Raw genomic sequence first — 55831 nt, 5'->3', positions numbered from 1 at the left:
CCAGGCCGCATCGAGTGCCGCGCGGACACTCTCGTCGAGGGCCTCGTACTTCGCGTTCCAGACCTCTGCCTTGTAGGTCCAGTAGCCGATGACCTTGTACTGCTCACCCGGCAACTTGAGTTCGTGGCGAAGGTACTTGCGGATGTCACGGAGCATCGTGCTCTCGCCTGCCACCCACACGTATCCGAGTTCAGTGGGCAGGTTCATCGCGCGAACCGCGTCCGGCAGCTTCGACGGTGCAACACCGTTGCCACTGCCGACCAGCCAGATGAACTCGACGTCGGCGTCCGAGGTGATCTGCTGCTTGTGCGACTCGTCCACCACCTCGACGATCGCCTTGGCCGACATGCCGGCCGGCAACTGTTCGATCAGACGACCGAGTGCGGGGAGTCCGGTTGCGTCGGCGACGAACACCTGCCAGCGTGCGTCGGCCGGCGGCTCGTAGAGGCCACGAGACTCGCCGATCGCCAACTTGTCACCGATCTCGGCTTTCTGCGCCCAGTCGCTGGCGATTCCGCCCTCGTGAACGACGAAGTCGATTGTCATTCGGCTGGTTTCGGCATCGAACCGTCGCACGGTGTACGGCTGGCACGGGGACGGTTCCTCGCCCTCCGGGTACCGCCAACCGCGCGGTGCGTCCGGATCTTCCGCCGGTAGAACGAACTCGCCTGTAGCCGGGACCGGGAAGTGGAGGCGCAGGTATTCGTCACCGGTACCGGTGGTTTCGAAGGCGGTCAGCTCCTCCCCTCCGAACACGATACGAACCATTCCCGGGGTCACGTACTCCTTGTGAAGTACCTCGCCGAACACAAGACTCACAACAATCTCCAACATCGATGGAACATGAACCGGACCCGAACACGAGGATCAAATCCGACTTCCGGACATAGTTAACCCGCGCTAAGTAAGGTAGACCTTAATTTATTGCAGTGTTGTCGATGAGTCGATGCCTTCTCAGCTGCAACGGGGCCAACTACTATCGCAATTCGGCCAACGCAATACATATGGCCTGTTCACGACAAGTATTGGCACCGGTGTGACTTCTGACTACCGCCCACGATCCCTAGCGTGGACCCAGTGCCTTCGACACCACTTCTTTCGGCCGAGACAAACGGTCCCCCAACCGGCCCGGCGATCACGCCGCGCCAGGTAATCACTCGCGCGATCGCTTCCGAAGGTCGCGGAGCCAAGCTGGCGGCGGCGTCCGTCGGCTTCACCGGCCACCAGGTCGCGGAAGCGTTGGTGCCGGTAGTGATCGGTGCGGTGATCGACCGTGCTGTCGCGACCAGCGATGCCGCCGCACTCGGAAAGTGGATCCTCGTTCTCGGAATTCTCTTCACCGGCTTGTTGCTCAGTTGGCGCTTCGCGGCACGCATCTCCGATTCCGTCACCGAGCACGGTGCGCATCGCTTGCGGATGGACATCGCGCGCCGAGGCCTCGATCCGCACGGCATGTCGCCGCGGCGCATGCCTGGCGAGGTCTACTCGATTGCAACATCCGACGCGGGTTCGGTGGCCGGATTCACCCACACGCTGAGCACAAAACTTGCGGCCGCCTGCGGAGTGCTGACCGCCGCGATTTCGCTTCTGGTGATCTCGGTGCCACTCGGCCTGCTCGTCATTCTCGGTACGCCCCCGGTGCTGGCTCTCATGCAGGTGGTCAGTCGACCGCTCGAACGCCGAGCCGAGACCGATCAATGGCAGGGCGCCAAGGCCGGTGCCCTGGCCGCAGATCTGCTCTCCGGACTCCGAATCCTCTCCGGCATCGGCGCCGGAGATGCTGCAGCTCAGCGGTATCGGGGAGCCAGCCGGACTTCGTTGGAAGCAACCCTTCGCGCACAGAGATACCAAGCGATGTACTCCGCCGCCAATGTTGCGATCGCCGGTGCTTTCCTCGCCGTCATCGCGTACGTGGGTGGACGGATGGCAGCGTCCGGGAGCATCTCGGTCGGTGAATTCGTTGCCGTGGTGGGTCTGGCACAGTTCCTTCGCGGTCCGTTGATCGACATCATCTACTTCGGCGCCGGCCTGGCACGGGCGCGTGCTTCCGCCAACCGCGTCGCAGCACTTCTCGGGACCACCGAGGCTGTGACTCCCGCGGGTGCACCTGTGCCCCTGAATCACTCCGAGTTCCTGACGCTGCGCGACGTCGTGTTGGCCGGAGCGTCACCAGTCGATCTCGACGTCAAACGCGGCGAGATCATCGGCATCGTCACCGAGAATGCCGCATGGGCGGATGCGTTGGTCGACGCACTGGCGCGTCGAATCGAGCCTTCGAGCGGAACAATTCATCTCGGCGACAACGCCATTCACGAGCTGCACATCGACGAACTTCGCACTCACGTTCTGGCAGCACCGCACGACGCGGCACTGTTCATCGGCACAGTCGGCGACAACATCGACGCCCTCGCACCGATCGGTCGCCGCAACGACGAGGCCATCGCCGCTGCCGCCGCAGATCAAGTGATCTCGGCACTGCCGCTCGGCCTCGCCACCCGAGTCACCGAGCAAGGGAATTCTTTGTCCGGCGGACAGCGTCAGCGCATCGCGTTGGCGAGGGCACTGGCGAGCGAAGCGCCCGTCCTGGTGCTGCACGATCCCACCACTGCCGTCGACTCCGTCACCGAAGCGCGCATTGCTCGCGGGATCGCCGAGGTACGCGGGGCGCACGCCACAATACTCCTGACCAGCAGCCCCGTGCTGCTCGATATCTGCGATCGGGTGATCGAGCTGTGAACGAACTACTCCCCACCGCAACACCGAAACAAGCTCGCCGCGCGGCACTTCGGTTGATGGGACCCCACCGGATTTCCGCGATCGCAGCAGTCGTCACCCTGACCGCCGCGACCGCGATCGGTCTGCTCACACCGCTGGTCCTCGGCGCCATGGTCGACGCCGTGACCGACGGAGACGGCGACGCTGTCTCTCGCATCGGCACACTGACTCTCGCGTTGGTCGGCATCGCGGTTGCCTCATCCCTTCTCGTCGGAGTGAGCAACTACCTGCTTGCCGGTGTCGGTGAACGTGTTGTCGCCGACCTGCGCGAAGAAGTTGTCGTCCGGGTTCTCGATCTTCCCCAGAGCGACGTCGAACGCGCCGGGCGCGGAGACCTGGTCTCCCGCATCACCGGCGACGTGCGGTTGGTGACTCGGGCCGTATCCGAAGCACTTCCGGTTTTTGCCACCGCGGCACTGACCATCGTGTTGACGCTGATCGGATTGGGTAGCCTCGATTGGCGATTCGCCGTCGCCGCGGTGATCGCCGCACCCATCCAGATCCAGGCGCTGCGCTGGTACCTCTCGAGGTCGGCACCGGTCTACCGCGAGGAGCGGGAGGCAGAAGGTGCACGTGCGCAACAACTCCTGGACTCGCTGAGCAACTCCGACACCGTCGGATCGCTTCGCCTGGCCCAGCCGCATCTCGAACAGATCGAATCTCGATCGATGGCCGCCGTCCGCCTGAGCTTGTTGACCACGCGTCTACGCACCAGGTTCTTCGGCCGGCTCAACATCGCGGAGTTCATCGGCCTGTCCGCTGTGCTGATCACCGGCTTCTGGCTGGTGAAGGACGGTCAGATCAGCATCGGTGCCGCCACCGCCGCAGCCCTGTTCTTCCACCGCCTCTTCGATCCGGTGGGCGCGGTTCTCAGCGTGTTCGACGAATTACAGGAAGGCACAATCGCGTTGGCTCGCCTGGTCGGAGTCACCCTTGCGCCCGTGCCATCCGCACCGACCGATCCGCAGGAACCTGTCGACAGCTCGGCGTCTTTGGAACGCGTCACATTCTCGTACCGAAGCGGCGACGCTCCTGTTCTGCGAGGCATCGACATCACCCTTCCGGCAGGAACCGTCACGGCACTCGTCGGCGCTACCGGAGCCGGAAAATCGACAGTCGCAAAACTGGTCGCGGGGACCTACGAACCGACCGAAGGCGTCGTGAAGATCGGGACGGTGCCCCGGAACGAACTGCCACCGTCGGCCTCTCGGAGCGTGGTGGCCCTCGTGACCCAGGAGGTCCACGTCTTTGCCGGCACGTTGGCCGAGGATCTGCGGCTGGCCGACCCGTCGGCAACCGACAGCGACATCATCGCAGCGCTCGAAACCGTCGGCGCCTCCGATTGGTTGCGGGCACTCCCGGACGGACTCGAAACCGTCGTCGGAGACGGTGGACACCGGCTGACCGCAACACAGGCACAACAACTTGCGTTGGCAAGAATCGAATTACTGGATCCGCCGCTGCTGATTCTCGACGAGGCGACCGCCGAAGCGGGCAGCGCCGGAGCCAAGGTCCTCGACGATGCCGCTCTGGCTCTGACCCGGGGTCGCACTGCTGTCACAGTGGCACACCGACTCTCACAGGCCGTCGACGCCGATCAGATCCTGGTGATGGACGACGGCCGTGTCGTCGAGCACGGCTCTCACGACGAGTTGGTCAACCTCGGGGGTCGGTACGCGGAACTGTGGGAAGCGTGGTCCGCGCCGCGGCGTTGACCGCGACAGTTGCACCGGGCACTTCCGCCCGGTGCAACCCAACTCAAGCGTGCAGGAGATACGGCACCGATTCGGGAGCCACGCTCCCCTTGTTCATCATGCTGCCGGGTGTCCGGCCGGTGACCCGGCGGAACACTGCGACAAAAGCACTCGGAGTTTCGTATCCGACCCGCCTACTGACAACCGAAACCGGCACGCCAGCAGCCAGGTACGTCAGTGCTGCGCGGACTCGAACCTGAATTCGCCACTGCGCAAAGGTCATTCCCGTACCCTGAGCGAACACACGCGTCAGCGTACGGACGCTACCGCCGGCCGTCAGCGCCCATTCGGACAGCGACCGCTGGTCTGCCGGATTGGCGACCAACGCTTCGGCAACGAACAACGCTCGCGGATCGGTCGGCATCGGAACCTCCACCGCAGCAACTTCGAGCGGCTGCAACATGTCGAAGGCCACCCGCTCGGCGCGACTGCGCGCCTCGTCGGGCATGTTCCGCCGATGCATGTGCAGGAGTACCTCACGCAGGAGAGCGCTGACACCGAACAATTCCGGAACACCCGACGGCGCGGCGTGCGCCTCAGGCCGGAAGTACGTGCAGAAGAACTCGGTACCTGGGCCCGCCTTCACGGCATGCAACGCCCCGGCAGGCAGCCACAGTCCGGCCGAAGGCGGCACCTCCCAGGTGATGCCGTCAGCGACAACCGTGAGCATTCCACCGGAGTTTCCCCAGATCAGCTCATGTTCAGGATGACGATGCGGGGCCCACTGCCGCTGATGAGAGAGCTTCAGAGTCACCGTTGTCATCGAGTAGGGGTGATCGATGGAACGCGGCCCCACGGGCACCGAAATTCTCTCTGCCACAGCTGTCATGAAGACGAGTATAGGACTTTCGTTAGGCATACCTAAATAGGAACCCGAAAATTGTTGACTGTGACCCCAGAGTTACACATACCAGGCTCCCCGATATCGTGACTGCAACTCCCGGCTACGGGTCGGCAACGAGAGGTACATGATGGTTGACGCATCACGAATCCCGGTCATCGTCGGCGTCGGCGATCTGCGCTGGAATCCTGCCGACGGGCACCGCGAACCTCTTGACTTGATTCACGACGCCACCGTCGCCGCATTGAACGACAGTGGACGCGCTGAGCTGGGAACACAGATCGATTCCGTGTTCGCGATCAAGACGGTCAGCTGGTCGTACGACGATCTCCCCGGGCTGCTTGCCTCACGATTAGGCGCGACCCCCACTGTCACCTCTACCTCGCCGATCGGTGGCCACTGGCCGGCGGCACTCCTCGATCGGATCGGCGCGGCCATCGCTCGCGGTGAATCCTCGGCTGCTCTGCTCGTGGGCGGCGAATCGCACGCCAGCAGCACCGCGCTGCGAAAGTCCGGAGTCGCTCCCGACTCGATCGGGTGGACCGCTGCGCCCGGTGGGCCTCCCGGATTCGATCCGGCCGACCTGGGAAGCCCTGAAATGCAGCGCGCCGGTTTCATCGTGCCGACGCGCGTCTACCCGCTCTTCGAGAACTGTTTCAGTGCTTCCGAGGGCCACGGCGCCCGCGAATCGCTCGCCTGGTCCGCGAAGATGTACGCCGCATTCTCGGAACTGGCATCGAAGAATCCAGCCTCCTGGACGTCGGAGATCCGATCGGCAGACGAGATCGGCACCGTCGGACCTGGCAATCGGATGGTCTCCGAGCCGTACCCGCTGATGCTCAACGCCATGCCCTTCGTCAATCAGGCTGCGGCCGTTGTCGTCTGCTCGTTGTCGACCGCCCGCGAGTTCGGGATCGATGAAAGCAAACTGGTGTACCTCTGGGGCGGCGCTGGTGCGAGTGATCCGTTGGACATCCTCAGCCGCAACAGCTTCGACAGCTCGGCCGCGATGCATGACGCCGTACATCGCACACTCGATGGTGCCGGAGTCGGCGCCGACGCACTCGACATCGTCGATGCCTACAGCTGCTTCCCAATCGTGCCCAAGCTGTTGATCCGCGAACTCGGACTTCCCGATACCGCGATCCCAAGCGTCACCGGAGGTCACTCGTTCTTCGGCGGACCGCTCAACAGCTACACCCTGCATTCCGTCGCTGAAGTCACCAGGCGAATTCGCGACGGCGCGAACCTTGCCCTCGTCCACGCCAACGGTGGATTCCTCACATACCAGCACTGCGTACTGCTGTCGGCCGCCGCTCATGCCGACGGGTACGTCGGTGACCCCGACGCACGTGCTTTGACCGCGGAAGCTCCGGAACTGATCACCGATTACCAGGGCACTGCGGAAATCGTCACTGCCTCTGTCGAATACGGTCGCACCGGGGAGCCTGAGATCGGGTTCGTGATTGCAACAACGCCGGACGGCGGCCGTGTCGCCGGTCACACCGGTCCCGAGAATGCCGCCGAACTGACCCAGCTTCGCGGTGACAACCCGGCGGCGATCGGGCGGACCGTTCATATCAGCGACGAGAACGGGAAGCTCACGCTCACGTTCTGACGGTCGACAGCCGTGAGCACCGGGGCATGTTTGTGCCCCGGCGCTCACGTCTTCAGTTGTCGCGATTCACGCCGCGGTGGGCGGACTGTTCCCGCCGATCGGATGCTGGTGCGGATCAACCGACATCGGCGGATAGAACACCGTCTTTCGATCCGGGCCGATCTCCACCCGCCACTCCGTGTGATGCATCGTCCGATGATGATGACCGCACAACAGAACCAGGTTGTCGAGATCCGTTGGGCCACCATCGTTCCAGTGAACAATATGGTGAGCATCGCACCACCCCGACGGCGTCCCGCACCCCGGGAACGCACACCCACCATCCCGAACCGCCAACGCCCGCCGCTGCGGAACCGTCGCTGTTCTTACTTCCTTACCGCAGTCGAGCGGAACACCGTTCTCATCCAACAAGATCCGCGTCACGGTGCAGTCGCAGGCCAGCATCCGGGCAGTGTCGATACTGATCGGACCCACCCAATCCGTCCACGCGAACCCTAACTCCTCGGTGGACGGCAAGAGGTCTTTCAGAACTTTAAGGTCCGTCATGTCCTTGGCCGACGCAGTCACCGTGATGTGTGGTTTCACGCCGCCCTCGATCGGACCCAACCCCGCCCGCTCATACCGGCGCAGGAGTTCGCAGAACCCGTCCGCCCGTCGTAAAGCAGGCGTGCGGGTGTCCTTGACACCGTCCTTCTCCGGTGTCGGAGCGGACAGGCTCGACAGCAGCGTGATCAACCGTGCCCCGTTGACCGCATCCAGATCGCCCTTCACAGACACCCGCCCGTACAAGCCTTTCGAGGCGTAGAACTCATTACGTTCGGAATCCTCGCCGACCGGAACACCGTCCTCACGCTTGCCGTACTGCTTCTCGATCCGCCGGATCGCCGCCCGCACCGCATCACAATCGGCAATGTTCTTCGACGCCAACCCGAGCAGAATCCCCCGGGCCTTGTCCACATCCGCCAGGGTCATGTTCTTCGGCGGATGCTGACAAAACGACGCCACCTGACGCGCCTTCAACGCATCCACATCACCACGGTGAAACGCATCGCCCACAACAGGTTCGAGCATCAACAACCGCGCCAACCCGACCAGCAGACTGCACTCACCGATCTCCAAATTCGTCGAACCGTGCAACCACTGTGCGATCGCCCGAAAACCCTTCCCGCCGAGAACCTCACGGGAAAACATCTCCACGATCAGCAACACCATCCGCGACTGCAACTCGTGCCGGACACGCACCAGATCCAGAACCTCACACTTGAGGCCCTCACCATCCAGCTGCCACGCATCCCGACTGTCCATACCGAAATCTTAATCGAACATACTTTCGATAGCCAGAGACAAAGCGGACAACTTCAGGAACATGAAGACTCGAGACCTGTTGAAGTACATCAACATTCACCTAGTCGTCCAATATCACGCGATAGAAGACATACCCCGCAAAACACACAATCGCAACAACACACAGCACGAGCAGGATGTCGAAAAGGACGACCATGCTTCACCCCCAGTGAGTTCAACCCAGTTCAAGAACTTCTCCACGCGGAGAAGAACGTATCACGGTATCTTCTCTGCGTGGAGAAATCGACGCGAGAAGCACTTCTGGACGCCGGGCTCGACCTGCTGGGCCGGGTTGGGTTTCGAGCCTGGTCGATGAGAGGCGTCGAAGACGAGGCAGGCGTGCCACACGGCAGCGCACGGCACTACTTCGCAAATCAACGTGGACTGATAGTCGAGGTGGTGCGACACCTTCTGGACGGCGATCTTCCTCGCCCAGGCGAGACGCCGAAGCAACAAGTGGCCCGGTGGCTGGGGCCTGAATCCGGCCGCACCCGGGCGCGTTACGAACTGATCATCGCGTCATTCCACGATCCCGACCTCGCAGTGGAACTGGTGCGTGGTCGGGATCGGTTTGTCGACATCTTGGCCGAACGCGGCATGACCTCGTCCGATGCAACGGAGTTGGTCGCAGCATTGGACGGGGTCGTTCTGGACGCACTGCTACGCGAGCAAGCACCGGAGGGCGTGGATCCAGAGCGAATCTTCAAGAAATTCGGAGCGAAGTTCCCCTAGCCGTCCAGCTCGGCGAACAGCTCCATCCACTGCTCCTCGGCGGCTTCCTTGTCCGCGATGACCTGCTTGAGTTCAGCCCCGAGCTTCTGCAGCTTGTCCGGGTCGGTGGCTGCGTCGGCGAGGGAAGCGTGCAGCTTCTTCTCGCGGTCGTCGAACTTCGCAATGGACCGCTCGAGCTTCGAAAGTTCCTTGCGTGCAGCGCGATCCGCAGCACCGTCGCGGACCTGCTTGCTCTTCGACGCACCACTCGCCGTCGAGGCCACCGACGGGTTGTCGCCGTCCCCCATCGCTGCGCGTCGACGCAGGTAGTCCTCGATACCACCCGGCAGGTTGGTGAGCTTGCGATCACCGAAGAGAGCCCAGGTGGTGTCACAGATGCGCTCGATCAGGTACCGGTCGTGCGAGATGACCACCATGGTGCCCGCCCAGCCGTCGAGCAGATCCTCGAGTTGCTGAAGCGTGTCGATGTCGAGATCGTTGGTGGGCTCGTCGAGAAGCAGAACGTTGGGCTCGGCCATGAGGACACGCGTCAACTGCAGACGGCGGCGCTCACCACCGGACAGATCGCCGACGGGGGTGCGCTGACGCGCCGGTGTGAAGCCCAGCCGCTCAGCCAGCTGACCGGCTGACACTTCCTTGTCCCCCAGCGTGATTCGCTCGGCTACGTCCTTGACCGCGTCGAGTACGCGCATGTCGGTCGGCAGATCGTCGAGTTCCTGCTTGAGCCAACCGATGTGGACGGTCTGCCCCTGAATGCGCTTGCCTGCTGCGGGCTCGAGTTCACCGGCCAGCGTCCGCAGCAGAGTCGTCTTGCCCGAGCCGTTGACACCGACCAGGCCTACACGCTCCCCCGGAGCGAGCCGCCAGGTCAGATCCTCGACGAGTACGCGGCCGTCCGGGGTCTCCAGACGCGCGTCTTCGAGTTCGATGACAACCTTGCCGAGTCGACGCTGGGCGAAGGACGCAAGTGCCACCGCGTCACGAGGTGCCGGAACGTCGGCGATCAAGGCCTCCGCGGCCTCGATGCGGTACTTCGGCTTCGATGTACGGGCCGGCGCACCGCGGCGCAGCCATGCGAGTTCCTTGCGCGCAAGGTTGCGTCGACGCTCTTCGGAAGCGTCGGCCTGACGCGAACGCTCGGCGCGGGCGAACACCCAGTCGTTGTAGCCACCCTCGTAGCTTTCGACGCCGCCACCGACAACCTCCCAGGTGCGGGTGGCGACGGTGTCGAGGAACCAGCGATCGTGGGTCACGACGACAAGCGCGCTGCGACGCGAGACGAGGTGCTCGGCCAACCACTGAACACCTTCGACGTCTAGGTGGTTGGTCGGCTCGTCGAGCACCAGCAGATCGAGGTCCTGAACCAGAGCCGCAGCGAGAGCCACACGGCGACGCTCACCGCCGGACAGGCCGTCGACCTTGGCGTCCAATGCGGACCGCTCGCCGCCGGCGCCCAAGTTGTCGATGCCGATTCCCGAGAGCACTGAACGAATGCGCGCGTCGCCGGCCCACTCGTGCTGAGCCACTCCGAGCGGCCCCAGGACCACTTCACCGACCGTCGAGCCTGGAGGCAACACACCGCGCTGCGTCACGACGGCCATGCGCAATCCGCCGACGCGGCTCACGCGTCCCGAATCCGGCTGCTCCACACCCGCGAGGACTTCGAGCATGGTCGTCTTGCCGCCGCCGTTGAGGCCGACGACACCGATGCGCTCGCCTTCCTCCACGCCCAGGGAGACCCCGTCGAGCAACGGCTTGACGCCGAAAGACTTCGACACGTTTTCCAGATTGATCAGATTCGCCATCAGTGCTGTCCCTTTGCCGCATTGTCGAGTATTCGTGCTCCGGGAACGGGTCCGCTCGCCACGCGAACGGTGCGGCACACCCCCGCTCCCGCAAGTTCTGCGCTCACTTCCACCGCGGACTGTGCGTCGGCGCAGAGAAAGGCGCACGTCGGTCCGGAGCCGGAGACGATGCCCGCCAAAGCGCCGGCTTCGACACCCGCTCGCAGCGTCCGTCGTAGATCCGGGTTGAGTGAGAGTGCTGCCGCCTGCAGATCGTTTCCGAGCAGCGGAGCGAGCACATGAGGGTCACCGGTGGTGAGCGCGTGAATCAACTCGTCAGCGGTACCCAATCGATTCGGTGTGCCTTCGGCGCGAAGCTTGTCGAGTTCCCGGAAGACAACCGGCGTGCTCAAGCCTCCCTTGGCCAGCGCCAACACCCAGTGAAAGGTGCGGCGCGTCAAGACGGGGACAAGTTGTTCACCGCGACCGGTTCCGAGGGCAGTGCCACCGTGCAGCGAGAACGGAACGTCACTCCCGAGACGTGCCGCGAAGGCGTCGAGATCAGGCCGCGAGAAGTCGAGTTTCCACAACGAATTGAGCGCAACCAACGCGGCTGCCGCGTCGGCGCTCCCGCCGGCCATACCGCCTGCGACGGGAATGCCCTTCTCGATGACGATCTCGACATTCGGGGCCACGCCACCCTCGGCCGCCAGCATCTCGGCGGCACGCCACACGAGATTGGTGCGATCGGTCGGTACGGCCGCGGCGTCGTCGCCGATCACCCGCACTGTCAAGGTGTCCGCAGGCGCCACCGTGACGGTGTCTGCCAGCGACAATGCCTGAAAAACGGTCGTCAGTTCGTGATAGCCGTCGTCTCGCAGGTCCCCGACGGCAAGGTGGAGATTCACCTTGGACGGGGCCCGGACAACTACGGGGCGAGGAACGACGGAGAGCACAAGGAACAACAATAGGCGCTGCGAACACCTGGGCGAAAACCTGCGACCGCCGCATCCCATCCGACAGCAAGCACACCCACGCTATTTCACCGCGCGCACGCCTATCCCCAGGCCGACCACAGCCACGCTGACGGCAGCGAAGATTCCTGCCAGAACGCTGCCCGACGCGAAGTCACCGGCAAAGAGAGCCCGCTCGGCATCTACGACGTAGCCCAGCGGATTGATGTTCACGAGGACCTTCATCCAACCTGGTGCGTCGTCGAGCGGAAGCATGGTTCCCGACAGGATCAGGAGCGGGAACATCAGCGTCTGCTGAACGACCCAGAACATCCAATCCTGCTCCCGCACAGCCAGAGCGAGAGCGTACGAGAGCGCACCGAGTCCGACGCCGAACACTCCCAGCAGGACGATTCCGAGCGCAGCGCCCGCTGCATTGACGTCCAATCCGAGCGGTAGCGCAACAAGAATGATCAGAATCGCCTGCGCGGCAAGCGGAACCATCTCCTTGCATGCCCTCCCGATCAACAACGACGAGCGTCTGAGCGGAGTCACCAACATTCGCTCGTGGGATCCCTGCTGCATCTCCATCAGAAGGTTGGAACCGGTCATCGTCGTGCCGAAGATCGCGATCATCACCAATACACCGGGGATGAACCAATTCCATACGCCGTCACCGGTACCCGGGACCCCTTTGAGCAGAGGCCCGAACAGGGCCAACAGGATCAGCGGCTGGATGAGGCTGAAGATGACGCTGACCGGGTCACGCAACATCGGTCGCAGCTCACGGCCCATCACGATCGCGCTGTCTCGAACAATGTTGCCGTGCGCGCTACGTGGGGTATCGAGTGTGATTGTCATGGCGGATTCCTGTTCGTCGTAGTTCTTCGTCGTAGTTCTAGGAAGCAACCGCGGCGGTGCTCTCGCGCAGGCTGCGGCCGGTGAGAGTGAGGAAAACGTCGTCGAGAGTCGGCCTGGTGATGTCGGCAGTGACTGCGCGGGCGCCGCGGGCATCGGCTTCACGCAGCAATACCGGAAGCGTCGAATCACCCTCGCCGGCACGGATACTCACCGAGCTTGCCTCGACCGTGACGTCACGCACAGTGACAAGTTGCTCGGCCACCGACGCCGCGATGGCGGCCGCTTCGGCGTTGTCGAACGTGAGCAACAAATGATCTCCGGCAAGATCGGCCTTGAGTGCGGCAGCGGTGTTGTCCGCGATGACAGTGCCTTCGTCGATGACGATGACCCGCTCTGCCATCGAATCCGCTTCTTCGAGGTAGTGCGTGGTCAGCACGATCGTGGTGCCCATCTCGCGCCGCAACCGCAGGATGTGGTCCCAGAGGTTGGCCCGACTCTGCGGGTCCATGCCCGTGGTCGGCTCGTCGAGGAACAGGAGCGGTGGGCGATGGACCAGGCCCAGAGCGATATCGAGCCGCCGTCGCTGCCCGCCGGACAGCGTACTGACCTTTCGAGTACCCAACTCGGTGAGTTCGAGATCACGCAGCAATTCGTCGGCCCGGACCTGCGAGTCGCCCTTGGGCATTCCGTAGCACAACCCCTGCGTCACCAACTCGTCGCGAACCCGCTGGTTGTGGCCGGCTCCGTTCCCCTGTCCGACGTATCCGAGGCTGGAGCGCACCTCGTTTCGTGACGCAGCGATGTCGAATCCTGCGATCCGCGCAGTACCGGATGTGGGCTCGAGCAAGGTGGTCAGCATGCGCAACGTCGTCGATTTTCCGGCACCGTTCGGCCCAAGCAAGGCAACCAACTCGCCCTCCGCTACGTCGAGAGTGACTCCCTTGACCGCTTCCACGAGCTTCTTGCCCTGGGCGAAGTGCTTGGTGAGCTCCTTCGTCTCGATCATCGGTCTGCCGTCGTTGATGCGACTCATGATGTGCCCCAATTTCTTCTCGACTGGTCGGATGAGGACCAACCTAAATTCAATTGAGGACGCATTGGGTCCTAAATGTTTGGCAGACTTCTTGCCATGAAGGAGACATCGGCTCGCCTACTGCGGTTGCTGTCACTGCTCCAGACACGTCGAGACTGGTCCGGTGCCGAACTCGCAGACAAGCTCGCGATCACCCCGCGCACAGTCAGACGTGACGTGGACCGCCTCCGCGATCTCGGCTACCCGGTCGACGCGACGGTCGGCGTCGGCGGTGGATATCGCTTGGGAGCGGGCGCGGAGATGCCCCCGCTACAGCTCGATGACGAAGAAGTGCTCGCGGTGGCGCTCTCTTTGCAGTCCGGAGCGACCGGCTCTGTGGTCGGCATCGGCGAGGCTTCGATGCGCGCGCTGGCGAAGCTGCGGCAGATCATGCCGTCGAGGCTGCGACACCGTCTGGAGTCGCTGTCGATCGACGTCGTGCCACGCGAGCCCGCCGCGAGCGCAGTCGATGCGTCGGTACTGTCCGCCATCGCGTCCGTATGCCACAACCACGAGCGTTTGAGATTCGACTACAGCACTCACGACGGCACCCAGAGCCGACGCGAGGTGGAACCGTACAGGCTCGTGCGGTCGGGTGTTCGGTGGTATCTGGTGGCTTGGGATCTATCTCGCGAAGACTGGCGGTCGTTCCGCGTCGACCGGATGGAACCCAAGATTCCCACCGGTCCGCGGTTCACGCCGCGGGAACTACCAGCCGGTGGTGCGGCAGACTTCGTTTCGCGCGGCGTCGCCCGGGCTTATTCCTCCACGCGCGCAACAGTTCTACTGCATGCACCCATCGAGCAGATAGCGCCCATGGTCAGTGAGCAGTGGGGATCAGTGGAGTCCACCGACGAAGGGCGTTGCGTCATAGTGCTTTCGGGCACTTCCCTACGGTCGATCGCAATGTGGCTCAGGGCTTTCGACGTCGATTTCACCGTTGTGAATCCACCCGAACTCCGCGAGGAATGCCGCGCGATCGCAGCAGAAACCGCAGTGGCCGCTCAGCGTTATCTCGATGCGTGAGAGCACTTTTCACCCAAAATGCAACAAGACCCCAACTCCGAAGAGTTGGGGTCTTGTCAGTACGTCATGCGTCGGTTGCCCGACTCACATGGACGTCTTAGACGATGGTAACGCCGGTGGCCTGCGGGCCCTTGTTGCCCTGACCGATCTCGAACGCCACGCGCTGGTTCTCCTCGAGAGTGCGGAAGCCGCCACTCTGGATCTCGGAGTAGTGAACGAAGACGTCAGCACTGCCGTCTTCGGGAGCGATGAAGCCGAACCCCTTCTCGGAGTTGAACCACTTCACGATGCCCTCTGCCATGTAAATCTCCTCTAACACAGTGTCAACAGGCAGTCGCTTCGACCGCCCGGGTCACTTACTACGACCGTTCTGAGACAAATCCGTGGAGGATGTCCAAACGCTCGCAACCTAACCATTTGCGAGCGTGGAAACACAAACACAAACACTTACGACCAACACAAGTAGACCACACATCCGCCCTGTTGTCTTCCCTGAGGCCTTCGTCACTGCCCAACCCGTTGACAGGCATACCCCCTGGGGGTACCTTCAGTCCCAGGGAGATACCTACACCGGGTATCCGTAAAATGAGTTTTACACAAGCGAAGGGATCTGCGATGACCACCGCCGAATACACCGTTTCCGGAATGACCTGCGGACACTGCGTCGGATCCGTCAAGGAAGAGATCGGCAACATCGCGGGCGTAACCGCGGTGGATGTCGAATTGGCGAGCGGACGCGTCGTTGTCACCAGCGATGCCCCCGTCTCCGCAGCCGACGTCGTCGCAGCAGTCGACGAAGCCGGCTACGCAGTCGTACCAAGCTGAGTCAGCCGTGCGCACCTCGACAACACTTGCCACCTACGCCGTAGGGTTGGTCGCCGTCTTCGGCGCCGCCCTCGGCGTGGGGGCCGCAATCGGAAGCCCGATAGACATGTCCACTACCCAGCACAGCACCCACGAATCAACCGCTGAATCGATGCCAGGCATGGATTCGGCGACACCCGCAGGGCTCGAAGTCTCTTCCGGCGGATACACACTCACCGACGTGACCGCACCCGGTCGAGCTGGGGAGCCGGGAACCTTGACCTTCCGGATTCTCGACAGCACCAACAAGCCCGTCGTCGATTTCGACCTCCTGCACGAGAAGAAGCTCCACCTCATCGTCGTCCGAAACGACACCAGCGAATTCCGCCACGTACATCCTTCTCTCGCCGCAGACGGCACCTGGTCGATCGACTGGACCTGGCCCGTCGCCGGCACCTACCGAGTCTTCGCGGACTTCGATCCCACCGACGGCACCCAACTGACACTCGGCCGAAACATCGACGTGGCAGGCGAATTCACTCCTGCGCCGCTGCCCGCGAAGAGCGCGACCGCAACCGTCGACGGATACACCGTGACTCTCGACGGTGATCTGACCACTGCCGGCGGCCCGATCACGCTGAGCGTTGCTCGCGACGGAGCCCCGGTCACCGATCTCGATCCGTACCTCGGTGCCTACGGTCATCTTGTTGCGCTTCGCACCGGCGACCTCGCCTACCTGCACGTTCACCCCGAGGGTGAACCGGGCGACGGCGTCACTTCTCCCGGTCCTGACGTTTCCTTCCACGCACAGGCGCCGAGCGAAGGCACATACCGACTGTTCCTCGACTTCCAGCACGAGGGCGTGGTTCGCACCGCCGAATTCACTGTTGATGCAGGCACTTCCACAGCTTCAGTTCCAGACAATCACGAGGGAGGGCACTGATGACGTCACCGACTGCGGTCGACAATGCTGCCAACTCGAGCAGCGTCGAACTCGCGATCACCGGAATGACCTGCGCCTCCTGCGCGTCACGAATCGAGAAGAAGCTCAACAAGATCGACGGCGTCACAGCCACGGTCAACTACGCGACGGAAAAAGCCAAGGTCACCTTCCCGGACGGGGTACCCGTCGAAGATTTGGTCACTGCCGTCGAGAATGCCGGTTACGCTGCCGCGCTCCCGAAACCGCCCAGCGCGCCAGACACCGTCGACCCGGATGCGGAAACCCCGCAGGATCGTGATCTGCGCGAGCTTCGTACCCGCCTGATCATCTCGACTCTGCTCTCCGTGCCGGTCATCGCGATGGCGATGATTCCTGCGTTGCAGTTCGACAACTGGCAGTGGCTCTCCCTCACGCTGGCCGCACCGGTCATCGTGTGGGCGGCCCTTCCCTTCCACCGGGCTGCCTGGGTCAACCTGCGTCACGGCGCCGCAACGATGGACACGCTCATCTCGCTGGGCACCATCGCAGCGTTCGTCTGGTCGCTGTACGCACTGTTCTTCGGCACCGCGGGCGAAGCGGGAATGAAACACGCGTTCAGACTGACGGTCGACCGGATGGACGGCAGCGCCAACATCTACCTCGAGGTTGCCGCGGGCGTCATCACGTTCGTGCTCGCCGGACGCTACTTCGAGCACAAGTCCAAGCGCACGTCCGGCGCCGCACTACGCGCGCTCATGGAACTCGGCGCAAAAGACGTCGCGGTATTACGAAACGGCGTCGAAGTACGAATCCCCGCCGAAGAACTGGCAGCGGGCGACTCCTTCATCGTTCGGCCCGGCGAGAAGATCGCCACCGACGGCATCATCACCGAAGGCCGCTCAGCCGTCGACATGAGCATGTTGACCGGCGAATCCGTGCCGGAGGAGGTCGGTGTCGGGGACACCGTCGTCGGCGCCACCGTCAACGTCGGTGGAACGTTGACCGTCGAGGCCACCCGCGTCGGGAGCGACACCCAACTCGCCCAGATGGCGGCGCTGGTCGAAGACGCACAGAACGGCAAGGCCGAAGTTCAGCGCCTCGCCGATCGAATCGCCGGCATCTTCGTACCGGTCGTCATCGCGATTGCCGTTGCGACACTGGGCTACTGGCTCGGTACCGGCAACCCCATCGAGATGGCATTCACCGCTGCGGTCGCCGTCCTGATCATCGCGTGCCCCTGTGCTCTCGGATTGGCAACGCCCACAGCTCTGTTGGTGGGCACCGGCCGCGGAGCCCAGATGGGAATCCTCATCAAGGGACCCGAGGTGCTCGAATCGACGCGCGCAGTCGACACCGTCGTGCTCGACAAGACGGGAACCGTCACCACCGGTCAGATGACATTGCTGGACACCGTCGTGGGCGAAGGAACAACCGTCGACGAGGTGCTTCGGCTGGCCGGCGCCCTCGAACATCGCTCCGAGCACCCCATCGCCGCAGCGATCGCGAAGGGTGCGACCGAAGCCGTGGGCGAATTGCCTGCGGTCGAGGATTTCGTGAACGTCGCCGGTCGCGGCGTGCAGGGAATGGTCGAGGGTCATGCCGTTGTTGCCGGCCGAGACGCGCTGCTCGCCGACTGGTCGATGCCGTTGCCGGAAAATCTCCGTGACGCGAAAGCTGAAGCAGAGAAGGCCGGGCGCACCGCAATCGCGGTGGGCTGGGACGGCAAGGCGCACGGCATCCTCGTAATCGCCGACGCGGTCAAGGACACGAGCGCCGAAGCAATCGCGCAGTTGAAGGCACTCGGCCTCGAACCGGTTCTGCTGACCGGTGACAACGCCACCGTCGCCCGCACCGTGGCGGATCAGGTCGGGATCAGCACCGTCTTCGCCGAGGTCATGCCGGCGGACAAGGTCGACGCCGTCAAGAAGCTGCAGGCGGAAGGACGCGTCGTAGCCATGGTCGGCGACGGCGTGAACGACGCGGCGGCCCTGGCTCAGGCCGATCTCGGTCTGGCGATGGGCACGGGCACCGACGTTGCGATCGAGGCCAGCGACATCACCCTGGTTCGAGGTGACCTGCGGTCGGCAGCCGATGCAATTCGACTGTCTCGCAAGACGCTCAAGACCATCAAGGGCAACCTGTTCTGGGCATTCGCCTACAACACGGCTGCGATCCCGCTGGCTGCGGCCGGCCTGCTCAACCCGATGCTGGCCGGTGCCGCAATGGCATTCAGCAGTGTGTTCGTGGTGAGCAACAGCCTGAGGTTGCGGCGGTTCAAGTAAGGGGGCAAGCCCCTGTGCGCGGTTAAGGAGTCCCTGCACTCCTTAACCGCGCACGGGGCTATTTGCCTCCAGCCAGCCGAACGAAGGCTTCTGCGTCGAGCATCTCGCCACGCGTCTGTGGCTCGATGCCGGCAGCGAGGAGCCGTCGCTCGGCCTCGGCAGGCGAACCTGCCCACCCGCTGAGCGCGGCACGCAAAGTCTTGCGGCGCTGCGCGAATGCGGCGTCGATGGCAGCAAAGACCTGCTTGCGGTGTTTCTCGTCCATCGGCCACGGCGGCTCCGCGTACCGGTCGATACGAACCAGACCTGATTCCACCTTCGGCACCGGCCAGAACACGTTGCGTCCGACGGCACCGGCGCGGCGAACCTCGCCGAAGAAGTTGGCCTTGACGCTGGGAACGCCGTAGATCTTGCTTCCCGGATCAGCCGCCAGGCGATCGGCAACCTCGGCTTGCACCATCACGAGTGCGGTCCGCAGACTCGGGAGCGATGCGAACAGATGCAACAGCACCGGCACCGCCACGTTGTACGGCAGGTTCGCAACCAGTGCGGTCGGCTCGCCGGGAATCTGTGAAGGCAGCACACGCATCGCGTCCGCTTCGACGACGGTCAGTCGATCGGCAAGCTCCGGCGCTCGCTCGGCGACCGTCTTGGGAAGGCGAGCCGCAAGGTTGGGATCGATCTCGACCGCGATCACACGATCGACGACGTCCATCAGCGCCATCGTCAGCGAACCGAGACCCGGCCCCACCTCGAGAACGACATCGTCACGAGTGACGCCTGCCGTGGTGACGATGCGTCGCACGGTATTGGCGTCGTGAACGAAGTTCTGCCCCAACTGTTTCGTGGGCCGGACACCGAATTCCTCGGCAAGAGCGCGCACCTCGACCGGACCGAGCAGGGCTGCCTGCCCGCGCGGAGTAGCGATGGGTTCGTTCGATTGTTCGGCGTCTGACACCAGTAGAACTTATCCCAGTCCGAGGCGACCCGAGCACGACGGCCATGCGCCCCAGCCCTGAGTGCGCTGCGTTTGCGTCGCGATCGCGATCTGCTCCTCACGGGTTGCGAGGTCGGCGCGAGGCGCATACTTCAACCCGCCCTGCCGTTCCCACGTGTTCTGGTCGAACTGCACGCCGCCGTAGAAACCGTTGCCGGTGTTGATAGCCCAGTTGCCGGTGGCCTCGCACTGCGCGAGCGCGTCCCACGTCGAACCGTTCTCCACGGGCGGCACCTCGGTGCCCGGCTTCGTTCCCACGCGCACGACCTTCGGCTGCGCCGGTGTGGTGATCGTCTCCGATACCTGTGTACGTCCGGCCTCGACACCGTTGACGAGATTCACGGCGAACGTCACGTCACGCACGCCGGGAACGCCCGGGTTCTCGACGATCGTGCGACTCTGGTTCATCGTCGGATCCTCGATGCGCTGATCCGGCGGATCGAGCGGCAAGGTCTCAACCTTGTTCTCGGTGCGGTTGCGTGTCACCGTGACCTCGAGGCCCTCGGTCAGCGGAGCGTCGGCGGCGGGAACCACCGTGTCCGACTGCTCGAGCGGAGTGCCGTTGGCCGTAAGGAACTCGCCCACCGTCGGTGCCGCGATACGCACGTCGGCCGCCGCGTTTGCGCCGTCGACCAGTTTTGCGACGACAGGTGTCAAGACGTCGAGCGCGGCGCCGTCGAGCGGGAGACGCTGCGAGCGCGACGCCGACACGTGCACATCCGCTGAGACATCCAACTGCTTGAGCGCGTCGTCGACGGTCAAGGCAGTGGTCCAGAGCTTCTGTGGCTGACCGTCGACCGTCAGCGTGATCTCACGAGCACGACGGAGCACCACGGTGTCGCCGTCGGACAGCGACGCGTCGGCCGCGGGAGCAACCGCGTCCTTGTCACCGATCGGGTAACCCGCGTCCTCGAGAGCGCCGTCGACGTTGGTCGACATGGTGCTCAGGTGAATCTGCTCACCGTCGACGTCGAGGGTGATTGTCTTGTGCCGGACGACGGCCAGAACGCCACCCACGAGAACCGTCAGGAGAAGAGCGGCGATCGCCGAGTACAACAACGGCGACCTGGTCGAGTTGATCTTGGCGAACGGTGACATGGGTTCCTGAGTTCTGTGTGGAGTGTGGGCGCGTCAGCGCAGGCCCAATTTGCTGGTGCAGGACGGCCACGCACCCCAGCCCTGACCGGCTCGGACCTTCTCGCCGATCGCGATCTGCTGTTCACGTGATGCGAGGTCGGCGCGCGCTGCGTACTGACCGCCGCCGAATGCTTCCCAGGTGCTCTGGGTGAACTGAAGTCCTCCGTAGAAACCGTTGCCGGTGTTGATGGCCCAGTTTCCGGTCGCTTCGCACTGAGCAATGGAGTCCCACGTCGACGCGTTGGACACAGCAGGCGCGGACGTCTGCTTGGTTCCGACCTTCACCACTGCTGCGACCGGTTCCTTGATCACGGTCGCGGACAGTTCGGTTCGTCCGGCCTCGACGCCGTTGACGGTCTTGACCTCGACGGTGGCCGTGCGCTCGCCGGCAACACCCGGGTTTTCGACGACGGTCTTGTCCTTCTCGAGCTCGGGATCTTCGACCTTGTTCTCGGGCGGCGCGATCGGCTGCGTCTCGACGCGAGTGTCCGTGCGGTCGCGGGTGACCTGGATGGTCAGGCCGTTGGTAACGGGTGTGTCAGCGGTGGGAACCACCGAGTCGGCCTGCTCGAGCGGCGCATTCTTGGCCGCGAGAAGATCACCGACGGTTACGGCGGCGAGCTTGATCTCGGCCGCCGGAGCACCACCGTCGCTGACGCTGACGGTCTTCGGGCTGACGACGTCGAGCTCGGTGCGTTCGAGGGGCAGACGATGCGAGCGCGAAGCCGAGACTGCGAAGTCGTCGGAAACATCTACCTGCTTCAGCGCCTCGTCGACCGTCAATGCCGTGGTCCAGATGGTCGTCGGCTGACCGTCCACGGTCAGCGCCAACTCACGGGCACGGCGCAGTACGACGGTATCGCCGTCGGACAGCGAGGAATCGGCGCTCGGAGCGAGCGCGTCCTTGGGATCGACCGGGTATCCGGCGTCCTCGAGAGCGGTACCGACGCTGCTCGACATCGTGGACAGCGAAATCATGTCGCCGTCGACGTCGAGGGTGATCGTCTTGTGCCGAACCACGGCGAGCGCACCTCCGACGATGAGCGTCAGAAGCAACGCACCCACCACTGAATAGAGAAGTGGTGACTTCGTGGAGTTGATCTTGGCAAAAGGCGACACAGGAAATCCCAAGGCAGACGACGTTCGATCACAATACGGTAACGACCGAGCGTTGTATCGGCAACCAAATCACAACGAAATGCGACTTTTGTCACGGAACGGCAACGGCGTGTCGTGTGTTCTGCACTTTCCGGCTCCGATACCCGTGTATCGATTCAGCTCTGGGCGCAGTATGTTCTCGTCTGGTTCAAAGCAGTCCGGCGATCCCGGGCGCGACAGAAGAAAGCTGGGCGATAGTGCGAAGAAGATTCGACAGACCACGTAATGCCAGGTGGCCGATCCTGGCCATCCTGCTGGCGCTGATCGCAGCGCTGTTCGCCCCCGGAATCGCGAGCGCGCAACCCGGTCGCACCTACACGATCGCCACCGATCTGACATTCGCCCCGTTCGAATTCGAGAACGAAGACGGCAAACTCGTCGGCATCGACATCGATCTCCTCAACGCGATCGCCGAGGACCAAGGTTTCAAGGTCGACATCAAGCAGCTCGGCTTCGACGCTGCGCTTCAGGCCGTGCAGGCCGGGCAGGCCGACGGCGTCATCGCCGGCATGTCCATCACCGACGCCCGCAAGCAGGTTTTCGACTTCTCCGACCCGTACTTCGAGTCGGGCGTGCAGATGGCAGTCCTCGAGACCGACAACGATGTGAAGGCGTACGAGGATCTGAAGGGCAAGCGCGTCGCGGTCAAGAACGGCACCGAGGGCGCCAGCTTCGCCGAGTCCATCAAGGACCAATACGGCTTCACCACAGTCTATTTCGCCGACTCCGCCAGCATGTACGACGAGGTCCGCACCGGAAACTCCGTCGCAGTCTTCGACGACTACCCCGTCCTCGCCTACGGCATCACTCAGGGCAACGGCCTCAAGACGGTCACCGAAAAAGAGGTGGGTGCGAGCTACGGCTTCGCCGTCAACAAGGGCCAGAACGCCGAACTGCTCCAGATGTTCAATGCTGGACTGCAGAACCTGCGCGACAACGGCCAGTACGACGAAATCGTCTCGACCTACCTCGGTCAGGGCGCGTCGACGTCGGACAACTCCATCATCGGCTTGATCAAGAGCACCTATCCCCAGCTCCTCAAGGGCCTGTGGTTGACGATCGTTCTCTCGGTCGTCTCGATCGCGATCGCTCTGGTCCTGGGTGCGATCTTCGGTCTCTGCCGCGTGTCCACCAACATGTTCGTCCGAGGTATAGGCACGACCTACGTCGACATCTTCCGCGGCACACCGCTGTTGGTGCAGGCGTTCTTCATCTACTTCGGCATCCCGGCAGCCCTGCATTTCCAGATGTCCGCCTTCACCGCAGGCATCATCACGCTCTCGCTCAACGCCGGCGCGTACATGGCTGAAATCGTCCGCGGCGGAATCTTGTCCGTCGACAAGGGACAGATGGAGGCGTCACGAAGCCTGGGCATCAGCTACATGAAGTCGATGCGAAAAGTCATCATGCCGCAGGCAATTCGCACGATGATCCCGTCGTACATCAACCAGTTCGTCATCACCCTCAAGGACACGTCGATCCTGTCGGTCATCGGACTCGCCGAGCTCACTCAGACAGGGCGCATCATCATCGCGCGCAACTTCCAGTCGTTCAACATGTGGCTGATCATCGGCGTCATGTACTTCATCATCATCATGGCGCTCACCAAGCTGTCGAACCGCCTCGAGAAGAGGATCAACAAGTGACCGAAACAGCCGTCAACATGGGCAAGTCCGACACCGAGGTCAAGATTTCGGTCAAGGGACTGAAGAAGTCGTTCGGCGACAACGAGGTCCTCAAAGGCCTCGACGTCGACATCAAGAGCGGTGAAGTGGTCTGCGTCATCGGGCCTTCCGGTTCGGGTAAGTCCACCTTCCTGCGCTGCCTCAACCGCCTCGAAGACATCACCGCCGGATCCGTGCGCGTCGACCAGTTCGACCTCACGAACAAGGACGTCGACATCGACAAGGTGCGCCAGCACATCGGGATGGTTTTCCAGCACTTCAACCTGTTCCCACACATGAGCGTCGTCGAAAACGTGATGCTCGCCCCAGTGCAGACCGGGCGATCGACCAAGGATCAGGCTCGCGAGATCGCCGTCAAACTGCTGGGCCAGGTCGGTCTCGCGGAGAAGGCAGATGCCAAGCCCGCCAGCCTGTCCGGTGGGCAGAAGCAACGTGTGGCCATCGCCCGCGCACTGGCGATGAGCCCGGACATCATGCTCTTCGACGAGGCCACCAGCGCTCTCGACCCGGAGATGGTGGGAGAGGTTCTGCAGGTGCTTCGTGACCTCGCCAAGCAGGGCATGACCATGGTCGTCGTAACCCACGAAATGGGCTTCGCCCGTGAGGTTTCCGATCGAGTCATCTTCATGGCCGATGGATACATCGTCGAAGAAGGCAAGCCGGAGAACCTGTTCGGCAACCCCCAGCAGCAGCGTACCCAGGACTTCCTGGCGAAGGTACTGTAGGGGCAAGCCCCCTGTGCGCCTTTTTGGTAGTGGGGACTACCGGAAAGGCGCACGGGTGGTGGCCAATTCGACGACAACGGCCGTCTCCATCCAGCCACGCCGACCGGCAACCAGCGACGACATTCCGCGAAAATGTGGTGGGACCTTCTCGACTCGAACATGATCGGTGCTTCCAGGCACCAACACCCAGTGTCTGGGTTCTTGTTCGACAAATTCCCCGCGCTCGAGTCGGATCGAGAGAACGATCCCGGCAGTAGGTTCCACGTCGTCGGGAAAGATTCCTCCATGAACCGACCCGTCGAACCACAACGAGTCAGGTATCGGGTGCAAAGCCCACGAAGATTTTTCACCGACCACCGGCAACGGTGCACAGCACTCGAATTCCCACGTTTCGATGCGGACTGTGACAACGTTGTAGTCATTCATCTGAAATACCCCGCGCAGTAGACGGACCGGGACACGACGATCCCGGGCGCGGAGTTACCTGTCGAACCAGAATAGCGTCAGAGCTTGTAAACGCGCTCCGCTGTCGCCGTGGACGCTGCTGCCAGCGCCTGCGGATCCTCGCCGCGGATGTCTGCGAGTGCACGCACTGTGTACGGCAGGCAGTACGACTCGTTAGGCGCACCGCGGAACGGGTGCGGCGTCAAGAACGGCGCATCCGTCTCGACGATCAGCTGATCCGACGGCACCAACAACGCGGCCTCACGCAGCGCCTTCGCATTCTTGAAACTCACGGTTCCCGAAAAACTCAACACGTACCCGGCGGCGATGCACTCCCGCGCCATCTCCGAATCCGAGGAGAAGCAGTGGAACACCACTGTCTCCGGCGCGCCTTCCTCGTTCAGCACCCGCAGCAAGTCCTGGTCGGCTTCGCGGTTGTGAATCATCAGCGTCTTACCGAGACGCTTCGCCAGATCGATGTGCCACCGGAAACCGTCGACCTGCTCCTCGATCGTGGCGCACCCTTCGAGCTTGCCTGGCCAGTAGAGATCCAGCCCGGTCTCCCCCACCGCGACGACCCGCGGATCGGACGCCAACCGTTCGATCTCGGCCCTGGTGTCGGCATCCAGGACGTTCGCCCTGGTCGGATGGATTGCGACGGCTGCGTAAACCCTCGAATCCCAGTTCGCAGCGTCGACGGCAAAGCGTGCAGCATCGAGGTCGTCGGCCACCGTGACGACCCGTCCGACGCCGACGGCCTCGGCTCGATCGACTATTTCGGCCACGGTCGCAGCGTCGTGTGCGCCGCACGCGTCGAGGTGCGTATGGGCGTCGATCAGAGGCGACAAGGGCTCAGGGGCATCGGGGGCGGGACGGTCTTTGCTCACGCCCGATAGAGTAAGCCCACCATGACTGTGCCTGCCTCACCCTCCCAGACCCCGCGCCCGGACTCCGCCGCCCCGGAAGGCGCGGAACGATCGCCGTTCTACATCACGACAGCGATCGCGTATCCCAACGGCGCTCCGCACATCGGCCACGCGTACGAGTACATCTCTTCGGACGCGCTCGCCCGCTTCAAGCGCTTGGACGGTCATGAAGTGTTCTTCATGACCGGTACCGACGAGCACGGTCTGAAGATGCAGCAGACAGCGATCAAAGAGGGCATCGACGTACGCGAACTCGCGGCTCGAAACTCCGACGTGTTCCAGAACCTCGACAAGGTCCTGAACATCTCGTACGACCGGTTCATCCGCACCACGGACGCTGATCACCAGGTCGCCAGCAAGGCGATCTGGGAGAAGATGGCCGCATCGGGCGACATCTACCTCGACACGTACTCGGGTTGGTACTCGGTTCGGGACGAGGCCTTCTACACCGAAGCCGAGACCACGCTTCTGGAGGACGGCACCCGTCAGTCCACCGAGACCGGCACCCCGGTGGAGTGGACCGAGGAGTCGAACTACACCTTCCGTCTCTCGGCGTACGGGGAGCGTCTCCTCGCGCTGTATGAAGAGCACCCCGAATTCATCGCCCCCACGACTCGCCGCAACGAGATCGTCAGCTTCGTCAAGGGCGGCCTCAAGGACATCTCGATCTCGCGCACCACGTTCGACTGGGGCGTCAAGGTGCCGGGCGACCCGGACCACGTCATGTACGTCTGGGTAGACGCCCTCACCAACTACCTGACGGGCGTCGGATACCCGAACGTCGACTCGGAGGAGTTCAAGAAGTTCTGGCCCGCGAGCCTGCACATCATCGGCAAGGACATCACGCGGTTCCACACCGTGTACTGGCCGGCATTCCTCATGTCTGCCGGCATCGAACTGCCGGAGCGGGTGTTCGTCCACGGCTTCTTGTACAACAAGGGCGAGAAGATGTCGAAGTCCGTCGGCAACGTCGTCGACCCAATCGCGATGGTCGATCAGTACGGCCTCGACGCGGTCCGCTTCTTCTTGCTTCGCGAGATCTCGTACGGTCAGGACGGCAGCTACAGTCACGAAGCGATCGTGACGCGCATGAATGCTGATCTCTCGAACGAACTCGGCAATCTCGCGCAGCGTTCGCTGACGATGGTCGCGAAGAACTGCGACGCCCAGGTACCCACCCCCGGCGAGTTCACCGAGGACGACCTGGCGATGCTGGCATCGGCGGATGCCCTGCTTGCCAAGTGCCGCAGCGAGTTCGACGTGCAGGCTCTACACCTCGCGCTGGAAGCCATCTGGGGCGTGCTCGGCGAGACCAACCGGTACTTCTCCAAGCAGGAACCGTGGGTTCTGCGTAAGACCGATCCGGCACGCATGGCGACGGTTCTGTACGTGACGCTCGAAGTGGTCCGTATCGTCGGGCTTCTCGTTCAGCCGGTGATGCCCGACGCGGCGTCACGCATCCTCGATCTGCTCGGCCAGAGCGAGGAGAACCGGCAGTTCGCCGACATCGCGGTTCGCATCGACGCCAACCGGAAACTGCCTGCTCCGGCGCCAGTTTTCCCCCGCTTCGTCGAGGAATGAGCTAAGCGAGAGTGCCGCACGTGGGGTCCGAGATATCCGGTTACAGGCGGATGTGTCGGACCCCACGTGCACACTCCAGCCATGACGACGAATAGAACATACATTCGAACCAGCGCTTCGGCGCAGACACTGCCATGGAACGGAGCGCGGGTGTCCACTCAGGAGGTCAGCCCTCAATCCGTTTCCGCGGTGCGAGATCTCGTTTCCGAACTGTCCGCGGCGTACGACCGCGGATGGCAGCCGGCGGATCTGATTCATCTGGCGCGTCGAAGCAAAGAAGCGTCCGACGCCGATCTAGCCGCCACCACCATCCTGTTCGATGCGAAAGCGTCGCGCGCCTCCGATCGCGCACCGCTCGAATGGGTGGGGCAGTTGCAGACGATCGGCGAGCAGTATGCGAAGTCTCGACGCATCGCTTCTCGAATCACCGTGGACGACGACGTTTTTCGCTCCCTCGCGGCCGGCCTTCTGTTCCAGGATCCCTACTTCCTTGTTTCGCAGATCGTCGACGTTGCGCGATCGTGGATGCGCCTACCTCAGTGGACGGTGTTGCTCGCGCCACCATCCACCTGGCCGTCGCAACGGACCGACACCAGCTATGCCGGCGTCGGCGATACCGAGGTCGACGCCAAGGTACTCAAGCGAATTCGTGGATTACTCGCCAAAGCGGAAGCCACCAACTTCGCGGAAGAAGCCGAGATTTTCACCGCGAAGGCTCAGGAGTTGATGACCCGGTACGCCATCGATTCCGCGCTGCTCCACTCTCGCGCCGGGGTCACCGACACATCCGTGAATGCCCGACGCATTCACATCGAGAACCCGTACGTGAAGGAAAAGGTTCACCTCCTGACCGAGATCGGCGAATCGAATCGAGTCAGGACTGTCTGGTTCAGCGACATCGCACTCGCGACCGTCGTCGGCACTCCGGTCGACCTTCAGCAAGTCGACATGCTGTTCACTTCCTTGCTCGTACAGGCAACCCGTGCAATGCAATTCGCCGACTCGAGCAATCGTGGCGGCTCACGCACCACCTCGTTCCGCAAGGGATTCCTGGCCGGGTTCGCCAGCCGCATCGGACACCGTCTGCGAGACGCCGGCACCAAAGCCACCGCCGAAGCGGCCGACGCGGCATCGATGGACGTCGCGGATCTTCTGCCGATCCTGGCCACCACTTCCGAGGCCGTCGACGCCGAATTCGATCGATTGTTCCCGACAACCCGCAAAACTCGCGGACGGTCCGTCGACGCCGAAGGCTGGCACGCCGGCCAGGCTGCAGCCGACGACGCCAACCTGCGTCCCGGCGCACCCGCCGTGAACCGCTCCCGCTAGTCCTTTCGAGCGGCCAGGACCGTCTCGTACAACTCACGCTTGGAGACTCCGGCCGTTGCGACCAGAGCACACGCGTCCTTCAATCGTGCTCCCCCCTCAACCAGCCTTTCCACCTCGTCGACCAGATCGGCAGGATCAGATGCCACCAGCACTGCGCCTTCGAGCACCACCGTGATCTCTCCGCGAACGCCCTCGGCCGCCCAAGTAGCTAACTCTCCGAGAGTGCCGCGCTTCACTTCCTCGTAGGTCTTGGTCAATTCCCGGCACACGGCCGCGCGGCGATCGGGCCCGAGAACTTCCACCGCATCTGCGAGGCAGTCGGCAAGGCGATGGGGTGCTTCGAAGAACACACACGCTCGCTGCTCGGTTGCCAGGGCCGAAAGCCAGGTCTTGCGCTGCCCCTGCTTTCGCGGTGGGAACCCATCGAAGCAGAACCGCTCCACCGGCAAACCCGAGAGTGCCAGCGCCGTCGTGACCGCCGACGGGCCCGGGAGACACGTGACGGCGAGGTTCTCGGCTACGCAGGCGGCAACGAGGCGATATCCGGGGTCACTGACCGACGGCATGCCTGCATCGGTGACCAGCAGGACGGTCTTGCCTTCGGCCACGTCGGCGACCAACGCGGGCAGCCGCGAAATCTCGACCTGATCGTAGAAACTGACGATCTTCCCGGTGATGGTTACCTCGAGCGCGGACGCCAGAGACTTGGTGCGTCGTGTGTCCTCCGCAGCGACGACGTCGGCGGTTGCGAGAGCAGACCGAAGACGCGGGGACGCGTCACCGACATCTCCCATGGGTGTTGCGGCGAGTACCAAACGACCAGTCATACCTGACAGCCTACGATTGCCAGGTGACTGTGCAGACGGACGAGCGGCCAACGCCCGCCACGAGCGATCGGGTAGTGCGTAGTCCCGGCCCGCTGGTACCGGATCCTGATTTCGGCCCGACCGACAGATTGCGCGGCTGGATCGTCACCGCTTTCATCACCGCCATCGCGGCGATCACCCGCTTCACGATGCTCGCCTACCCGACCGACGCCGGCACACCTGTATTCGACGAGAAGCACTACGTTCCGCAGGGCTGGCAAGTTCTGACCGGCGGTGGCATCGAGGACAATCCCGGTTACGGATTGGTGGTGCACCCGCCGATCGGTAAGCAGATGATCGCGATCGGCGAAGCACTCTTCGGTTACAACGGTTGGGGGTGGCGATTCTCGTCAGCCCTGGTCGGGACGCTGATGGTCCTGCTGATCATCCGGATCGTCCGCCGCATGACGCGGTCCACGCTGATCGGGGCGATTGCCGGAATCCTGCTCATCGTGGACGGCGTCACCTTCGTCTCCTCACGCCTCGGGATGCTCGACATCTTCCTGGCATTCTTCGTCCTTGCGGCGCTCGGATGCCTGGTGGTCGATCGCGACCAAGTCCGCGAACGAATGGCGAAGGTATACGAGGAAGGTCGAATCGGCGATTCCGCCTGGGGTCCACGGCTGGGTTTCCGGTGGTGGAGGTTCGGCGCCGGCATCCTGCTCGGTCTGGCATGCGGAACCAAGTGGTCCGGCATGTACTTCATTCTGTTCTTCGGATTGCTCAGTGTTGCCTTCGACCTGTCAGCGCGCCGCGCATACCGCGTGCAGCGCCCCTGGGTCGGCACCGCAGTTCGCGACATCGGTCCAGCTCTGTATGCGCTGGTGGTCATTCCGCTCGGTGTGTACCTCGCGAGCTACTGGGCCTGGTTCACCAGCGAGACCGGCGTGGACCGTCACGCCGTCGGTAACGAGATCGGTGAGGGCGGCACGTGGAGCTTCATTCCCTCCGCACTGCGTTCACTCTGGTACTACAGCGGAAACGTTCTCCAGTTCCATGCCGGTCTGACCAACTCCGCCGGAAACCACCACCCGTGGGAGTCGAAACCGTGGACGTGGCCGATGGGGCTACGACCGATGCTCTACTACTACGCCGACGGCGAGCAGGTCACCGGTTGCGGGGCCGCCAGCTGCGTCAAGGCCGTGATGCTGATCGGCACACCGGCGATGTGGTGGCTGGCACTACCGATGTTGGCGTGGGCGATCTGGCAGACGTTCGTGCGCAGGGACTGGCGATACGCCGTGGTCCTGACGGGCTACGGCGCCGCTTACCTTCCGTGGTTCGCGACGCTCGACCGCCAGATGTACTACTTCTACGCAGTTGCACTCGCCCCGTTCATGGTCATGGGATTTGCGCTGGTCCTCGGCGATGTTCTGGGCAAGGCGAGCGCGTCCGTCGAGCGTCGTACCACCGGACTTCTTGCGGTCAGTCTGTACATCGGTCTGGTCGTGGCCAACTTCGTCTACCTCTGGCCGATACTCACCGCCATGCCGATCACGCCGGAATCGTGGCAGAACCATCTGTGGCTGCCTAGCTGGAAATAGTGGGACAGACGAAGGAGGCACCGAACCTGGTTCGGTGCCTCCTTCGTTTCACGATTACTCTGTCGGCTTACCGACGCGACGTCCCCGCCTCGGGCGTAGGAGAGCACGTTTCTGCTCCTTCGCCGCAATGATGATCGGGTCGTGCGAAAGATCCTTGTACAGCGAGAAGCACAGTCCGATCATGACCAGCACGAACGGCGCCGCAGCAATGATCGTCATGGTCTGCAAGCCGTCGAGCGCTTCAGAGCCACCGGTCCACAGCAGAAGCGCCGCGACGCCACCGGTCAACATGCCCCAGAAGACCACAACCCAGCGACTCGGTTCGAGCGTTCCGCGCTGCGAGAGCGTCCCCATCACCATCGACGCAGCGTCTGCGCCGGAAACGAAGAACACTGCCACGAGCAGCATGACGAGGACAGTCGTCACTCCGGCCAACGGCAGATTGTCGAGCATGCCGAACAGTTGAGCCTCTTCCGAGCCTCGGCCGGACAAGCCGATTCCGTCACGTTCCTCGCCGATGCCTGCGCCGCCGAAGATCGCGAACCAGAGCAAGCTGACAGTCGTGGGAACGGCGATGACGCCGACGATGAACTGGCGGATCGTGCGGCCGCGGCTGATGCGTGCCAGGAACATGCCGACGAACGGCGTCCAAGACACCCACCATGCCCAGTAGAAGATCGTCCACGACGAAAGCCACGCGCCCGTTTCAGGATTCGACGATGCACCCGTGCGGGCGGACATCTGGGCGAGGTCGGAAACGTATGCGCCAATGGTCGTCGGGAGCAGATTGAGAATCAGCACGGTCGGCCCGAGAACGAACACGAACAGCGCCAAGATCAGCGCGAGCACCATGTTGATGTTGGAGAGCCACTGAATTCCCTTGGCCACACCGGAAACTGCCGAAGCGACGAATGCCAGGGTCAGCACCGCAACGATAGCCACGAGCAGGAAAACGCCGGCTTCTTCCATCCAGCCGACTACCTCGAAACCGGAGCCGATCTGAAGTGCGCCGAGCCCCAAAGATGCTGCGGTACCAAAAAGTGTGGCAAAGATCGCCAGGATGTCGATGACCTTGCCGATCGGCCCTTCGGCCTTGCGACCGAGCAACGGAATGAAGGCCGAACTGAACAGTTGCTTGCGTCCTCGGCGATACGACCCGTATGCAATGGCAAGGCCCACAACGGCATACATCGCCCAAGGATGAAGACCCCAGTGAAACATGGTGGTGGCCATGGCAGTTCCGACGCCACCGTCGGTGCCGGGAGGCGGAGTCACGTAGTGCGCAAGCGGTTCCGCGACACCGAAGAACATGAGGCCGATCCCCATGCCGGCGCTGAACATCATCGCGATCCAGCTGACGGTTCGGAACTCGGGCTTCTCACCGTCCTTGCCCAGCGGAATGTCGCCGAATCGACTGACCGCGAGGTAGATGGAAAACAGCACGAAAGCCGAAGCTGCGAGTACGAAGAGCCAGCCGATGTTCGTCACCAACCAGCCGAGAACACTTCCGGTTACCGAATCGAGGTTGTCGGGAGCTACGAGGCCCCACACGACAATAGCCAGCACCGCGGCAGCCGCCACGGAAAACACCACGTAGTCGGTCCGAACGCCTACTCGAGTAAAGCCCGTCTCCGGGCGCTCTTCGTTGGCCCCGGAATCTTGTTCGGATCGATCAGATTTCGTCACCATAGATGACTACGTTCGTCACTTTATGGGCCAAAAGCAAGCCGGAAGGCGGGCTCAACGTCCGTTGAACCCGCCTTCTCACCCCGATCAAGCTGGGGTTTTAACCCAACCGTTGCCCTTGCCGATCAATCCGTCGATACTGATGCGTCCTGCGCCGATCACAGCGATCAAGAGCGATCCGACACCGAGTGCGACGACGAGTTCGTAGCCACCGTTGTCGATGAAGACACCCTTGTCCGCGTGCACGATGAAGAACGCGCCGACCATGTCGAGGAACAGCAGCGCGCCGACGAGCGGGGTCAACAGACCCGCGATGAGCAGGATTCCGCCGCCGAGTTCGATGGATGCAGCCACAACCGCAGAAATCTTGGGGAGCGGGGCGCCCATCCCTTCAAACGCGGCCTGCGTTCCGGCGATCTTGTAGGTGAAGAACTTCTGCCAACCGTGGGCGATGAAGATGATCCCGAGGCCGACACGGGCGATGAGGAGTCCGAGGTCACGAGCAATCGACGAATTCATGAGCCAAGACTGACAGCTTTAAGTTGAAGCGTCAACTTAAACAGTGTGTCATGCACCTCTCAATGCTGACTCCACCATGGCGACGATCTCACTGTCGGAGTACCCGAGCGAGCGGACCCTATGCGCAAACGCGGTCGCCGCCTGCTCGGCCTGCGCCTGCACCGGATCGGTCCCCGAAGCGATGAATGTCCCTTGCTTTCCCCTCGTTTCGATGACGCCCTGATCGCTGAGCGCGCGATAAGCCTTCGCGACGGTGTTGGCCGCCAATCCCAGCTCCGAGGCCAACGCTCGCACCGTCGGGATCTTGGTTCCCGCGATCAATCCGCCACCGTGAACCTGCTCGATAATCTGTTGCCGCAGTTGGTCGTACGGAGCTGTGGAGGAATCGTGTTCGATTGCGATCTTCATCGTCACCCTCGTCGTATCTTCTCGGTCACAAGCCCTCGATCGCCTCGCGGATCGTATGCGGGCCGGAGGTCAGAACCAATGTCTTGCCGACGCTGGACGGCGCATCGATGAGCGCTTCGACGACCGCGGCTACATCGGCTCGAGGCACAGAGCCTCGATCGACGGGCGGCTGCGCAAGCAATACTTCGCCGGTCGGGTCGTCGTCCGTCAGAAGGCCTGGCCGAAGAATCGTCCAATCCAGCGAAGACCTTGTCTTCAGGTCTTCCTCCGCTGCCGTCTTCGCCCGCAGGTAGGCGGCAAAAACCTCGTCGGTGTTCTCCGGTATTTCGTCACCAGCACCCATGGCGCTGATCTGAATGAACCGACGCACTCCCGCTTTCTCGGCGGCATCGGCCAACAGCACCGCCGCAGCTCGGTCGACGGAGTCCTTGCGCTCGATCGAGCTACCAGGTCCGGCGCCCGCGGCGAAGACCGCGACGTCGGCACCGTCGAGTACCTTCGCAACTTCCTCGACCGTGGAGGATTCCAGATCGATCACCACGGGGAACGCGCCGAGTGTGCGGACCGCACCCTCGTGCGCGGAGTTGCGGATCAGCGCTACCGGCCGATCACCATGTCCTGCCAGCAGGTACGTCAGGTGCTGCGCGATCTTGCCGTGCCCGCCGGCAATGACCACGCGTCGTTCGTCCACACTTCGATGTTCCGTCATCGTTTTCTCCTCACACGTCGGTACTTCAAGTGCAGCACTCCGGAGCGGCCCGTTGTTCCCCTGTTTGTCCCACGAGTTCGGACGCAGAGGCACAATGACGAACATGGCATCTGCAACCATCTTCCACAATCAACGGTGCAACACCTCGCGGACCGTTCTCGGGCTCATCCGGGAAGCCGGCATCGAACCCACCATCGTCAAGTACCTCGATACTCCGCCTACCCGATCCGAGCTGGAAAAACTCATCGCCGACGCCGGCCTCGAGCCCAGTCAAGCGGTTCGCAAGCGCGAAACGCAGTACAAGGACCTCGGACTCGCCGACGCTTCCGAATCCGAGATCCTCGACGCGATGATCGAGCACCCAATTCTGATCGAACGCCCATTCGTCGTCACTGACAAGGGCACGGTGCTCGCGCGTCCGGCAGCCAAGGTGGAAGAGATTCTCTGACGTCTACCGCTCACAGCGGATCGCGGGCGATCGGGCAGGACATGCAGCGAGGTCCACCGCGACCGGAGCCCAGTTCGGAACCCGCGATTCGCAAAACCTCGATACCCGAGGCCTCCAGCCTGGCATTCGTTTCGACGTTGCGCTCGTAAGCGACGACGACGCCCGGTTCGACGGCCAACGTGTTGTTGCCGTCGTCCCATTGCTCACGCTCGGCAGTGACCGTGTCGAGTCCGGTGTCGATCACTCGAAGTTTTCCGATTCCCATGGCGTCGGCTGCCGCTTCGAGGAACGGCGTCGCACCGCGAATACTCACCCCGTCGTCTTCCTTGCGAAGGGTGAACGCTGCCAATGTGTCCTGAATGGCCGGATACATGACGACCGCGTCGGCCTCGACCATGGTGCAGACCGTGTCGAGATGCATCGACGCTCGGCGTTGCTCGATCGGAACAACCAACACCGTGTGGGCGAGACCGTCGTCGAACACGCTACGCGCCAATGCTTCTGCGCCGGCGGGTGACGTACGTTCACCGACACCGATCGCGATCACCCCAGGCGCGAGAAGCAGCACGTCACCTCCCTCGACAGGAGCCGTGTGCGACTCGTACGCGCGGCGCACTCCCTTGAATCGAGGGTGATGCGCGTAGACCAGATCCGTGATCGAGGATTCGCGAGCTCGCGCTGACAACGCCAAGGACGTGATGATGACCCGTGGCCCGACCCAGAACGACGAATCGCGGGTGAAGAGCAAGTTGGGCAGCGGGTCGATCACGAAGTCACCGCCGTGATGCATCCTGCGCACCAACGAGGTCGAGCCGGCGTCGATCGGCAGCTCGTCGAACGTCATTCCGGCAGTAAGGATCGACGACAGCTCCTTCGGTTCTACCTTTCGCAGGTACGCAGCCAGGTGTTGTCCGAGCGCGTGGCCGATCTTGCGTGCGTCGACGGCGGCCGCGATTCCCTGGATCCTCGCTGCGCCACTGACCTCGAGCGCCTCGGTGAGGAGATCGGACAAAAGCAGTACCTCGACGCCACGCTCACGAAGGACGGTCGCAAACTGATCGTGTTCTTCCTGCGCGCGGTCCACCCACGGCAACGCGTCGAACAGCAGCTCGTCGTTGTTGCGCGGAGTCAATCGTTTCAACTCGTCGCCCGGACGATGAAGAATGACCGATCGCAATCGGCCCACCTCGGAATCGACACCGAGGGGGACGGAGCCAGAAGCGTTCATGAGTGAACACTAATCCCGTAGGCCCCACCCAGCAGGGATGAGCAGCTGCCATATCTTCCCGCGTAACGTCTGATCCGACGCAGGCGAGAGGACCACGCAATGAGTAGTACGGATCAGGCGGCGCTGGGTGGCGCCGGAATCGACAGGTTCACCGGGCGCTGGGTCGGCGCTGGAGCCGGACATTTCCCCACCATCGACGACTTCGAGTACTCCGAGGAGATCGAGTTCGCTCCGACACCGAAACCGTTTGTCACCTACTCGTCGCGCACTCGAGGGCTCCCCGACGGCCGACCACTTCACATGGAATCGGGATACCTGCGCCCGACACCTGGTGGTGAGCTCGAACTGCTGGTCAGCCAGCCCACCGGATTTGTCGAGATCCATCGCGGCACCGTCGACGCCGAAGGCACTCTCGCCTTGACCCGTCTCACGCTCGCAGCATCGCCCGACGCAAAACCGGTTCACGACGTCCGGCGAGTCATGCGCGTCCAAGGCGACACCCTGACCTACGACTTGTGGATGGCGCACGGCGACACCCCGCTGACGCATCATCTCCACGCCACCCTCCACCGGGCGACGGACCGGTAGTCGCCATGGAGATGCCGTCGTGGAAAGCCAAGGAACTTACGCCCGGCCAGCTCTCCGAGCGCAGCGGTGTCGCCGTCTCGGCCCTGCATTTCTACGAACGAGAAGGCCTCATCGTCAGTCGCCGGACCAGCGGCAACCAGCGTCGATACCAACGAGACACGCTTCGACGCGTCGCCTTCATCCGAATCTCGCAACGCGTCGGCATTCCGCTGTCGGAAATCCGGGAAGCCCTCGGCACACTTCCTGAAGGCCGTACCCCGAACCGCGCAGATTGGGAACGGTTGTCGACCGGATGGCGGCGCCACCTCGATCTCCGCATCGAGCAACTGGAACGACTACGCGACAATCTCACCGGTTGCATAGGTTGCGGGTGTCTCTCACTGGAGGGATGCGCCCTCGCAAACCCTCACGATCAACTCGCTGCCGCCGGCCCAGGTGCACGCGTTCTGGAGGTGGATTTCGGCGCCGACTCAGGCGAGAAATGACTCGACAGCGTCCCGATCGCGCCCCAGCAAGTCCTCGACGGTCTTCTTCAGCAACTTCTCGATCTGGCCGCCGATAATCGGCATCTTCACTTCGGCCGTCCCGTCGACGACCAGTCGCGTGCGGGACTCGGCGGCGGTGAGGTCGAGCGTCGTCTCGATTCGTATCGGCAGTCCGTGCGCGATCCCGGTGACCGACCCTGCGGCCTTCCCGTCAGACAGAGGCCCCCAGTGGTCGACCCGTTTCAGACCCAGTCGACTCGGCGCAACCTTGGCGACCAGGGTCGGGAGGGAGGCAGAGTCGATTTCCTCGGACACGGATACTTCGATCGATCCGTCTCCAACTTCGATGTCCGAGGTGGCATAAAGGTCTCCGAGTCGGACTTTCCAATAACTCGGGTCAGTCAAAGTTCGATGCACGTCGTCGATCGGATATTTGAATTCGATATCGAAGTGAAAACTCTTCGGCATGACTTTGGTCCCTATTCGACTAGATAAAAGTCCCGTCGGAGTTAATGCTCATCGCTTGAGCAATTTACTGAACTGGTCGTTCGCTTTTTGCATCACGAACTCGTAAGGCGGGGCGAATTTGCGGGCCCACCAGTATCCGAATCGAATGTCATTGGACGTATACACGAGGTACGTGTTCTTCTCGATTCCCCGCAGAATGCACGAGGCCACCTTCTCCGGGGAGACCGCGCGCTTCTCGAACCGGTGCGTGAGCTTTTTGACCCGCGGGTCATCCCGGTCGATACCCGCGATCTCCACGGTTCCCACCAAAGGCGTCTTCACCCCACCAGGCACAACCAGACTGACGCCGATTCCGTGCCGCTTCAGATCGAATCGCAGCACCTCGGAGACCCCACGAAGGCCGAACTTGCTCGCACTGTAAGCGGCATGCCACGGCAGTGCCAAGAGCCCAGCGGCCGAAGACACATTGACCAGGTGCCCACCCTTGCCGGCGCGGATCATGGGCGGAACGAACGTCTCCATGACATGGATCGGTCCCATCAGGTTGACGTCAACCATCGACTTCCAGTGCCGATGCTCGAGGTTCTCGATAGTTCCCCACGCTGAAATGCCGGCGATATTCATGACGACATCCATCGGAGAGAATTGAGTGTGAATCTCGGTACCGAATTTCACAACCTCGTCGTAATCCGAGATATCGAGTGCCTTGGCCAAACTGACCGTGCCGCCTCCGGCACCAACCATTGCGGCAGTCTCTTGCAATCCACGGTCGTTGATATCAGTGAGAAACAATTCGGCTCCGGCCTCGGATGCCCGCAGTGCAGTTGCGCGTCCTATCCCACTACCAGCGCCGGTGATCAGGCATTTCTTACCCTCGAGCGACCTTACTGACATGGATCGACACTCCCCCGCACTCGTACTGTGGACATGCGGGAAAGTCTACGCACGCGTTGTGCGGCCGCCCCGAAACACGCATTGCGGCCGTGAGCATGCCAGAACCCACGACCTCGGCGGCAGTCGCCGAACCCACCGACAGCTACAGACGCTGAGCCATCTGCTCTTGATAGCCCCTGACCGTACGGTCGAGTTCTTCCGCCGCTACATCGTCCCCACGCTTGCGTGCGTCGTGGGCGCGATCCTGGATCTCACGGATCGCGCGGCGCAGTTCGTCATCGCTCATCGTGTGTTTCATATCACAATTCTGCACCTACGCAGGGGGTTTAGCTAGCGCAGATTGCATTCCGGCAAACCGTTCAAGGTTCAACCCCGAAGTGATTCGAGCAACATCGCGAACAGTCGCCATAATTGCAACCGCATCACTCCACACCGTCACTGAACTGCGGTTTTCCTTTCGGAACACAAATGAAAAACCAGGCTAACGCTTAGCTAATATCGTCAAAACGGGTAAAAGGTTTGATACTGGGCACATTAACCAAGTAATGGAAGGTTCGAATAGCGTGACCGTAGCTGCACAATCTTCGTGCGGCCGATACTCGATGTGCGCTGAGACATAGCTGAGCACTCAATGGCCGAACGAAACGAATCTCGGACACATTTGACAACTGGTCCACTAAACAGACTACGGTGAGCTACCGATCGGTTATCCGCGTGATACCGTAGGATTCACTGAACGGACAATTGCTAGCTAGAGAGGATTACGGGGCGGTTCACAATGGCTGACTTTGCAGAACGATTGAACAAACTGTTCGACAGTGTTCATCCTCCGGGGCGCAAACCCCACACCAACGCCGAGGTTGCGGCAGCGCTCATCGAAGACGGCCATCAGATCTCCAAGCCGTACATCTCGCAGCTCCGCTCGGGACAGCGCACCAACCCCTCGGACGAGACAGTCGCTGCGTTCGCCCGGTTCTTCAAGGTGAAGCCCGACTACTTCTTCAACGACATCTACGCTGCCAAGATCGATCACGACCTCGAACTGCTCTCGCAGCTCCAAGGTTACGGCCTTCGCCGCCTCTCGAGCCGCGCATTCGACCTGTCGGAAGAATCGCAGAATCTGCTCACCACGATGGCTGAAAAGCTCCGCGCGAGTGAGGGTTTACCAGAGGTTCCGCCCGACGCGTCACGCTGATGCGAATGTGCTGAAGCACTGAATTGACATGGAGTAGGTCGACTACGATCGTCGACCTACTTTTGTCGTTTCATCGAGTTCCTTCGCCAACAACAACACCCATCGGCGCGCCGACATCTTCTCAGGTGGCGCAATCCATCTGGTGTCCAACACATCCGAGGCCAATGGATCCGCGATCCACCCCGCAAGTATTCCTGCATGGGCGGTAACTGCCCGGGGCGGTTCCTGACCACCGACGTCGAACATCCCGGCGCCGGACTGTATGTACATCGCATCCATGATCTGGGCGATCATGTCCGATGCCCGGAGTACAGACGTACTTCCGGCACTGTCCGCGTCGACAACCTCGGGGAATCGCTTGACGAGAAGCGCGTGCATCCGCCGCAGCCGGTACAGATCTCGTCGGGCACGTAACCAGGTCTCGAGAAGCACCCACGTGATGCCCAGCGCTATCAGAACACTCGAGGCAGCGATGAACCACACCCCTGCGCCCGTCCAGATATCCGATTCGAGTGCGCTGGTGCCACCGATCGATTCGACCAGCATCACGACGACCACGACAAGCAAGACCGACGAACCTGTCACGATCAATGCGATTCCGCGCCCCAACGGCGCCCAGGCAACGTGCCGTAGCCCCGTCGAAATGACAAGGGACAGAGCGACGATGATAAAGATCAGAGCCGGCGCTGGGTATCCGAAGAAAACCGCGATCGCCACCAGCAGCCCCACCGAGTACAGCACCGTGGCGAGACCGCGCATGGCTGGACGCGACATCACCGGCCAGGCAGACACGGCGCCGACTGCGCTGGCCGCGGACAACGCGGTCCACAAGACGATGACGATCATCGCTGCGGCATGTTGCTCCGGCGCAATTCGATCGACGATGTCCCACACCGCAGGCACCATGACCGTCGACGACAATGCGACCGAGAAGCCTGCGAAGACCATCGACATTCGCAACGGCGTCGCGGTGCGCGCGACAACTCGACCCAGTCTCGCGCCGGCTGCAACCCAGACGAGAAGGGCCACAGCCCAAAAGATCATCCGATCGCCTCGTCGTACCGCAACACCGACAGCGGTGTCCCACGGCCACTCATCGTTCGCAGACGCATGATCAACATCGACGCGAACGTCTCGGCTTCCCACTCCGCGATGTCATCCATCGGCACGGGTTCGTTGCGCCGCAGAGAACGTTGACTCAACATGTAGGCGATCAAATCGTCACTGACCTCGAGCGTCGCCTCGGCGATCTCGGCACCTTCGTGGCGAAACACTATGTGCCCCAACTCATGTGCCAGAGTCCGCTCGACATTGGGTAGTCCGGGAGCCAAAACGATGACGTCGTGGTCGTCGTAGGCCCGGCGCTGACCGCACACTCCGGTGGCGAGAGGGGTTTCCAGATCGATCTCGATCGGGCGCCCACGCTCTCGGGCGACTGTCTGCACCACCGTAAGCAGTGACACAGCCTCCGACGACGCTGCTGCGTCACATACGGCATCCACCGCGGCCAGAACGCGGCGATGTGAACGTCTGTCCGGCACGACTCACGCACCTCCCTGTGATCCGGGTGCCAGGAATTCGGCACGTGCGGCAGCCAAACGTGCCTTCTGCAACGATGCTCCGCGGAAAGTCATTGCTCCCGCACCCGCCGCTACGACTGCCATTCCGCCCACACCGCCTGCGACGGCGGCAGCGTTGAGAATCGGCGGAAGGCCTTGAGTGAACGCCGTCGGGAATGCCTGCGGGTTCTCACTGGGACTCGCGACGTTCGGAGCGTTCGACGGTACCTGGGGAGCTACGGGTGCCGGTGCGGCCAGAACCTCGGGCGCGGACGGTGCTGCGACTGCGCCCGGCGCAGCGTTCGCCGGTCCACCGGCAGAGGGTGCAGGTGCTCCGCCGCCCGCTGACGGCCCCTGCGGATCAGACGGTCCAGCCGGCGGAACCGCGGCCTCCGAGGATGGCTCGGAACTCGACTGCGACTCGGAAGGGGACTGCGTCGTCTCGGAGGCTGCTTCGCTAGATGAACTCTCAGTCTGCGAAGTTGCGTTGGTCGCAGGGGAAGCGCTGCTGCTCGGACGTTGCGACGCCGAAGGGTTGGTCGAGGCCTCAGTTGTCGTCGGCTCAGTCGTCGTCGTGGTCGGCTCAGTCGTCGTGGGCTCAGTCGTCGTGGTCGGCTCAGTCGTCGTGGTCGGCTCAGTCGTCGTGGTCGGCTCAGTCGTCGTGGGCTCAGTCGTCGTGGGCTCAGTCGTCGTGGTCGGCGTCGGAATTACCGTTGTACCGCAGTTGTGATGGTGGCAATGCCAGCCGTAGTTGCCGTTGCCGTTGCCGTTGTTACCGCCACCGTTGTTGCCGTTGTTATTGCCGCCGTTGTTGCCGTAGTTGCCGTTTCCGTTGCCATTGTTTCCACCGCCACTGTTGCCGCCAGGTTGGGCGGCGACGATGGCAGGGAAGACCGATACGGCAAGGACGCCGATACCCATCAGGCACATCACAGCAACAAGCATCATCGCTAGCCGTCGTGGCTGGCTCATCGACATTCCTCCCCGACACATACGTCCGACCTGCGAAAAACTGCGGCAGACTCATCGTGCCTATCGCACCGGACACACCCTCGTTACATTTCCGGCAAACATGTATCCGCCCAAGGATCATCCCTCACTTGGAAGCTCAACGGTCCGGATCAGCGGTCGCAATCGTATGAAACGGCGCACACTCGAGCTAAATCTTCACAATTCGGGCAGGCTCTGAAAATGCAGGAAAGGGCCGTTCAACTTTCGTTGAAAGACCCTTTTTGCTGGTACTTCTTGGTGGAGCTGAGGGGAATCGAACCCCTGACCTCTTCGATGCGAACGAAGCGCGCTACCAACTGCGCCACAGCCCCGTGCCACCGCCTCAGCGGTGCTCGGCAACTCTAACAGGAACGAATACTCCCGTTGGAATCACCCGACACGAACTTTCGACCTGACAAGATCGGCCCAGAAGGTCACTGACCGGATGCGCGACGCATCTCGGTGTGCCTGACCTCTTCTTCGTAGTGATCCAAGTGATCGAACGCCGGATCTTCGTCGTCGACCTCGAGGACAACCGCTCCTGGCCGGCGCAATCGCGCTGGAATCAGGCGCAACTCTTCGTCGGTGTGCGATTCGACTCCGAGTCGCGATCGGTTGAGGCGCTCGGTGCGACGACGGCGAATCTCCTGCTCGATACGAACCTGCCGACGTAGGTACGCCATGTACCCACCGAGGCCGCACACGGTCAGCACAAACAACCACCACACCATCGGCGAGATGATCAATGCGAGAGCGCCCGAGAGAATCGCGACGAATGCCAGGCCCAACAATGTCCGCTGACGGAATGCGTACCGCGCCTCCCGGGCGATGGCATCCGCTTCGGGGTCGAATCCGCCTCGGCCGCGCCGAACGGGAACAAATTCTCCGACCGGTGCACGACCGCCGGTGTAGTCGTCTTCTGCGTGAGTGTCCATCTGGTCCTCCGCGTCGTAGCTGCTGCGCACTGGTTCTGGTTGCCAGTTCGGATCGCTTCGATGTCCTGCTGCCGGCCCGCGCTGAACAGGGTTGCTGTCGCCGCGGTGGAGTACTCGAGTCGCGAGCGCCGCGTCACTCGTCTGCCGGATCCTGGGGCGCTTGTTGACAAGCATCGGCACCAGGACGAACAGCCACACGGCCACCAGCCCGATCCACACGAATGAGCTAGGCATGCCGCGGCCTCCTCCCGATCACCTACCAGCACCTATGCCAGCCGTTGACGAGTCAAGGTTAACGGCCGACGCCCTCGCATCGTTGCCGACGCGCCGAACCCCACCATACTCATGTGTCACACGCGTACCGAACTGAACTTCCGGTTCAGTCCCAAAAGTCTCAAGTTCTGGTTGAATCAAAAACCACATTTTTCCGGCCGAAAGTAGGACTACTCAGCGGTAACTGCCGTTTAGCTCGCGTTTCTCACGCTCGTGGCGCCGTATTGGTCACACCCACGAAGCGCGTCCGGACCGCACCAATCTGTCGACGACGGTGGTGGGTACTTCCTCGATGGTCATTCCGACCAGAAGATGATCACGCCATTGGCCGTCGACATCGAGATAGCGCTTGAGAAGACCTTCCTCCCGGAACCCAACATTTCGTAGGACTGCGCGACTCGACGCGTTCTCCGGCCGAACGGTCGCCTCCACTCGATGCAGACCGACCTTCGAGAATGCGTGATCGAGTGTGAGCGCCACGGCCGCTGTGGCTACGCCCCCACCGGTGACGTGCGAGGCGACCCAATAGCCCACCCAGGCGGACCGCAGAGCGCCGCGCACGACATTTCCGATGGTGACCTGCCCGCAGTACTTCCCGTCGAGTTCGATCACCAAGGGAAGGATCCGGCCCTTGCGCGCCTCGGAGCGAAGATTCCCGCACAGGGACGGCCAGACAGTGATGTGGTGGCGAGCATCCCAGGGCGACTCTCCGGTGGGCTCCCACGGCTCCAGGTGCTCGCGATCGCGAATGCGGAGGCGACTCCACACAGCAGCGTCACGGAGCTTCACGGGGCGGACGGTCACCACTCCCGCGGGCACTCGCAGTGGGCCGAGATCTTCCGGCCATCCTGGATGGACTGACATCACACCCCACTCGGGTCGGCGTTACCCACGTTGGGCGAGAAAAGCTACGTCGACTTCTTCACCGATGTGCACTTCGGTGACGTCTCGATCGACAAGAACCAAGCAATTGGCTTCCGCCAAGGTCGCGAGGAGATGTGAGGACGCACCGGGCGCACCCCCGAGTGCCTGCACCAGGTACTCCCCCGTCGCTTCGTCACGCATCAGCTGACCACGCAGGAAACCCTTGCGATCGGCAATCGACGTGATCGTTCCCACCGTGCGCGCCTTCACTACTCGCCGCATCGGTTGGCGGCGTCCGAGCGCGATTCTGATCAGCGGGCGAACCATGACTTCGAATACCACCAGTGCGCTGACCGGGTTGGACGGTAGGAGAAACGTCGGAACCTCGTCTCGTCCCAGCTTGCCGAAGCCCTGCACTGATCCCGGATGCATGGCAACGCGCTCCACCTCGAGTGTCCCCAGGTCGGCAAGCGCTTCACGAACCTCGTCGGACGCTCCGCCGCCCACGGCACCGGCGATGACAACGATTTCCGAGCGAATCAGCTGTCCCTCGACTACTTCGCGAAGACGGCGCGAGTCGTTGCCTGCGATTCCCACACGGTTGACGTCGGCGCCGGCATCGCGCGCTGCGGCGGCGAGGGCATACGAATTGACGTCGTAGACCTGACCAGGCCCCGGCGTGCGATCCACGTCGACAAGTTCTCCACCGACGCTGATGACGGAGAGACGCGGACGCGGATGGACGAGCACTTTGTCGCGACCGACCGCGGCAAGCAAACCGACCTGCGCGGCTCCGATGATGGTGCCTGCCCGAACGGCCACGTCGCCCGGCTGGACGTCGTCGCCTGCACGGCGAACGTAATCGCCCGAACGCACCGGCTCGAAGATCCGAACGCGAGCGCGACCACCGTCGGTGTTCTCGAGCGGAAGAACTGCGTCGGCCAGCGTGGGCAACGGCGCGCCCGTGTCGACTCGCACGGCCTGACGCGGTTGCAACCGGATCGGTTGGCGTGAGCCCGCCGTCACCTCGCCGACCACCGGCAAGCTGAGGTCCGTAGGCTCGCCGTCCTCGCCGCGGAGGTCGGCTCCAGCGCCGGCGACATCGACACTGCGAACCGCGTAACCGTCGATGGCAGCTTGATCGAATCCCGGCAATGGGCGTTCGGTCACCACTTCCTCGGCACACAGCAGTCCCTGCGCCTCCGAGATGGCGACCCGAACCGGACGGGGTGCCACTGCAGCAGCGGTAACCCTGGTCTGCTGCTCCTCAACCGACCGCATCTGGTCCGCGTCCTCCTGTGTCTGGAAATTCGGTGATATCCGTCAGCTCATGATGCCTTGCCTTCAAAAAGGGACAAGCACATTGATACTGCGTTATCGGGCGATCAACCACCGTGGCGACACGCTCAGCGGTCGAGCCGATCCGCGAGCCACTTACGCAAGGACGGACCGTAATCGTCGCTGTCGAGTGCCAGGTCAACCGAAGCGCGGAGGTACCCGCCGGGGTTGCCCAGGTCATGACGCGTTCCGCGGTGCACCACCACGTGAACCGGATGACCCTCGGAAATCAGGAGAGCGATGGCGTCGGTGAGTTGCAACTCACCGCCGGCTCCCGGCTTGATGCGACGAAGTGCGTCGAAAATCGCACGATCGAGCAGATAGCGACCCGCAGCGGCAAAGGTCGACGGCGCGTCTTCCACAGCCGGCTTCTCGACCATGCCGACGACCTTGAGGACGTCGGGATTGACCGCGTCGGGAACGATTTCGACGTCGAAGACGCCGTAAGCGCTCACTGCGTCCTTGGGAACGTCGATTGCACAGAGAACGGACCCGCCGCGCTTGGCCCGAACTCGCGCCATGATCTCCAGGACGCCACGCGGGAGTACGAGATCATCGGGCAGAAGGACCGCGATGGCATCTTCGTCGTCGTCGAGAACCGACTCGACGCAACCGACTGCATGCCCGAGGCCGAGGGGCTGCTCCTGAATCACGGAATCGACTTCGAGCAAACCCGGCGCTTTGCGCACCTTTGCCAGGGCAGCAAGTTTTCCGCTCGCTTCCAGCTTGCTTTCGAGCACGAGATCCTCGACGAAGTGCGCAACCACTCCGTCTTTGCCCGGGGACGTCACGATGACGAGCCGCTCGGCTCCCGAGTCCGCAGCTTCACCCGCCACCAGTTCGATACCCGGTGTGTCCACGACCGGCAGCAATTCTTTCGGAACCGTCTTGGTGGCAGGCAGGAAACGCGTACCAAGTCCGGCTGCGGGAACCACGGCCGTACGGAAGGCCCTCGTGCTGCTAGCGACAACGTCTGTCATGCCAACACCTTAGCCGCCGCTTGTTACCGCTCGGTCAGCACGACGAATATCGTTGCGGGGTGACACCTCAGACAAAAGCACAATGGCGACAAATCGCACTCGCAGCACGTGATGCAGTCTCCGAGCACACTCGAAATACGGAAACTGCGGCGTTGATCACGCACATACGTTCAGTGATTGTCGACGGCTCAACCGTCTGTGCGTACGTCCCCACCCGCACCGAACCAGGATCCACCGACTTGCTCGACGCCGTTGCCGAGATCGCGCAGCGTGTACTACTTCCGATCACCGGGGAACCCGGACCGTTGTCCTGGGTTCAATACAGCGGTGCCGACGGTTTACGCCCCGCGAAGTACGGCATTCGGGAGCCCGTCGGCCCCGTCCTACCACCGGAAACCCTGTCCGACGTGGAATGCATGCTGATCCCTGCTCTCGCGGTGGATCTTCGTGGAACACGCCTCGGCCGCGGCGCAGGCTTCTACGACCGGACGCTCGGGTCGGTCGGACCGCAGACTCGGCTCGTGGCAATTGTCAGAGACTCCGAACTCGTCGAGACCTTGCCTGCCGACGACCACGACATTCCGATGGGATGGGCATTGACGCCGAGCGGCGGTCTCACGCCGCTCCAAGGCGATTGATCTGCGGGAATAGATCCCTGATTAGCGCTGTTGGCACTGTCACTTGTAGAGTGCTAAAGGCTGCGGTGTAAATACGCGGCTGCTCGAACATCACAGTGCGGAGGAAGCCCGGTGCCCACCTACTCATACGCATGTACGGAATGTGACAACCGTTTCGACATCGTCCAGTCCTTCAGCGAAGATTCGCTGACGGTCTGCCCAGCTTGCTCAGGCAAGCTCCGCAAGCTGTTCAACTCTGTTGGCATCGTGTTCAAGGGCAGCGGCTTCTACCGCACCGACAGCCGCGGCGGCTCCGGGACTGCGAGCGAGCCCGCCAAGAGTGATTCGGCACCCGCTGCGAAGTCCGAGTCCAAGTCGGACTCCTCTTCGACATCGAGTTCGTCGACCAGCACGCCGGCGCCCGCGAAGGCTGCCGCAAGCTGATTTCCACAACCTCCGGGTTGTCCACAGTTTCACATCGTTAGGGCCGGAAGCACCGCTTCCGGCCCTAACGTGCATGAATGCCGTCAGCACGTTCTCGCTCGCCGAGGCGCTCCGATCCACTGCGCGCCCAGCTCGATCTCACCCCGAGCACCTTCGATCGCGTCGTCGAACTGACGCGCGGCACTCGGTTCCGCACGGCGACAGTCCGCAAGATCGCAGCCGTTGCCCTGGCAGCACTCGGCGTCGTTCTCTTCTTCCGAGGCGATCCCGCGACCGATACCGTCGCTGCAGTTGTCTCGAGTCGCGATCTCACTCCCGGACAGGTGATCGCGGATTCGGATGTCGAGATCCGAGAGATCGACTCGAAACAGCTTCCCGAAGGAGTTGTCTCCGATACCGACCTGGTAGTCGGGAGAACCGTTGCCGGCCCGATTCGCTCCGGAGAAACCGTCACCGACGTGCGCGTTCTCAGCCCACGGCTGGCCGGGTTGTCGGTAGGAACCGACGACGCCCGTATCGTCCCCGTTCGATTGGCCGATGCAGCCGTCGCGGACATGTTGCGCAGCGGGGATGTCGTCGACGTCCTGACCGTCGGCCCTGACACATCCCGCACTGACACATCCCGCCCCGACACACCCAACGAATCAATTGCCGACAAGGCCCCGCAGATTCTTGCGGCGGGAGCAGTAGTCGCTCTGGTCACCACGTCGGAAAGTACACGTAACCAGCAGGAACAGGTGATTCTGCTGGCTCTGCCGACACCGGCAGCCAACGTCGTTGCCGCGGCATCCCTGTCCAATGCGATCACCGTGACATTCCGCTGACCGCACAAAGCGTCCGAAGCTCCTCTAGGATTTTTCCAGTCGGTTCGGTATCAACGGACCATCTGGCACTTGCCATCGGAGACTCGAGGGGACACCGACATGCTCAAGGGATTCAAGGATTTCCTGCTTCGCGGAAACGTGCTCGACCTGGCCGTCGCAGTCGTCGTCGGCGCAGCCTTCACCGCCATCGTCACGGCATTCACCAGCAACATCATCAATCCGCTCATCGCCGCAATCGGCGGTTCAAACGAGTTGGGCTGGGGCCGCGAGATCATCTCCGGCAATCCGGAAACCTTCGTGAATATCGGCGCTGTGGTCACCGCGATCATCAACTTCATCATCATCGCGGCGGTCGTCTACTTCGTGCTGATCGTTCCCGCGAATGCGGCGAAGAAGAAGTTCGTCTCCGAGCCCGAGGACAAGGAAGCCAGCGAAACCGATCTGCTCATCCAGATCCGCGACATCCTCTCCGCCAATGCCGGTGGCGCCGACACAGGAGCCCACGCCAAGACGCTCGAATAGGCAGCGCTCACAGAACAAATCAGGCCCTCGGACATTGTGTCCGAGGGCCTGATTTACTTCTCAACCGCCGTGGTGCGGGGGCCGCTGACTGCGCAGCCAGTCGTCGTCCGAGGATCGCGAGGAACCTTCAGGCCCCCGCTCGTCCGACGTCGTCTCGGGAAAGACGTCCCCGAAGATGCGCGCCAGGCGCTTCTTGTCGACTGGCGGCTTCTTCGGGGTATCTGGTTGCTCCGACAAGCTGTCTCAGCCCTCGAGGCTGGACAGCTCGGCGATGACGTGACTCGCCAAAGCCGTCAGGGTTGCCATGCCGTCGCGAATTGCCGGCCTGGTCGACGCCAGATTGGCGACCACGGTGCTTCCCGAAACCCCGACGAGGCCGCGGGACAATCCTGCTTCGAGCGATCCGGCCGACAGACCGGAAGCGCGAAGTGCTTCGGCAATTCCCGGGATCTCGCGATCGAGAACCTCTGCGGTCACGTCGGGAGTGACGTCACGCGGGGATACCCCGGTACCGCCGACCGAGATCACGAGGTCGACGCCGCCGATGACTGCGGTGTTGAGAGCGTTGCGGATCTCCACTTCGTCGGCGGCGACGGCGACCGTCGCATCGACGAGAAAACCCGCTTCGTTCAGCAGTTCCGTAACCAGTGGACCGATGGAGTCGGTGTTGTCGCCGTGGGCTGTGCGATCGTCGACGATGACGACCAGAGCGCGGCCGGCCGATGTGGCTTCGAGTTCCATGACACCTACCGTAGTGTCCGATCCCGACGCCGTTGCGATCTGGCCGAAGATCGGGTCGATCGTCTGCTGATCGCCGAACATCATCGGCCGCCCTGCGCTGCCGCGGTTCCCAACGTGACGTCGACGGTTTTGGTCTGCCCGCCGTCGCTGTACGTGATCGAGACCTTGTCGCCGGGAGCATGTGAACGCACTGCCGCGATCAGCGAATCACCATCTGCGACAACACGATCGTCAACCTTGGTGATGACTGCACCCTTCGGGATACCGGCCTTGGCGGCCGGCCCGTCAGCAGTGACATCCATGACGGTTGCGCCGTCGGCATTGTCCTGCGACGGTACGGTCACGCCGATCATGGCTTGAGTCGCCTTGCCGGTCTTGATCAGTTCGTCGGCGACGCGGCGTGCCTGATCGATCGGGATGGCGAAACCGAGGCCGATGGAACCGCCCTGGGTACCCGACGACGCTCCGAGCGAGGCGATCGCCGTGTTGATGCCGATCAGCTGGCCGTCCATGTTGACGAGGGCGCCGCCGGAGTTGCCGGGGTTGATCGCTGCGTCGGTCTGCAGCGCGTCGATGACGGTGTTCTGGTTGCCGGACTCGCCGCTCGTGGACACCGGGCGATCGAGTGCGGAGATGATGCCTTCGGTGACCGTGCCGGCCAGGCCGAGCGGGGACCCGACGGCCACAACCTGCTGTCCGACCTGAACGTCGCCGGAGTTCCCGAGATCGATGGGGGTGAGATCGTTGCGGCCGTCGACCTTGATGACGGCGATGTCGGAGACGGGATCGGCACCGACAAGGGTGGCCGAGGCCTTGGTTCCGTCGGAGAACGCGACGCGAAGTTGCGCTCCCTGAGCACCGGCAACGTGGTTGTTGGTCAGGATCAGACCGTCGGAGGACAGGATGACACCGGAACCCTCACCGCCCTGTCCCTGCGCGGTGGCCACCTCGATCTGCACGACGCTCGGCACCACCTTCGAGGCAACGGCCTGAACCGAGCCGGCGGGAGCGTTGGACGTGTTGGTCGCAGTGGGCTTCGGAGCGTTCAGAGAGTTGGTGACCGTCGCGGTTCCACCGTTGCGGTCCGCGACGACGGCACCGACCACGCCACCGACACCACCACTGACCAGAACCAGCGCCAGAGCACCGGCAACCAGCGCCATGCGTCCCGACTTCGGCTTTGTGGTGGTCGAACCGGAGTTCGGCCCCTGCAGCGGTGCGGGGATCTGGTTGTGGCCGCCCGGACCGTTCGGGCCGCCGGGGCCACCAGGGTTGGGTGCGCCGTACGGGGTGCTCTGCTGGTACGCGGCCTCATGGGCACCGTGCGGGTGGCCGAAAGCCTGCGTGGGCTGCTGCGGCGCCTGCCCGAAGGCTTCGGTGGGTCGGCCTTCGGTGGGTCGGGCAAAGGATTCGGTCGGCTGGTACGGCTGCTGAGGCGCCTGCCCCTGAGGCTGCTGCGGCGGCACGGGAGGCTGCGCCTGAGGTGCTGTCGGCTGCGCTTGGGTGGTGGGCTCGCTGTTGGGCTGCTCGGGCCGGGTCGGCCCGACGTTACGGTCCTCGGTCATCGGCTCGCTTTCGTCTACGGTGACCACCGGACGGGCAGTCACAACTGTTCTGCCGACAATGCTGCCTTGCGCTGCTGAGAAGGCGCTGAGACGTGCCTGTCACTTTACCCAGAGTTCGACGTGAAAATCCGGTGTTGTCGGCTCGGCCCGAAAGACTCTCGGGCCGAACGCATTAACTCGTGACGTCAGTCACCGAAGCACGGGACCAACGGGTCTACAGAACACGCTACTCGGCGCTCGGCCCTGGTTCGCCGGGAAGCACGATACGAACAAGCGCTCCCCCACGATCGGATTCGTCGATCGCGATGGTGCCGCCGTGCTTGACGACGACCTGACGCACAATCGCAAGTCCCAGACCCGATCCCGGCATCGAACGTGCCGCGGTCGACCGGTAGAAACGATCGAACACCAACTCCCGATCCTCCTCCGGAATGCCAGGCCCCGCATCACTTACGGTCAATTCCAACAATCCTTGGCCGACCGGACGCATTTCGACGCGTACCTGTTCGCCCTTCGGACTCCATTTCGCAGCGTTGTCGAGGACGTTCAGCACCGCACGCGACAGGCCCGCCTGATCTCCGTAGACGTACCACGGAGTGGTGACCGCTTCGAACTCGATTTCGTTGCGCCTGCGCCGCGCTCGTTCGAGCGCACGCTCGACGACGTCGCTGACGTCTACGCGCTCGTACACGGTTTCGGGCGCGTCTTCGCGGGCCAGATCGACAAGGTCACCTACCAGAGTCGACAGTTCCTCGATCTGCGCGACGACGTCGGCACGAAGTTCCGCCATGTCCTCGTCGGGAATCTGCGGCGCACCGGGGCGACTGGACGCGATCAGCAATTCCATGTTGGTACGCAACGAAGTCAACGGTGTGCGCAACTCGTGTCCGGCGTCCGCGACGAGGCGCGACTGACGCTCACGGGACTCGGCGAGCGCCCGCAGCATCGTGTTGAAACTCTCTGTCAGGCGCGCTAATTCGTCGCTGCCGGTAACGGGGATCTGCGTCAGATCGTCGGTCCGTGCAACGCGTTCGGTGGCGGCAGTCAGCCTGGCGATGGGCCGTAAACCGGTGCGGCCCACGGTAGTACCCGCCACCGCAGCAAGTATGACGCCACACCCGCCGACCACGAAGAGCACCCAGGCCAGTCGGTCCAGTACTGCAACGGTCGGCGCGAGCCGCTGACCGATCACCAAAGTGCTTCCGTCATGGGTTCGTTGAGCAAGCACTCGCTGACCGTCGACGGTTCGCAGCGAAGAATCCGATTCGCCACGCGCTACGGCATCTTCGGCTTCACCGATCGGCACGTCGGAACCGGGCGGCTGGTACGTGCTCAGGTCCGAGAAGATCAGGGCCACACTGATGTCGGTGGTGTACAGCGTCGCACCGGAGATGTAGCGAGGATCGAATCGCACGACATTGCTGTCGATGAGCACCGCCGCCCTGGTACGCAACTGGTGATCGACGTCCGCGTAGAGCGCACGCGAAACCACCGCGTACGCCGCGATCGCCATGACTGCGACGGCAATGGCCACCACCGACGCAGCGAGGAGCGTCACACGCCAACGCAATGACACCGAACGGGTCAGTGGCATCGGCGGGCGCATTTCGACGGACGCTTGGGTGGTGGAGGATTTCTTCGGTTCGGCGTTCTTGCCGAACGGAGCGGTGATCACGGAGGCGTCTCCCGCAGGACGTAGCCGACTCCGCGGACAGTGTGGATCAACCTCGGTTCGCCGTCGGCTTCCGTCTTGCGACGCAGGTAGCCGACGTACACCTCGAGCGCATTGCCGGACGTCGGGAAGTCGTACCCCCACACCTCTTCGAGAATGCGTCCACGGGTGAGCACGCGACGCGGGTTGGCCATGAGCATTTCGAGGAGGGAGAACTCGGTGCGGGTCAGGCTGATCGATCGCTCTCCGCGCTTGACCTCACGGGTGACCGGGTCGAGGGTGAGGTCCTCGAAGGCCATCATTTCGGAATCGGCGTCCAGATCGGGCGCGGTGCGACGCAGTAGTGCACGCAACCTGGCAAGCAACTCTTCCAAAGCGAAGGGCTTGGGCAGGTAGTCGTCCGCTCCGGCATCGAGGCCGGCGACTCGCTCGCTGACCGAATCGCGGGCGGTGAGCACGAGGATGGGCAGGTCGTCGCCGGCACTGCGAAGACGTCGGCACACTTCGAGTCCGTCGAGTCGCGGCATCATGACGTCGAGCACGACGGCGTCTGGCCGGTTGGCGAGGATCTTCTCGAGTGCGTCGAGCCCGTCGACCGCGAGCTCGACCGTGTAGCCGTTGAAGCTGAGCGACCGCCGAAGCGACTCGCGAACCGCCCGGTCGTCGTCGACCACCAAAATACGCATACCGACAGTTTGGACTGAAGTGCTGAGATGCGGCTGAGAGGGTCCGATTCCGGCCTCCGGCGTGTCGCGGTCAGTCCCGGGTTCGCCTGGGCCCGGGCAGGCTCCAATGACGCCATAACGCAAGCAGTCTGAACACCGCGGCGAACGCCGTGCCGCACACCAGCGCGGCGTTGGTGGACAGTCCGGCTTGCGAGACTGTGACCACCAACGCAGCGCCGAGCAGTGCGGGAACCGCGTACAGGTCTTTGTGCAGAAGCAGCGGTACCTCGTTGACGAGGACGTCGCGGATCACTCCGCCGCCGATCGCCGCGGTCGCACCGATCAATGTCGCCGCCAGCGAACTGGCGTTGTTGTCCAGCGCGATGACGGCGCCGGTACTCGCGAACAAGCCCATCCCCAGTGCGTCGAGCGCCAGGATTTCACGACGCAGTCGATTGAGCGGCTCGTGTAGGTAGAACACGGCGAGTGAGGTGGCGGCGGCCGTTCCGAAGTACGGCCAACTGCTCAGCGAACTGGGCGGATGGACGCCGAGAAGGACGTCGCGGACGATACCGCCGCCGATGCCGGTGAACACACCCACCGAGCACACCCCGAAGATGTCGAGTCGCTTGGTGACGCCCACCAGGGCACCCGAGGCCGCGAACGCCACGATGCCCACCAGTTCGAGGATCCTCAGCAGCACCGGCCAAGGATCGCACGGTCAGATGCGGCTCGGGTCGATCACCCCGAGTCGAACTGCTTTGACCAGTCGCCGAGGAACCCGGTGGGTCTGGCCGAAGGCCGTGACCTCGACCAGATCGGGCGCCGTCGCCTTCCACTGGGCACGGCGACTGCGTGTGTTGGAACGCGACATTTTCCGCTTGGGAACGGCCATCAGAGTGCCTTGCGCTTTCCGTAGCGACGCTCGAACTTCTCGACGCGTCCGGCGGTGTCCATCACTCGTTGTGCTCCGGTCCAGAACGGGTGAGAGTCGCTCGTGACGTCGACGACCAACAGCGGGTATGTGCCGCCGTCTTCCCATTCGACGGTGCGGTCACTCGTCACGGTCGACCGGGTCAGGAAGCTCTTGCCGGTGCTGGCGTCCTGGAACACCACGGGGTGGTAGTCGGGGTGCATCTGCTTCTTCATTCGTTTCCCTCTCGCGTTGATTCGGTTTCGGCATAAGGTGATTCGGATTCGTCGCACGGGTCTTCGTGGAACTCTCCGAACGGGTCTTCCCAGGTGGTCCACGACGCTTCGTCGGCCAACTCCTCGTCGGTGACCAGGGCGTGCTGCAGTGTTCGGTCGATCTCGAGCGGGTTCGCACCGCACGTCAGAACGACCATCGAGGTGTCACGGTCGCCGAAACGCTCCTCCCATTTCAGGGCCGCGAGCGCACGGCGCTCGGCTGGAACGCGCTCGCGTTGCTGCGGCGTCATCGCGGCCAGCCAGGTGTCCGCGCTGGCAACTCGCAGGCCACCGCCCGCCGATTCGAGCCAGAGCGCTTCGCCCGGTTGCGTCGCCACCCAGACGCGCCCGCGGGAGTACACGACACCTTCGAGCAGGACGTCGATCGCCTCGTGCAGACGCTCGGGGTGGAACGGCCGGTTAGCGGTGAACTCGACGAGCATCACGCCGCCGTCGTCGTCGAGCGGCGGCTGACGACGCAACAGCGGTGAGTGAGCGTCGGCCAGCTCACCGCGTCGCGCATCCGCAGGCACCTCGAGGAGCAGTGCCTCGATGTCGTCTCCCTCATCGAAGACGGGTACCCGCGGAGCAATGCGCGCGAGAACCGCGTTCAAGCGGGACCGCTGCCAGCCGTCGAGTCCATCGGACCCGCGCAGTACGAGACCGTCGGCGAAGTCGACCTGCCCGACGATGACCTGAGCCAGGGTGCGGTCGTCGTCGAGAGCTTCGTCGCCGGTGGCGTCGGCAAGCCACGTCTGGGCGTCGATGCACGTCACAACAGCGTCGACGCGGACGTCACGCTGCGCCGGTCCGTCCAATTGGCCGACGACGCCCGTCACGACGACATGCTCGATCGCCCAGCACAG

The 55831-nt window shown here is 63.0% G+C and carries 60 protein-coding genes and 1 tRNA gene (2 of these 61 running past the window's edge); 23 read left to right on the top strand and 38 right to left on the bottom strand.

Annotated elements, in window-relative coordinates; genetic code table 11:
- Window positions 1-819, bottom strand: partial view of a siderophore-interacting protein gene (locus FEZ59_RS19330; RefSeq protein ID WP_020970316.1) — the 5' portion only. 69 nt of this gene lie to the left of the window's left edge; the window shows 819 of its 888 coding nt (coding positions 1-819); its start codon is at window positions 817-819; its stop codon lies beyond the left edge, outside the window.
- A gap of 258 nt (window positions 820-1077) precedes the next feature.
- On the opposite strand from FEZ59_RS19330, the gene FEZ59_RS19325 reads away from it, so the two are divergent.
- Both FEZ59_RS19325 and FEZ59_RS19320 read left to right on the top strand, forming a co-directional pair.
- Window positions 1078-2736 (top strand): ABC transporter ATP-binding protein, encoded by a 1659-nt coding sequence (locus FEZ59_RS19325; protein ID WP_230544055.1) that lies wholly within the window; start codon window positions 1078-1080, stop codon window positions 2734-2736.
- Window positions 2733-4490: an ABC transporter ATP-binding protein gene (locus FEZ59_RS19320; protein WP_020970317.1), complete on the top strand. Its 1758-nt coding sequence runs from the start codon at window positions 2733-2735 to the stop codon at window positions 4488-4490. The genes FEZ59_RS19325 and FEZ59_RS19320 overlap by 4 nt, the downstream gene beginning before the upstream one ends.
- A gap of 43 nt (window positions 4491-4533) precedes the next feature.
- Here the strand turns inward: FEZ59_RS19320 and FEZ59_RS19315 are convergent, their stop codons facing one another.
- Window positions 4534-5358, bottom strand: a complete 825-nt coding sequence (locus FEZ59_RS19315) for an AraC family transcriptional regulator (RefSeq protein WP_172933049.1) — start codon at window positions 5356-5358, stop codon at window positions 4534-4536.
- Window positions 5359-5497: 139 nt separating this feature from the next.
- Here FEZ59_RS19315 and FEZ59_RS19310 point away from each other — a divergent pair, with 139 nt between their 5' ends.
- Complete coding sequence (locus FEZ59_RS19310; protein WP_097387080.1) at window positions 5498-6988, top strand: acetyl-CoA acetyltransferase; 1491 nt, start codon at window positions 5498-5500, stop codon at window positions 6986-6988.
- 66 nt (window positions 6989-7054) lie between these two features.
- Here the strand turns inward: FEZ59_RS19310 and FEZ59_RS19305 are convergent, their stop codons facing one another.
- On the bottom strand, window positions 7055-8293 hold the full coding sequence (locus FEZ59_RS19305; protein ID WP_172933048.1) for an HNH endonuclease signature motif containing protein: 1239 nt from the start codon (window positions 8291-8293) through the stop codon (window positions 7055-7057).
- Window positions 8294-8566: 273 nt separating this feature from the next.
- On the opposite strand from FEZ59_RS19305, the gene FEZ59_RS19300 reads away from it, so the two are divergent.
- Window positions 8567-9064: a TetR family transcriptional regulator gene (locus FEZ59_RS19300; RefSeq protein WP_084325305.1), complete on the top strand. Its 498-nt coding sequence runs from the start codon at window positions 8567-8569 to the stop codon at window positions 9062-9064.
- On the opposite strand, the gene FEZ59_RS19295 is transcribed toward FEZ59_RS19300, so the two are convergent.
- The 4 genes from FEZ59_RS19295 to FEZ59_RS19280 form a co-directional block, all read right to left on the bottom strand.
- Window positions 9061-10869: an ABC-F family ATP-binding cassette domain-containing protein gene (locus FEZ59_RS19295; protein ID WP_003946255.1), complete on the bottom strand. Its 1809-nt coding sequence runs from the start codon at window positions 10867-10869 to the stop codon at window positions 9061-9063. The genes FEZ59_RS19300 and FEZ59_RS19295 overlap by 4 nt on opposite strands.
- Window positions 10869-11804 carry a 4-(cytidine 5'-diphospho)-2-C-methyl-D-erythritol kinase gene (locus FEZ59_RS19290; RefSeq protein ID WP_024487798.1) on the bottom strand — a complete coding sequence of 312 codons (936 nt, stop codon included), beginning with the start codon at window positions 11802-11804 and terminating at the stop codon, window positions 10869-10871. The genes FEZ59_RS19295 and FEZ59_RS19290 overlap by 1 nt, the downstream gene beginning before the upstream one ends.
- Before the next feature lie 81 nt (window positions 11805-11885).
- The gene (locus FEZ59_RS19285; RefSeq protein WP_019744694.1) at window positions 11886-12662 is read right to left on the bottom strand and encodes an ABC transporter permease; all 777 of its coding nucleotides are present in this window, start codon (window positions 12660-12662) and stop codon (window positions 11886-11888) included.
- Window positions 12663-12699: 37 nt separating this feature from the next.
- Window positions 12700-13695, bottom strand: coding sequence for an ATP-binding cassette domain-containing protein (locus FEZ59_RS19280; protein ID WP_172933047.1), 996 nt, complete (start codon window positions 13693-13695; stop codon window positions 12700-12702).
- Between the two features lie 96 nt (window positions 13696-13791).
- Between FEZ59_RS19280 and FEZ59_RS19275 the strand changes: the two genes are divergently transcribed.
- Window positions 13792-14760, top strand: a complete 969-nt coding sequence (locus FEZ59_RS19275; protein ID WP_060939755.1) for a YafY family protein — start codon at window positions 13792-13794, stop codon at window positions 14758-14760.
- A gap of 97 nt (window positions 14761-14857) precedes the next feature.
- On the opposite strand, the gene FEZ59_RS19270 is transcribed toward FEZ59_RS19275, so the two are convergent.
- Complete coding sequence (locus FEZ59_RS19270) at window positions 14858-15061, bottom strand: cold-shock protein (protein WP_003946232.1); 204 nt, start codon at window positions 15059-15061, stop codon at window positions 14858-14860.
- A 314-nt stretch (window positions 15062-15375) separates the two neighbouring features.
- Between FEZ59_RS19270 and FEZ59_RS19265 the strand changes: the two genes are divergently transcribed.
- The 3 genes from FEZ59_RS19265 to FEZ59_RS19255 are packed head-to-tail and all read left to right on the top strand — an operon-like array spanning window position 15376 to window position 18768.
- Entirely contained in the window at window positions 15376-15585 is a 210-nt protein-coding gene (locus tag FEZ59_RS19265) for a heavy-metal-associated domain-containing protein (RefSeq protein ID WP_003946267.1), read from the top strand.
- A 7-nt stretch (window positions 15586-15592) separates the two neighbouring features.
- Window positions 15593-16507: a hypothetical protein gene (locus tag FEZ59_RS19260; protein ID WP_172933046.1), complete on the top strand. Its 915-nt coding sequence runs from the start codon at window positions 15593-15595 to the stop codon at window positions 16505-16507.
- Complete coding sequence (locus tag FEZ59_RS19255; protein WP_019744698.1) at window positions 16507-18768, top strand: heavy metal translocating P-type ATPase; 2262 nt, start codon at window positions 16507-16509, stop codon at window positions 18766-18768. The genes FEZ59_RS19260 and FEZ59_RS19255 overlap by 1 nt, the downstream gene beginning before the upstream one ends.
- Window positions 18769-18826: 58 nt before the next feature.
- On the opposite strand, the gene rsmA is transcribed toward FEZ59_RS19255, so the two are convergent.
- From rsmA to FEZ59_RS19240, 3 genes are read right to left on the bottom strand one after another with little or no spacing between them, the layout of a single operon-like run.
- A complete protein-coding gene (rsmA, locus tag FEZ59_RS19250; protein WP_172933045.1) occupies window positions 18827-19726 on the bottom strand; it encodes a 16S rRNA (adenine(1518)-N(6)/adenine(1519)-N(6))-dimethyltransferase RsmA in 900 nt (299 codons plus the stop codon).
- Between the two features lie 9 nt (window positions 19727-19735).
- Entirely contained in the window at window positions 19736-20863 is a 1128-nt protein-coding gene (locus FEZ59_RS19245; protein WP_020908607.1) for a transglycosylase family protein, read from the bottom strand.
- Between the two features lie 33 nt (window positions 20864-20896).
- The gene (locus FEZ59_RS19240) at window positions 20897-22021 is read right to left on the bottom strand and encodes a resuscitation-promoting factor (RefSeq protein ID WP_019744700.1); all 1125 of its coding nucleotides are present in this window, start codon (window positions 22019-22021) and stop codon (window positions 20897-20899) included.
- Between the two features lie 236 nt (window positions 22022-22257).
- Here FEZ59_RS19240 and FEZ59_RS19235 point away from each other — a divergent pair, with 236 nt between their 5' ends.
- Window positions 22258-23706, top strand: a complete 1449-nt coding sequence (locus tag FEZ59_RS19235) for an ABC transporter permease subunit (RefSeq protein ID WP_172933044.1) — start codon at window positions 22258-22260, stop codon at window positions 23704-23706.
- A complete protein-coding gene (locus FEZ59_RS19230; protein ID WP_019744702.1) occupies window positions 23703-24470 on the top strand; it encodes an amino acid ABC transporter ATP-binding protein in 768 nt (255 codons plus the stop codon). Before FEZ59_RS19235 ends, FEZ59_RS19230 begins: the two co-directional genes overlap by 4 nt.
- A 36-nt stretch (window positions 24471-24506) precedes the next feature.
- On the opposite strand, the gene FEZ59_RS19225 is transcribed toward FEZ59_RS19230, so the two are convergent.
- Together FEZ59_RS19225 and FEZ59_RS19220 are read right to left on the bottom strand one after the other, a co-directional pair.
- The gene (locus FEZ59_RS19225; RefSeq protein ID WP_020970326.1) at window positions 24507-24896 is read right to left on the bottom strand and encodes a DUF6578 domain-containing protein; all 390 of its coding nucleotides are present in this window, start codon (window positions 24894-24896) and stop codon (window positions 24507-24509) included.
- Window positions 24897-24973: 77 nt separating this feature from the next.
- Entirely contained in the window at window positions 24974-25801 is an 828-nt protein-coding gene (locus FEZ59_RS19220) for a TatD family hydrolase (RefSeq protein ID WP_031333728.1), read from the bottom strand.
- 21 nt (window positions 25802-25822) lie between these two features.
- Between FEZ59_RS19220 and metG the strand changes: the two genes are divergently transcribed.
- Window positions 25823-27421 carry a methionine--tRNA ligase gene (metG, locus tag FEZ59_RS19215; RefSeq protein WP_019744705.1) on the top strand — a complete coding sequence of 533 codons (1599 nt, stop codon included), beginning with the start codon at window positions 25823-25825 and terminating at the stop codon, window positions 27419-27421.
- An 81-nt stretch (window positions 27422-27502) separates the two neighbouring features.
- The gene (locus tag FEZ59_RS19210) at window positions 27503-28750 is read left to right on the top strand and encodes a DUF2786 domain-containing protein (RefSeq protein ID WP_202022975.1); all 1248 of its coding nucleotides are present in this window, start codon (window positions 27503-27505) and stop codon (window positions 28748-28750) included.
- Here the strand turns inward: FEZ59_RS19210 and rsmI are convergent.
- A complete protein-coding gene (gene rsmI / locus FEZ59_RS19205; protein WP_021332320.1) occupies window positions 28747-29577 on the bottom strand; it encodes a 16S rRNA (cytidine(1402)-2'-O)-methyltransferase in 831 nt (276 codons plus the stop codon). The two genes, FEZ59_RS19210 and rsmI, sit on opposite strands and share 4 nt — an antisense overlap.
- 23 nt (window positions 29578-29600) lie before the next feature.
- Here rsmI and FEZ59_RS19200 point away from each other — a divergent pair, with 23 nt between their 5' ends.
- Window positions 29601-31160 carry a phospholipid carrier-dependent glycosyltransferase gene (locus FEZ59_RS19200; RefSeq protein WP_024487795.1) on the top strand — a complete coding sequence of 520 codons (1560 nt, stop codon included), beginning with the start codon at window positions 29601-29603 and terminating at the stop codon, window positions 31158-31160.
- A gap of 54 nt (window positions 31161-31214) precedes the next feature.
- Here the strand turns inward: FEZ59_RS19200 and FEZ59_RS19195 are convergent, their stop codons facing one another.
- The 4 genes from FEZ59_RS19195 to FEZ59_RS19180 all read right to left on the bottom strand — a co-directional run bounded on the left by FEZ59_RS19195 (window position 31215) and on the right by FEZ59_RS19180 (window position 34482).
- Window positions 31215-32849, bottom strand: coding sequence for a BCCT family transporter (locus FEZ59_RS19195; protein WP_019744709.1), 1635 nt, complete (start codon window positions 32847-32849; stop codon window positions 31215-31217).
- 84 nt (window positions 32850-32933) lie between these two features.
- The gene (locus FEZ59_RS19190; RefSeq protein WP_020908616.1) at window positions 32934-33365 is read right to left on the bottom strand and encodes a DoxX family protein; all 432 of its coding nucleotides are present in this window, start codon (window positions 33363-33365) and stop codon (window positions 32934-32936) included.
- Window positions 33366-33413: 48 nt separating this feature from the next.
- Entirely contained in the window at window positions 33414-33773 is a 360-nt protein-coding gene (locus tag FEZ59_RS19185) for a GntR family transcriptional regulator (protein WP_020970329.1), read from the bottom strand.
- 25 nt (window positions 33774-33798) lie between these two features.
- Complete coding sequence (locus FEZ59_RS19180) at window positions 33799-34482, bottom strand: SDR family oxidoreductase (protein WP_020970330.1); 684 nt, start codon at window positions 34480-34482, stop codon at window positions 33799-33801.
- 94 nt (window positions 34483-34576) lie between these two features.
- On the opposite strand from FEZ59_RS19180, the gene arsC reads away from it, so the two are divergent.
- The gene (arsC, locus tag FEZ59_RS19175; RefSeq protein ID WP_020970331.1) at window positions 34577-34930 is read left to right on the top strand and encodes an arsenate reductase (glutaredoxin); all 354 of its coding nucleotides are present in this window, start codon (window positions 34577-34579) and stop codon (window positions 34928-34930) included.
- Between the two features lie 10 nt (window positions 34931-34940).
- On the opposite strand, the gene arcA is transcribed toward arsC, so the two are convergent.
- Complete coding sequence (arcA, locus tag FEZ59_RS19170; RefSeq protein WP_019744713.1) at window positions 34941-36158, bottom strand: arginine deiminase; 1218 nt, start codon at window positions 36156-36158, stop codon at window positions 34941-34943.
- A 99-nt stretch (window positions 36159-36257) separates the two neighbouring features.
- Here arcA and FEZ59_RS19165 point away from each other — a divergent pair, with 99 nt between their 5' ends.
- Together FEZ59_RS19165 and soxR are read left to right on the top strand one after the other, a co-directional pair.
- Window positions 36258-36746: an FABP family protein gene (locus tag FEZ59_RS19165; RefSeq protein WP_172933043.1), complete on the top strand. Its 489-nt coding sequence runs from the start codon at window positions 36258-36260 to the stop codon at window positions 36744-36746.
- Between the two features lie 5 nt (window positions 36747-36751).
- Window positions 36752-37231: a redox-sensitive transcriptional activator SoxR gene (gene soxR / locus FEZ59_RS19160; protein ID WP_019744715.1), complete on the top strand. Its 480-nt coding sequence runs from the start codon at window positions 36752-36754 to the stop codon at window positions 37229-37231.
- Here soxR and FEZ59_RS19155 read toward each other — a convergent pair.
- The 3 genes from FEZ59_RS19155 to FEZ59_RS19145 form a co-directional block, all read right to left on the bottom strand.
- Window positions 37217-37699 (bottom strand): DUF2505 domain-containing protein, encoded by a 483-nt coding sequence (locus tag FEZ59_RS19155; protein WP_172933042.1) that lies wholly within the window; start codon window positions 37697-37699, stop codon window positions 37217-37219. The two genes, soxR and FEZ59_RS19155, sit on opposite strands and share 15 nt — an antisense overlap.
- A gap of 48 nt (window positions 37700-37747) precedes the next feature.
- A complete protein-coding gene (locus FEZ59_RS19150; RefSeq protein ID WP_019744717.1) occupies window positions 37748-38593 on the bottom strand; it encodes an SDR family oxidoreductase in 846 nt (281 codons plus the stop codon).
- A 142-nt stretch (window positions 38594-38735) separates the two neighbouring features.
- Window positions 38736-38879, bottom strand: a complete 144-nt coding sequence (locus FEZ59_RS19145) for a hypothetical protein (protein WP_162267916.1) — start codon at window positions 38877-38879, stop codon at window positions 38736-38738.
- 492 nt (window positions 38880-39371) lie between these two features.
- On the opposite strand from FEZ59_RS19145, the gene FEZ59_RS19140 reads away from it, so the two are divergent.
- A complete protein-coding gene (locus tag FEZ59_RS19140; RefSeq protein WP_003946231.1) occupies window positions 39372-39788 on the top strand; it encodes a helix-turn-helix domain-containing protein in 417 nt (138 codons plus the stop codon).
- 42 nt (window positions 39789-39830) lie between these two features.
- On the opposite strand, the gene FEZ59_RS19135 is transcribed toward FEZ59_RS19140, so the two are convergent.
- Complete coding sequence (locus FEZ59_RS19135) at window positions 39831-40832, bottom strand: hypothetical protein (RefSeq protein WP_020908623.1); 1002 nt, start codon at window positions 40830-40832, stop codon at window positions 39831-39833.
- Entirely contained in the window at window positions 40829-41329 is a 501-nt protein-coding gene (locus FEZ59_RS19130; protein WP_003946241.1) for an ImmA/IrrE family metallo-endopeptidase, read from the bottom strand. The genes FEZ59_RS19135 and FEZ59_RS19130 overlap by 4 nt, the downstream gene beginning before the upstream one ends.
- Window positions 41330-41507: 178 nt before the next feature.
- Between FEZ59_RS19130 and FEZ59_RS19125 the strand changes: the two genes are divergently transcribed.
- Window positions 41508-42077, top strand: coding sequence for a hypothetical protein (locus tag FEZ59_RS19125; RefSeq protein WP_172933041.1), 570 nt, complete (start codon window positions 41508-41510; stop codon window positions 42075-42077).
- Complete coding sequence (locus FEZ59_RS19120) at window positions 42077-42301, top strand: hypothetical protein (protein ID WP_207105598.1); 225 nt, start codon at window positions 42077-42079, stop codon at window positions 42299-42301. The genes FEZ59_RS19125 and FEZ59_RS19120 overlap by 1 nt, the downstream gene beginning before the upstream one ends.
- Window positions 42302-42593: 292 nt before the next feature.
- On the opposite strand, the gene FEZ59_RS19115 is transcribed toward FEZ59_RS19120, so the two are convergent.
- From FEZ59_RS19115 to FEZ59_RS19095, 5 genes are all read right to left on the bottom strand, one after another.
- A tRNA-Ala gene (locus FEZ59_RS19115) sits at window positions 42594-42669 on the bottom strand.
- Between the two features lie 102 nt (window positions 42670-42771).
- Window positions 42772-43506, bottom strand: a complete 735-nt coding sequence (gene glpR / locus FEZ59_RS19110; protein WP_060939735.1) for a gephyrin-like molybdotransferase receptor GlpR — start codon at window positions 43504-43506, stop codon at window positions 42772-42774.
- 267 nt (window positions 43507-43773) lie between these two features.
- Entirely contained in the window at window positions 43774-44409 is a 636-nt protein-coding gene (locus tag FEZ59_RS19105) for a GNAT family protein (RefSeq protein WP_007727523.1), read from the bottom strand.
- Between the two features lie 21 nt (window positions 44410-44430).
- Window positions 44431-45690 carry a gephyrin-like molybdotransferase Glp gene (gene glp / locus FEZ59_RS19100; protein ID WP_003946353.1) on the bottom strand — a complete coding sequence of 420 codons (1260 nt, stop codon included), beginning with the start codon at window positions 45688-45690 and terminating at the stop codon, window positions 44431-44433.
- Between the two features lie 125 nt (window positions 45691-45815).
- Window positions 45816-46727 (bottom strand): UTP--glucose-1-phosphate uridylyltransferase, encoded by a 912-nt coding sequence (locus FEZ59_RS19095; RefSeq protein WP_019744725.1) that lies wholly within the window; start codon window positions 46725-46727, stop codon window positions 45816-45818.
- Window positions 46728-46786: 59 nt separating this feature from the next.
- Here FEZ59_RS19095 and FEZ59_RS19090 point away from each other — a divergent pair, with 59 nt between their 5' ends.
- From FEZ59_RS19090 to mscL, 4 genes are all read left to right on the top strand, one after another.
- Window positions 46787-47365: a 5-formyltetrahydrofolate cyclo-ligase gene (locus tag FEZ59_RS19090; RefSeq protein WP_172933039.1), complete on the top strand. Its 579-nt coding sequence runs from the start codon at window positions 46787-46789 to the stop codon at window positions 47363-47365.
- Between the two features lie 111 nt (window positions 47366-47476).
- Window positions 47477-47788, top strand: a complete 312-nt coding sequence (locus tag FEZ59_RS19085; RefSeq protein ID WP_003946378.1) for an FmdB family zinc ribbon protein — start codon at window positions 47477-47479, stop codon at window positions 47786-47788.
- Between the two features lie 77 nt (window positions 47789-47865).
- A complete protein-coding gene (locus FEZ59_RS19080) occupies window positions 47866-48612 on the top strand; it encodes an SAF domain-containing protein (RefSeq protein WP_069146405.1) in 747 nt (248 codons plus the stop codon).
- Between the two features lie 99 nt (window positions 48613-48711).
- Window positions 48712-49134 carry a large conductance mechanosensitive channel protein MscL gene (mscL, locus tag FEZ59_RS19075; RefSeq protein WP_019744728.1) on the top strand — a complete coding sequence of 141 codons (423 nt, stop codon included), beginning with the start codon at window positions 48712-48714 and terminating at the stop codon, window positions 49132-49134.
- Between the two features lie 60 nt (window positions 49135-49194).
- Here mscL and FEZ59_RS19070 read toward each other — a convergent pair whose 3' ends face one another.
- The 9 genes from FEZ59_RS19070 to FEZ59_RS19030 form a co-directional block, all read right to left on the bottom strand.
- A complete protein-coding gene (locus tag FEZ59_RS19070) occupies window positions 49195-49371 on the bottom strand; it encodes a hypothetical protein (RefSeq protein ID WP_019744729.1) in 177 nt (58 codons plus the stop codon).
- Window positions 49372-49377: 6 nt separating this feature from the next.
- The gene (locus FEZ59_RS19065; RefSeq protein WP_176720912.1) at window positions 49378-49875 is read right to left on the bottom strand and encodes a MogA/MoaB family molybdenum cofactor biosynthesis protein; all 498 of its coding nucleotides are present in this window, start codon (window positions 49873-49875) and stop codon (window positions 49378-49380) included.
- 80 nt (window positions 49876-49955) lie between these two features.
- Window positions 49956-51440, bottom strand: coding sequence for a trypsin-like peptidase domain-containing protein (locus FEZ59_RS19060; RefSeq protein ID WP_172933038.1), 1485 nt, complete (start codon window positions 51438-51440; stop codon window positions 49956-49958).
- A gap of 226 nt (window positions 51441-51666) precedes the next feature.
- Window positions 51667-53046 carry a HAMP domain-containing sensor histidine kinase gene (locus tag FEZ59_RS19055; RefSeq protein ID WP_020908630.1) on the bottom strand — a complete coding sequence of 460 codons (1380 nt, stop codon included), beginning with the start codon at window positions 53044-53046 and terminating at the stop codon, window positions 51667-51669.
- Between the two features lie 65 nt (window positions 53047-53111).
- Window positions 53112-53798: a response regulator transcription factor gene (locus FEZ59_RS19050; protein WP_003946387.1), complete on the bottom strand. Its 687-nt coding sequence runs from the start codon at window positions 53796-53798 to the stop codon at window positions 53112-53114.
- A 70-nt stretch (window positions 53799-53868) separates the two neighbouring features.
- A complete protein-coding gene (locus tag FEZ59_RS19045) occupies window positions 53869-54480 on the bottom strand; it encodes a trimeric intracellular cation channel family protein (protein ID WP_003946409.1) in 612 nt (203 codons plus the stop codon).
- An 18-nt stretch (window positions 54481-54498) separates the two neighbouring features.
- Complete coding sequence (gene rpmF / locus FEZ59_RS19040) at window positions 54499-54672, bottom strand: 50S ribosomal protein L32 (RefSeq protein ID WP_007727540.1); 174 nt, start codon at window positions 54670-54672, stop codon at window positions 54499-54501.
- On the bottom strand, window positions 54672-54926 hold the full coding sequence (locus FEZ59_RS19035) for a type B 50S ribosomal protein L31 (protein WP_019744731.1): 255 nt from the start codon (window positions 54924-54926) through the stop codon (window positions 54672-54674). The genes rpmF and FEZ59_RS19035 overlap by 1 nt, the downstream gene beginning before the upstream one ends.
- Window positions 54923-55831 carry the 3' portion of a GTP-binding protein gene (locus FEZ59_RS19030; RefSeq protein ID WP_172933037.1) on the bottom strand. 345 nt of this gene lie beyond the right edge of the window, so 909 of the gene's 1254 nt are visible here — the last part of the coding sequence; its start codon lies beyond the right edge, outside the window — the gene reads right to left on this strand; it ends in the stop codon at window positions 54923-54925. Before FEZ59_RS19030 ends, FEZ59_RS19035 begins: the two co-directional genes overlap by 4 nt.

Origin of the sequence: Rhodococcus sp. MS13 (genome assembly GCF_013277835.1) — a bacterium.
Lineage (GTDB): Bacteria > Actinomycetota > Actinomycetes > Mycobacteriales > Mycobacteriaceae > Rhodococcus_F > Rhodococcus_F erythropolis.
The sequence above is the reverse complement of the archived record's forward strand: the minus strand, read 5'-3'. Positions and strand labels throughout refer to the sequence as shown.

What these genes read in the sequence shown, in the direction of transcription:
- FEZ59_RS19120 (WP_207105598.1), top strand. Translation starts at nt 42,077, where the DNA reads ATGGTGGCAATGCCAGCCGTAGTTGCCGTTGCCGTTGCCGTTGTTACC.
- FEZ59_RS19310 (WP_097387080.1), top strand. Translation starts at nt 5,498, where the DNA reads ATGATGGTTGACGCATCACGAATCCCGGTCATCGTCGGCGTCGGCGAT.
- FEZ59_RS19245 (WP_020908607.1), bottom strand. Translation starts at nt 20,863, where the DNA reads ATGTCACCGTTCGCCAAGATCAACTCGACCAGGTCGCCGTTGTTGTAC.
- FEZ59_RS19065 (WP_176720912.1), bottom strand. Translation starts at nt 49,875, where the DNA reads ATGGAACTCGAAGCCACATCGGCCGGCCGCGCTCTGGTCGTCATCGTC.
- FEZ59_RS19270 (WP_003946232.1), bottom strand. Translation starts at nt 15,061, where the DNA reads ATGGCAGAGGGCATCGTGAAGTGGTTCAACTCCGAGAAGGGGTTCGGC.
- FEZ59_RS19055 (WP_020908630.1), bottom strand. Translation starts at nt 53,046, where the DNA reads ATGCGCCCGCCGATGCCACTGACCCGTTCGGTGTCATTGCGTTGGCGT.
- FEZ59_RS19210 (WP_202022975.1), top strand. Translation starts at nt 27,503, where the DNA reads ATGACGACGAATAGAACATACATTCGAACCAGCGCTTCGGCGCAGACA.
- FEZ59_RS19060 (WP_172933038.1), bottom strand. Translation starts at nt 51,440, where the DNA reads ATGACCGAGGACCGTAACGTCGGGCCGACCCGGCCCGAGCAGCCCAAC.
- mscL (WP_019744728.1), top strand. Translation starts at nt 48,712, where the DNA reads ATGCTCAAGGGATTCAAGGATTTCCTGCTTCGCGGAAACGTGCTCGAC.
- metG (WP_019744705.1), top strand. Translation starts at nt 25,823, where the DNA reads ATGACTGTGCCTGCCTCACCCTCCCAGACCCCGCGCCCGGACTCCGCC.
- soxR (WP_019744715.1), top strand. Translation starts at nt 36,752, where the DNA reads ATGGAGATGCCGTCGTGGAAAGCCAAGGAACTTACGCCCGGCCAGCTC.
- FEZ59_RS19150 (WP_019744717.1), bottom strand. Translation starts at nt 38,593, where the DNA reads ATGTCAGTAAGGTCGCTCGAGGGTAAGAAATGCCTGATCACCGGCGCT.
- rsmI (WP_021332320.1), bottom strand. Translation starts at nt 29,577, where the DNA reads ATGACTGGTCGTTTGGTACTCGCCGCAACACCCATGGGAGATGTCGGT.
- FEZ59_RS19180 (WP_020970330.1), bottom strand. Translation starts at nt 34,482, where the DNA reads ATGACGGAACATCGAAGTGTGGACGAACGACGCGTGGTCATTGCCGGC.
- FEZ59_RS19285 (WP_019744694.1), bottom strand. Translation starts at nt 12,662, where the DNA reads ATGACAATCACACTCGATACCCCACGTAGCGCGCACGGCAACATTGTT.
- FEZ59_RS19305 (WP_172933048.1), bottom strand. Translation starts at nt 8,293, where the DNA reads ATGGACAGTCGGGATGCGTGGCAGCTGGATGGTGAGGGCCTCAAGTGT.
- FEZ59_RS19145 (WP_162267916.1), bottom strand. Translation starts at nt 38,879, where the DNA reads ATGAGCGATGACGAACTGCGCCGCGCGATCCGTGAGATCCAGGATCGC.
- FEZ59_RS19135 (WP_020908623.1), bottom strand. Translation starts at nt 40,832, where the DNA reads ATGATCTTTTGGGCTGTGGCCCTTCTCGTCTGGGTTGCAGCCGGCGCG.
- FEZ59_RS19140 (WP_003946231.1), top strand. Translation starts at nt 39,372, where the DNA reads ATGGCTGACTTTGCAGAACGATTGAACAAACTGTTCGACAGTGTTCAT.
- FEZ59_RS19295 (WP_003946255.1), bottom strand. Translation starts at nt 10,869, where the DNA reads ATGGCGAATCTGATCAATCTGGAAAACGTGTCGAAGTCTTTCGGCGTC.
- arsC (WP_020970331.1), top strand. Translation starts at nt 34,577, where the DNA reads ATGACGAACATGGCATCTGCAACCATCTTCCACAATCAACGGTGCAAC.
- arcA (WP_019744713.1), bottom strand. Translation starts at nt 36,158, where the DNA reads ATGAACGCTTCTGGCTCCGTCCCCCTCGGTGTCGATTCCGAGGTGGGC.
- FEZ59_RS19095 (WP_019744725.1), bottom strand. Translation starts at nt 46,727, where the DNA reads ATGACAGACGTTGTCGCTAGCAGCACGAGGGCCTTCCGTACGGCCGTG.
- FEZ59_RS19185 (WP_020970329.1), bottom strand. Translation starts at nt 33,773, where the DNA reads ATGAAGATCGCAATCGAACACGATTCCTCCACAGCTCCGTACGACCAA.
- FEZ59_RS19280 (WP_172933047.1), bottom strand. Translation starts at nt 13,695, where the DNA reads ATGAGTCGCATCAACGACGGCAGACCGATGATCGAGACGAAGGAGCTC.
- FEZ59_RS19035 (WP_019744731.1), bottom strand. Translation starts at nt 54,926, where the DNA reads ATGAAGAAGCAGATGCACCCCGACTACCACCCCGTGGTGTTCCAGGAC.
- FEZ59_RS19315 (WP_172933049.1), bottom strand. Translation starts at nt 5,358, where the DNA reads ATGACAGCTGTGGCAGAGAGAATTTCGGTGCCCGTGGGGCCGCGTTCC.
- glp (WP_003946353.1), bottom strand. Translation starts at nt 45,690, where the DNA reads ATGCGGTCGGTTGAGGAGCAGCAGACCAGGGTTACCGCTGCTGCAGTG.
- glpR (WP_060939735.1), bottom strand. Translation starts at nt 43,506, where the DNA reads ATGCCTAGCTCATTCGTGTGGATCGGGCTGGTGGCCGTGTGGCTGTTC.
- FEZ59_RS19155 (WP_172933042.1), bottom strand. Translation starts at nt 37,699, where the DNA reads ATGCCGAAGAGTTTTCACTTCGATATCGAATTCAAATATCCGATCGAC.
- FEZ59_RS19050 (WP_003946387.1), bottom strand. Translation starts at nt 53,798, where the DNA reads ATGCGTATTTTGGTGGTCGACGACGACCGGGCGGTTCGCGAGTCGCTT.
- FEZ59_RS19255 (WP_019744698.1), top strand. Translation starts at nt 16,507, where the DNA reads ATGACGTCACCGACTGCGGTCGACAATGCTGCCAACTCGAGCAGCGTC.
- FEZ59_RS19190 (WP_020908616.1), bottom strand. Translation starts at nt 33,365, where the DNA reads ATGAATTCGTCGATTGCTCGTGACCTCGGACTCCTCATCGCCCGTGTC.
- FEZ59_RS19080 (WP_069146405.1), top strand. Translation starts at nt 47,866, where the DNA reads ATGCCGTCAGCACGTTCTCGCTCGCCGAGGCGCTCCGATCCACTGCGC.
- FEZ59_RS19275 (WP_060939755.1), top strand. Translation starts at nt 13,792, where the DNA reads ATGAAGGAGACATCGGCTCGCCTACTGCGGTTGCTGTCACTGCTCCAG.
- FEZ59_RS19225 (WP_020970326.1), bottom strand. Translation starts at nt 24,896, where the DNA reads ATGAATGACTACAACGTTGTCACAGTCCGCATCGAAACGTGGGAATTC.
- FEZ59_RS19195 (WP_019744709.1), bottom strand. Translation starts at nt 32,849, where the DNA reads ATGGTGACGAAATCTGATCGATCCGAACAAGATTCCGGGGCCAACGAA.
- FEZ59_RS19165 (WP_172933043.1), top strand. Translation starts at nt 36,258, where the DNA reads ATGAGTAGTACGGATCAGGCGGCGCTGGGTGGCGCCGGAATCGACAGG.
- FEZ59_RS19265 (WP_003946267.1), top strand. Translation starts at nt 15,376, where the DNA reads ATGACCACCGCCGAATACACCGTTTCCGGAATGACCTGCGGACACTGC.
- FEZ59_RS19105 (WP_007727523.1), bottom strand. Translation starts at nt 44,409, where the DNA reads ATGTCAGTCCATCCAGGATGGCCGGAAGATCTCGGCCCACTGCGAGTG.
- rpmF (WP_007727540.1), bottom strand. Translation starts at nt 54,672, where the DNA reads ATGGCCGTTCCCAAGCGGAAAATGTCGCGTTCCAACACACGCAGTCGC.